Origin of the sequence: Rhodococcus sp. MS13 (assembly GCF_013277835.1) — a bacterium.
GTDB classification, from domain to species: Bacteria; Actinomycetota; Actinomycetes; order Mycobacteriales; family Mycobacteriaceae; genus Rhodococcus_F; species Rhodococcus_F erythropolis.
In genome coordinates, this window is record NZ_VBTL01000014.1 from 56623 (window position 1) to 113169 (window position 56547).

Sequence of the window (56547 nt, forward strand, 5' to 3'; positions counted from 1 at the left end):
CGGTCCGTGTCGAGTATCTGACTACGGGTGAAGCGGGTGGTCACGGACAAGACGGCAAGGAGCGCGACCAACACCAGCAGTATCGCCACGGCAGTCCACCGCAGTCCGTGTCGAGGTGGCCGGGAGACTTGCTCGACGGTCGTTTCGCGGGCGCTGGGAGTCTGCTCGCGGAGCGTTGCAACCTCTAGCCGCAACCTGGATAGTTCGGCACGTTCGTCCTCCTGGAGTGGGCCGTCGTTCGTGCCGTTTGCCATCATGTTCCTCTCCGGAGGGAAACTGCTGCCGCACAGATGAAAACGCTGAATTCGATGGGTGGATCCGGAGTCGAGACCTCAGATCACGTCGGGATTCCATGTCGCGACAGCCCAGATGACGAATACGTCGAGCGCGATGATGGTGATCGACCACCACGGAGAGTGGGGTAGCCACAGGAAATTCGCGAGGATCGACAGCGAACAGAAGATTATCGCGCCTACCCGTGCCCACGTCGCGCCGGTGAAGAGCATGATTCCGACAGCGGTGACGAGCACGCCGAGTACGAGGTGAATCCATCCCCAGGAGGTGAGGTCGAATTGGTACGCGTATTCAGGGCCGACGACGGTCACATCGTCTTTGGATATCGCCGAGATGCCTTGGAGAATTTCGAGCACGCCGACGGTGACGAGAAGAACGGCTCCGCCCAGCGCGCTTCCTTTTGCCACACCTTGCTTGACCAGTGATTCCTCGGCCATGACCGCCCCTTGGTATCAAGTGCGAAATTGCCTGGCGTAACTCCGTATTGCGACTATTTACGGTGGTGAAGTATCCCGCCACGGGGCAAATCAAACATTGAGCGCTGGATATCCTCGCGATATTCGCTCGCCCACGAATCCGAGAGGATCTACCGTGACGGCATGGATGTGGAGGACGCAGGCATGACGCCGACGACTGCGCCGGTAACAATTCGGACGGATCGACTGGTGCTTCGTACCTACCGTCCCGGCGATCATCAGGACCTTCTCACCTTCTACGGGCGTAGCGACGTGTGCCGGTATTTGTTCAACGAACCCTGGAGCCCGGACGATGCGCGAGAGGCAGTGCAGACCAGAATGTCTCGCCGCGACCTGGCAGCGGGCGCGGTGGCTCTTGTTGTCGGATACGAGGGCCGGGTTGTCGGAAGCGTGAGTGCATGGCTAGTCGACGAATCAGGGGACGCTGTCGACACCGAGCGCACCGCCGAAGTCGGGTGGGCATTCTCGCCCGACTTCGGCGGCCGAGGGTTCGCGACGGAAGCTGTGACCGCTCTGATCGACCTGGTCTTCGCGACACCCCGATTGCGCCGCGTGGTCGCGCAGATGGATGCGAGAAACGAATCCTCGGCGCGACTCGCGCGGCGAATCGGGTTGCGGCGAGAGGCGCATTTTCGGCAGAACGCGTGGATCAAGAACGAGTGGACCGACACTGTGGTTTTTGCAACGCTGCGCAGTGAGTGGCCTACAAGTCTCTGATCAGGAGGGCCGAGCTGCTACTTCGCAACCAGTTCGGTCAACTGGGGGACCAGCTCGTCAGTTGCCCATGGAACGCTCAAAACGCTGACGTACATGGTGGCGGCTGTCAGGCGATTGTCGGTGATCCACAAGTCCTTCCCGTTGGCGATAACCGGCCACCGTGCGAACAGGGTGTTGGCCAACGTGCTGTCGACTTCCGACTGATCGCTTGCCCATCCGAGATATACGTCGGTGTTTATCGTGTCGAGCTTTTCCATGCTGATGCCGAACAGGAACGAGTCGCCTGCAAAGTTCTTGGCACCGTTGACCACGTCGGGAGCAACTGTGAGCCCGAGGTTTTCGACGAACTTCACGCGCGGATCGTCCGGGCCGTAGATGGCGGTCTCGGCTTCGCCTTCGCGGATGTAGGACCCGAAGGCGAACGTGACTCCATTGAATTCAGGATGGCTGGTCTTCGACTCTTCCACCGTCTTTTCGACGGACTTGATCAAATCCGCGGTCTGGGCCGGGCGCCCCAAGGCCTTGCCGACATCGGTGGCGAGGTTTTGCCACGAACTCGGCTGGTACGGCTTGGTGTCGTAGGGGAGTGTCGGGGCGATCGAGCTCAGGCGCTGATAGTCCTGCTCGGAGAAACCGGAGTACGGGGCCAGAATCAGGTCGGGTGCGGCATTGAGGATTTGCTCGAACAGAAGCTCACCGCTGTCGGAGTAGTACGGCGCCGGTGTGGGCAGCGGCTGGCCCGACTTCTCGAGTTCCGCGCGCGTCCACGGGAGGAAGCCGTCGGCGTCGCCGGCCCACGAGTCCTTCTGCATTGCAATCGGAGTGACGCCGAGGGCGATGACAGTGTCGGCCGCTGCGGAATCGAGGGTGAGGATCCTGGTCGGTTCCTTGTCGATGGTGGTGCCGCCGAATGCGTGCTCGATCGTGACGGGGTATGCGCCGTCCTCGACAGCAGATGCCGACGAACTATTTTCCTGGGCGTCCGATGACGACTGCGTGCAGGCGGTCAGAGGCAGTGCGGCCGCCACCATCAGCGCAACGACAATTCGCCTCTTCCGTTGGGGACGAATTCTCTGACGGGCAGATCTGAACACGCGAAACTCCTCGGGATAGATCGGGGAAGTGCTTGCACGACTCAGCGCGGTACGCACATGAGAGCAGGCTTACCTAAGTGAATGTAGGGCGCGTGCGTGTAGCGAAGGGGCCAGCAGATGTCGACAACAGGTCAGGCTCGAGTCAGTTGACAGCGGCGAGCGCATTGCCAGGGGTGTAGCCGACCGTCTTACGAAAAGCAGCGATGAACGAGCTCGACGTCCCGTACCCGACTCGACGGCTGACGGCGTTCACACTCATCCCGGTCCCCAGCATGCCCAGCGCTGTACTCATGCGAACCAGAGTGCGCCATTGCGCAAAACTCAGCGCAAGTTCCGCGGCAAAAATCCGGGTGACCGTGCGTCGGCTGAGGTTGAGAACGTGCGCCCACTGGTCGAGTGACCGATCGTCGGCGGGATCCGACAACACTTTGTCGACGAGTTGTCGAAGCCGGGGATCGCGGGGGATCGGTACGTCGAAGTGAGGTGCCGATGCCGGGGTGAGGAGATCGACACAGACCTGCTGTGCCCGAAGGCGTTGTTCTGCAGGCATTCCGGTATGGGCGAGGTGTATCAGCAGTACCCGGGCTGCCTCACTCAACGTCACGATGCACGGTTCGTTCCAGGCGGGAGTCCACAACTCGGGGGTGAAGAGAGTGGCGCGGAATGCGACGTGGGGATTGGCCTGACCTTCGTGGAGGACCCCGCGAGGGATCCACAGGCCGACGCCGGGCGTGACGGTCCAGAGTTGATTGTCGATGATCATGTTGACGACGCCGCGGTCGGACCAGATGAGTTCGTGCTCGGCATGAGCGTGCTGTGGCCACTGGGTGATGTGGTCGGTCTCGACGATGTACGTCGTCAGTTGGAACGGCGCCGGGACGGCGCGCGCCATCGGAGTGTGGCGGTCGGAATCCGACAGGTGGAGGCCACCGTCGATTTCACGAAGGGCAGGGATCGGCACCGCGGACTACCTCCAAAGCAAAGTTAGGTAAACCTTACACCTTGTTTGCTGGGCTCAGTGGCCCGCACCGAGTTCGATGAGAAGCACGCCTGCCGCGATAAGGCCGATCCCCACGATCATGAGCTTGGTCAGCGGTTCGCGAAAGAGAATGCGGGATGCGATTGCTGTCAGCGCCACCCCGCAAGCAGTCCAGATGCCGTACGCAACGCCGATTGTCAGGCCCGCGTCGAGTGCGAGCGTGAGGAAAGCGAAAGCGGCGAGGTACCCCACGGTGACAACCGCGAGCCATCGTTTGTCGCTGCCGTCCTGCGACGCCATCCGTAGTGACAACGTCGCGGTGACCTCGGAAATAATTGCAGCGATCAGAAATACGAAAGTCATGCCGGGTCCGCCGGCCCGCTGTCGGCAGCAACCTGGGAACCGAGTTCAACGCAGAGGACTCCGCCGATGACCAGGGCAATGCCGACGCCCATCGTGGCTGTCAGGGGGTCGCCGAAAAGGAAAGTCGCGAACACCGCGGTCAGGACAACTCCGGTTGCGCCCCAGATTCCGTATGCAACACCGAGTCCCATGCCCTCCCGCAGGACGAACGACAACGCGGTGAATGCTGCGAGATATCCGCCGACGACCACGACGTACCAGGCGGGGTGATCGAGGGCCGCGCGCAGAGACAGAGTCGCAGACACCTCGGTCAGGATCGCGGTGATCAACAGGAGCCATTTCTTCACGGTTCGGATTCTGTCAGGCTCCACCGATTCCGGTCGCGCACTACGGTTGAGACATGACGTGCGTGCTGCTCGGCGGAATCCGCCAAGGTGACATCCGCCACGATGTGTCCGGTGGCGGTATAACCGCGACGCCGATTCTCGACTGGGGCCACGATGACGTGGCTCGCCTCTACGAGGACATTGCAGAAGGTGCGATCCAGTCGGCGCAGGAGTTCCTGGTGTCGGCGTATCGCAGCGTCGCTGCAAATATTCGGCCGGTGTACGGCCTCGACGACCGGCAACCCGTCTCGGTGACATTGAGCCGAGGACGCGGATCCTGCAGTCAGAGACTGGCTATCGTCGAAGCGTTGGCTCGCCGCCGAGGTATCGCCACGCGAGTTCGCGGTCTCGTACTTCGTGGGGAGTTCTGGTACCCGAGATTTCGGCGTCTACATGCGGTGATTCCGAAGTCAGTGCTGCTGGCGTGGCCGGAATTTCTGGTCGACGGACGCTGGCAGGACATCTCCGAGATCGTTTCACCTGCGGTGGTCTCAGCGCTCGAACCGTTCACGAATACCGGCGAGGAGACACTGTTCGACGCGATCGGACGCGCTCCGATCAGTTGGGGCAAATCAATTTCGTGCGATTGCTTGGACTTCTCCGAATTCGTCGACCGTGATCTGGGCACCTTCGAATCTCGCGACAAGCTCTTCGAGGAATTCGGACAGACGATGTCGACCCCCATCAGAATTCTCGTCGATCCGGTTTTCCGGAACTGGAGTGCATCCGGCTGACGCGCGACGCGAGGTCTAGGCTGTTCTGCATGTCTGTGCGTACCCCATTGGTCCCTGGAACCGTCTCTCCCGTCCTCGCTGTGCCCTCGAAGATCGAGCGGCCCGAGTACGCGTGGAAGCCGACCGCCAAAGAGGGCAACGAGCCCTGGGTTCAGACGCCGGAGACGATCGAGGCGATGCGCATCGCCAGCAAGATCGCTGCCGGCGCGCTGCAGGAAGCCGGCAAGGCTGTCGCTCCCGGTGTCACGACCGACGAGCTCGACCGCATCGCACACGAGTTCATGCTCGACCACGGCGCATACCCGTCGACGTTGGGCTACAAGAGCTTTCCCAAGTCGTGCTGCACGTCTCTCAACGAGGTGATCTGCCACGGAATCCCCGACTCGACCGTGATCCAGGACGGAGACATAGTCAATATCGACGTCACCGCGTACATCAACGGAGTGCACGGGGACACCAATGCGACGTTCCTCGCCGGTGACGTGTCCGAAGAGAACCGCTTGCTCGTCGAGCGCACACACGAGGCAACGATGCGGGCCGTCAAAGCCGTCAAGCCCGGCCGCGCGCTCAACGTGATCGGACGCGTCATCGAGTCCTACGCCCATCGGTTCGGGTACGGCGTCGTCCGGGACTTCACCGGACACGGAATCGGCGAGACCTTCCACAACGGCCTCGTGATCCTGCACTACGACGAGCCCGCGGTCGAGACGATCATCGAACCGGGCATGGTCTTCACGATCGAACCGATGATCAACCTCGGTGGTATCGACTACGAGATCTGGGAGGACGGCTGGACCGTCGTCACCAAGGACCGTAAGTGGACGGCGCAGTTCGAGCACACCTTGGTGGTCACCGAGACCGGTGCAGAGATTCTCACCCTGCCTTGAGTTCGGCGATGCGCGGCGCTCTTCTGGTAGCCGGCACTACTTCCGACGCAGGCAAGAGCGTTCTGGTAGCCGGATTGTGTCGCATGTTGGCGCGTCGAGGCGTCCGAGTGGCGCCGTTCAAGGCACAGAACATGTCGAACAACTCCGTGGTCACGCTGGACGGCGGAGAGATCGGCCGTGCGCAGGCACTTCAGGCGCGGGCATGCGGTCTGGAGCCGAGTGTTCGATTCAATCCAGTGCTGCTCAAGCCGGGGAGTGATCGCACTTCGCAACTGGTCGTTCGGGGCAAGGCGATGACCACGGTGGGTGCTCGCGATTACATGCAGCATCGGCAGTGGCTTCGCGCCGTCGTGGCCGAAGATCTCGAATCGCTTCGATCCGAGTTCGACGTCGTGATCTGTGAAGGCGCCGGTTCACCGGCCGAAATCAACTTGCGCGCAACGGATCTTGCCAACATGGGATTGGCTGAGGCTGCGCAGATTCCGGTCGTCGTCGTCGGTGACATCGATCGCGGCGGCGTCCTGGCCCATCTGTTCGGGACCGTTGCTGTGCTCTCGCCGAGCGACCAGGCATTGATCGCGGGATTTGTGATCAACAAATTCCGCGGTGACGTTGCACTGTTGGAACCCGGACTGGATCAACTGTGCAGCCTCACCGGTCGACCCACTCTCGGAGTGATCCCGTTTGCCGACGATCTTTGGCTCGACGCCGAGGATTCGCTTGGCGTCACCGGCAACGCCCCGGTAGGGCGCCCTGGCCCACCCGTCGGTTCGGCCTGGCTCACCGTTGCTGCGGTTCGGCTCCCGCGCATCTCCAACTCGACGGATGTCGAGGCGCTGGCATGTGAACCGGGCGTGGCAGTTTCGTGGGTGACCGATCCGTCGCGGATCCGCGACGCAGACCTCGTGGTGATCCCCGGTAGTAAGTCCACCGTGAGTGACCTCGAGTGGTTGCGGAGTACCGGCCTGGCTGACGAGATCATCGCCCGAGCGGGCCGCGGGCAGGCAGTGCTGGGAGTCTGCGGCGGATACCAGATGCTGGGTAATTCGATCGTCGACGACGTCGAATCAGGATCAGGGATCACCGCAGGACTCGGTCTGCTGGACCTCGACATCGAATTCGCTTCGGACAAAGTGCTGGCGCAGGTAACCGGTTCCGCCGACGGTATCTCGGTGTCGGGGTACGAGATTCATCACGGACGCGTCGTGCGCAACGGGGACCGCCCATTGCTGGCGGACTCGGGCGGTGTGCCGGAAGGCAGTGTGCGAGGGTCTGTTCGAGGGACACACTGGCATGGTCTCCTGGAAAGTGACGACTTTCGGCGCAGCCTGCTGCGTGAGATCGCGGTTCCCGGTTTTGTTGCTGCACCCGACACCTCGGTTGCCGCGGTGCGAGAACAACAACTCGACCTTCTCGCTGATCTCGTCGAGCAGCACCTCGATCAGGATCTACTCGAGAAACTGATCAACGGTGGGGCGCCTGTCGGGCTTCCCGTCATTGCCTCCGCACTCGAAGCCTGAGAGCGCTCCCGCGGGCGTCGACGTGGACGCGGTAGAATAGCCAGGCCTCACTCCCGCGACGGCTCCCTAGTAGGAGTGTGCGCGGTGACAGATCAATTCGACGGCTTGCTTACCGACTTCAGTGACGAGGTGCTGGTCGACTCGGCAATGCTCGGCGATCATGCGGCCTTCGACGTCATCGTTCGCCGATACGGCCCGCACTTGTATCGATTTGCCCGTCGACTCGTCACCAGTGAGAGTGACGTCGACGACATCGTCCAGGAAACCTGCGTTGCCGCCTGGCGCCAACTTCCGAGGTTTCAGCGGCGCTCGAGCATCAAGACCTGGTTGTTCGCGATCTGTTCTCGCAAGATCTCGGATGTCCATCGAAAAGTCGGCTCCTGCGCCGCCGATGTGGACGGACTTCGGGACGAAGTCGATACTCGATTGCGCGATCCGAGCGAGGAAGTATGCGGCACAGCATTTCTCGACGCTCTTGAAGCCGAACTCGATCGTCTACCGCTGCGCCAGCGCGCCGCCTGGGTCTTGCGGGAAGTCGAGGGCATGACGTATCCACAGATCGCAGTTGTCCTGGAACTGAGTCCGGACGCGGTTCGTGGCCAACACACTCGGGCGAGGCGGAATCTGGGTCTCGCGCTCGACCGATGGCGATGACGACTCGGCGGTTTGCCGGGTTCTGTCACCGAACTCACTCTCCTGACGGCCCGGGTAGCTGGAAGAATGCTTCGTCGTGGATACCGCTTTCGACCCCAGAGGCTTCGACCCGAGAACCGAGGATTCGGTGCCGTCGGTAATGCCGGACGATGCGACGGCAACGGGTGCTGACGTCGCCGTCGAGGCTGCGGAAACTCGGCTGACTGCAAGCGCGGTCCGGGAGTTGCTGGCAGCGCTCGGAGGAAGTATCGGCGACGAGGACGAACTCGTGGTTTTGCTCCAGCGCGCCGTCGAAATCGCGAACGACGCCATCGAGGGCGCCGACAGCATCGGCGTCACCATCGATCTGGCCGGGCAGACCTACACCGCCGTTCATACCGATTCGCGGACTCTGCGTGTCGACATCGAGCAATACGACGCCGGCGACGGACCATGTCTGCACGCCGCTCGAACCGGTGAAACCGTTGTCGTCGATGCCGAGACCAGCGCGGCACGCTGGCCGCGGTTCGCGGCGGCGGCGAAGGACGAAGGGATCAAGTCCTTTCTCGCGGCGCCGCTCTTCACGCCGGATCAGCGACTGGGTTCGTTCAACCTGTACGGACGCGCCTCAGCGGCATTCGACCGCGTCGACGCGGATGTCATGGAGATTCTCACGACAACGGTCTCACGCGCGATCGGCGACTTCTCTCGTTTCAAGTCCGCCAGGGCGGTGGCTGATGCCTTGCAACGTGCGCTCGAGACCCGGGCGCCGATCGAACAGGCCAAAGGCATGCTGATGGCCATCCATCGGATCGACGCCGACACCGCATTTCACATGCTGCGCAAGCAGTCTCAGACGACGAATACCCGGTTGCGCGACGTGGCGGCCGAGATCGTCGAGACGTATTCGGCGCCGCCTACCGCTGTCTAGTTCGAGGGGGACTGACGTACAGCCTCGAGCGCGACGACGACGCCCGCGGCGACAACCACGTGCATCAGCGCGAGCATGACCGTGCTGGCGGCGTCGAAGTCCGCGGCAATGGTCAAAGCGATGGTGCCGAGCGCCACGACTGCACCCACGATCTGGGCGATGCGGATGATCGGCTCCCACTTCAGTGAGATCAACATTGCGACCGACAAACCGACCAGCAGTGGCACCACCGTCAATGTGATGACCCCACCAGGCGCGACGCTCGCCGGCTTTCCCTGATCTGTCATCTCGAAGGATCCGCCCAATGCGAGGCCGATCAACCACAGGATCAGATTGACGACGAGAGCAATTACCGTGGCGCCGAGTACGGCACGTGGCTTGGTGACGTGGAGGTTGTGTGCGGTTGACGTGATTGCAGACATGGTGTTCTCCCGGTTCGATGCGATGGTCTTGTGACGTCGCTCTGGTGAATAGACCCGCCGGCGGGGAGAAACTCATCGCTGAGGTTGACTATTGCCCGTCGACGACGGGCACTGCGGTGCCGGTGACCGAGATACCGCCGTCGACTGGGATGTCGACTTCGAGCACACTGGGACGCCCGACGTGTCGGCCCTGGTGGATGGTGATCCGCCGCGGAGTGGCCGCGGGTTCGAGTTTGCGCAGGTAACCGCCGGTCGATGCCGCTGCGGACCCGGTTGCGGGATCCTCGACGATGTTTCCCACCGGAAACAGATTTCGGGCTTCGAAGGTGTTGTCGTCGAGGGGATGCAGGATCGTCACCGTGCCGGCCCACCCCTGCGCGTCCATCAGAATTCGCATTGCGGATGGATCGAAGGTGAACTCGTCGAATGTCGACTGATCACGAAGTACGACGATCGGGTGAGTGTTGCCGGCGTACGACAGCATTGCGGGATACCGCGCGTCGAGCGCAGACGAATCGACGCCGATGAGCCCGAGCAGCGCTGTCAGCACGGCGTGATCGATCGGCGAGACCGACGGTTCGACGCTGGTGAAGGTCGCGGTGGACCTTCCGTCCTCGTCGGTCGCCGTGTCGATGGATACCGGTCCGATCGGTGTTTCGAATGTGAAGGTTCCGTCGCCGTCTCGTTCGGTGAGAGCGATGGCCGTCGCAATAGTGGCATGACCGCAGAACGGTACTTCGGCGATAGGGGAGAAGTACCGGATCCGGCTGTGGCGCGGGTTGCCTCCGAGTTCCGGTTCGATGAGGAACGCCGTCTCGGCATACCCGACTTCGGCTGCAACGGATTGTAATTCGGGGTCGTCGAGCCCGCGGGCGTCGAGCAGCACGCCGGCGGGATTACCGCCGGCCGGATCCGAACTGAACGCAGTCAGTCGGAGGATGTCGTGAGAAGTTGCCATGTCGACCATCTTTGTCCGCTGTCGTCCATCGGGGGAAGAGACATCGCGCGATTGCGGTCCGCGATCTTCGAACTGGACTGCCTCCGGAACAAACCGGCCGCATGGCGTCGTTGGTGCAGATATGAGCAATGACACAGACACCGCCGAAGCGTTGTTCGCACTCGTGGCCCAGGGAAAACAAGGCGTGCTGGCAACCGTCAAGCGTGACGGCCGCCCACAGTTGTCCAACATCATTTACCGCTGGGACGGCGAGTCGAAGACGGCTTCAGTGTCCATCACAGCCGATCGCGCCAAGAGTAAAAATGCGATCCGCGATCCGCGGGTTTCCCTCCACGTCAGCGCGCCCGACTTCTGGAGCTACGCCGTGATCGAAGGACTTGCCGTGGTGACACCCGTCGCGGCCGATCCTCACGACGAAGTGTCTGACGCACTGGTCGAGCTGTACCGGGACATCAGCGGTCAGGAGCATCCCGATTGGGAGGAGTACCGCGAAGCGATGGTTGCGGAGCGTCGACAGATCCTCACGGTGCGCGCTGATCACGTCTACGGAATGACGAGGCTCCCCAAGCCGTCCGGTACCTGAACTGCGTTCGTTCAGGTAGGAAGATAACGTTACGAGTTAATATGTAACGGTGAAAACCGAGTCTCCCGCCCGTATCGGACGACCACGCGACCCAGGCAAGGACGAGGCTGTGCTGCTTGCAGCTCGCACACTGCTGGCCGAAGTCGGGTATCAGCAGACGACCATTTCGGCGATTGCCAGGACTGCCGGTGTCAATACGCCGGCCATCTACCGTCGCTGGTCGTCACGGGAAGCCCTGATCGAAGAAGCAGTGCATGGACCGGGCGGACATCCGTTGCCTCGGTCGACCGGTGATTTGCGGGTGGATCTGACGACGTGGGTGCACATCTTCCTGGTTCGCGCTGCCCGACCCGCGGCGCGGGCCGGAGTTCCTGGCCTGCTTGCCGATTCGCGGACGGTGGAGGCGCGACAACGTCTATTGGCTATCGGTGCACCGGTTCGTGCAGCGTTTCAGGATCTGCTGGACGACGCGGTGAGGCGTGGTGAGATCCCGGCAGGTGCGGATGCGATGTTCTTGTTCGACCTGCTGGCCGGGACGACGACAATGCAGGGGTTGACCCGTGGGCTCGAGGGTCAGGACCGCTTTGTAGATGCCCTCGCACGATCTCTGTACGTCCTGGCTGCGCATCCGGCCGATGCCGTCGGGCCGGAAGCGGTGGGGCAATGATCTCGGTTTCGGTGGACGGCGGCGTTGCCGTCGTGACCCTCGACAGGCCTGACAAACGGAATGCCTTCAACAAGCACATGGGTCGAGACTTGGGGCAGGCGTACCGAAAGCTCGACGAAGACGATTCCGTTCGCGTGATCGTGCTGACCGGTGCGCCACCAGCATTCTGCGCGGGTGCAGATCTTGGCGACGGCGCCGGCACCTTCGATTCACCTGACGGCGAGCAGTTTTCGTCATCACCGGTGGATCCGCCGGCGTTCGAGTTGCGAAAGCCGGTCATCGCAGCGGTGAACGGACATGCGATCGGAATCGGCCTCACCATCGCGATGCAGGCCGATATCAGAATCTTTGCAGCTGACGCCAAGTATGCAATTCCGCAGGTTCGCCTCGGTGTGTTGCCGGATGCGATGGCGCATTGGACGGTTCCGCGCATCGCCGGAATGGCTGTGGCCGCCGACATCCTTTTGACTGGAAGGACGTTCGACGGAGCCGAGGCAATCGCGCTCGGGTTGGGTAGCCGTTGCCTGCCCGCTGACGAAGTGCTTTCGGCGGCGTTGGTGATCGCCCGAGACATTGCGACGAACACTGCACCGATGTCGGTGGCACTCTCGAAGCGACTGCTCTGGCAGAGCCAGAGCAGCAGCTGTCGACCAGAGACGGTGGCGGCCATCGAAACGGACCTGCATCTACGCGTCATGGGGAAGCCGGACGCGGTGGAAGGTGTTCGTGCATTCATGGAACGGCGCACGCCTGTGTGGGTTTCGCGCTTGTCCGCCGAGTGGCAGGAAATCCCGTCGGAATGATTCGGGAGCCTTGCGGAGAATCACACGCGGACGACTACGCGTCTAGCAGCAACTGTTCGAGACGATGTTTGCAGAACGCGGTGATATCCGTATGTTCGCCGAGTTGGAGATGCGTGGACAGGCGCAGGAGCGGAACAGCGAGCAGAACCGCAGCGAGTACCTCGTTGAACAAAAGGTTCTCGACCCTCCAGCCGGTCAGTTCCTCGTAGCGGGCAATGGTCTCTTCTCGGCTGGGAGTGCCTGGCAAAGGTGTGTGTCCCTCGAATTTGCTACACGCCCAATCGAGAAACAACAGCCAGGCGAGGTCGGACTCGTGATCGCCGAGGTAGGCCATCTCCCAATCGAGAACCCCGGCGATCGACTGGTCCGGACCGTAGAGGATGTTCGACATCCGGGCATCGCCCCAGCACAGTGTCACATGTTCGGGTTGGTAGATGTTCTCCCTCATCCAGGCCAGTGCTTTGTCGAATATCGGCGGTAGGTCCGGCGATGCCCAACGAACGGCCCAGTCGAGGTAGTTCACCGCCTGTTCGACCGGATGTGTGCCGAACTTGGGGTAGGAGAGGAATCCGAGTTCGAGCTTGTCCGGGTCCAAGCGATGAATCTGCGCAATCGTCTCGACGCATCCCCACCACATCTTCGCTCGGCCTGCCTCATCGGCTTCGAAGTATGTTCCGGCACTGTGATACGACGGAAAGTCGCTGGGCGCCTCGGCATTACCGATGCGGTCCATGACGTAGTATGGGCTGCCGAGTGGGTTGTCACCGCTGTCGATCCACCGAACGTGGGGGACTGCGAGGTCGGACTTCGCGAGCCTTTGTGTCACGAGGAACTGGCGGCGGAGATCGTAGTCGGGGAACAGCGAAACCTCCGGTGGACGCCGGAAAACAAAACCACTCGACTCGCCAGTGGCGCCATCGAGGTCGAACAGGTATGTCTCCGTCGAGAATCCGCGTTCGGTGCGCTTGAAGTTGACGATCTTGGCGCCTCGAGTACCCGGAATGTGCTCCCGGACAAGTGGTTCAAGGGCGGGTGCGATGTCTTCTGCGGCTGTTCGGTCAGTCATTGTTCGTACCTGTCCGTGTGTTGCTCCAATCGGTGTACCCGTAGCGGGGATTCACGCCCATGAAGACCATTTCCACGAGCCCGTATCCGACTTTGTCTCCCATGCGGACCTCGCACAGCGTCTCGCTGAGCATGCTCACCTGCCGGATTTCATCGAGGTTCGTGATGTCGACGGTGAAGCTGTCGCTGAAGTCCTTGCCGCGGTACATGCCGGAGGCGTACCCCCGGTACTCGTCGTAACCGGCCAGTCCGGGCCAGAAATCGCACACTGGATTCACCTCGATCACGTCGGTGGTCCGGTCCGCTCGGTGCACGGTGAAAGTGCCGGATTCGACCACCCGCATGTCGTCACGGAATTTCAGGTCGTGCTCGACGTCGATGATCGGTAGCGCGTCCTTGCCGGAACCGATCGGGAAGAGCACCTCGCCCTCGAACTGCCAGCGCGCGCCGGTACTGGTTTCGCGCTGCGCGAAATGCACTACCTCGTCGTCGAATTGGAATATCCCCATGTAATAGAGGACTCCGTCCGGAACCTCGGACGGCTGCAGGTTCGCGCCCTCGGACAGACTGCCGCCGCCACCGCCGTGTCGTACGCCCCACGAGTGATCGCGGCCGAACCACCAGTTGTCGGGATCGATGTCGATGCGGGTGCCGTCGATTTCGATCCAACCCGTGATGGTGCCGTTCTGGTAGAAGCGTCGGGCGTCTTCGCGAACGCGGCCGCGCGTGCGATGGAACGCTGCCGTCTGCTCGTACACCGGGAAGTCGCCGTGGAAGTCGAGTTGCAGGCTCAATCCGTGTTCGTTTGCGTCGACCGTGGAACGTACCTGGCGGAGTGGTTCGACGATTTCATAGGTGTACGGCCCCACACTCCACGCTGCCAGTCCTCCGGTCTGAGGGTTCAACTCGGTGGACAGGCGCACCACGCGGGCTTCCTCACCCTTGCGCGTCACCATCGCGTAGGCGTCGAGGACGTTGCGGTTCGGGTATTTGGCCAGTCCCGTCATGATGCTGATCTCGCCCGTTTTGTCGAAGCCGTACATCACGATGCGTTCGGTCCAGCGCAGGTCACTTTGGGAGACGTGGTCGAGTGTCGTCGGGAGTTGATGAATGAGTAGTTCGTCGTGCGGTGTGATCACAGTCGGTCCTTGTGTCGACGGAGTGGGGTGTTCACAATCTATTACGGAGCGCTACGCAACGTAATGGTTTTCGGCGAAACCGGTCGGGTACTGTCCGCAGTTGTGGACGAACGCAAAGATCGACGCATCGGCACCGTCGGAGTCGGGCGCCCTCGAGATCCGCAGGTGGACGACGCCATCCTCACCGCCGCCCGCGAGTTGCTGGCGGAGCAGGGTTACCAGAAGACCACGATCACAGCCATCGCGCGAAGGGCTCAACTGGGCACTGCCGCAATTTATCGGCGCTGGGCGACCAAGGAATCCATCATCGAGGATGCGGTCTTCGGAATGCAGGATGCGGCGCTACCGGCGACCACGTCGAATTTGCGTGAAGACATGCAGGCCTGGACGAGATGGTTCCTCGCGAGAGTTGCCGAACCGGCAACGCGCGCAGCGATTCCCGGCCTGCTGTCGGCCTACCATCAAGAAGACGGCGCCTACGAACAACTGGTTCGGAGATCGGAAGACCCGGCCCGGCTCGCGCTCGCCGAGCGCGTGCGTGTCGAATTTCCCGAGCGGTCCGACGCGGAAATCGCGTCGACCGCCGATGTGGCCTTCGACATTCTCGTTGCAACCACCATCGTGCGGGGCCTCACGAGTGGCCTCGCCGACGGTGACGCGTTCTGCGCGCGCACTGCGGACGCACTGGTTCTGCTGGTTACGTCGACGGGAACCGAGATCAGCCGGAACCGAGATCAGCCGGCAATGAGGGGCTGACCGAGGCGCTTCCTCCGGTCAGGCGCTCGGTGCTTCGCCCACCCCCCACTCGAGCGAACGGTACGTCCGTCGCCTCAGATGCGCCGAAAGCCACTTTCGCTCAGGGGAGAGGCGGTGCAGAGCGAACAAATCGGACTCGCCGGCGGTGGTGAGAATGTATGAGTGGTCATACTTCTGTCGACTCCAGGGTCCTCCACAGTGTGGATCGCGTACCGTTTCCAGACATGGAATTGACTCGAGTAGCGGTGGGCAGTGGTTCGTGCACCGTTCGGATCGACGGGCCGGTCAGCAAGCATGCGGTACTCCTGCTCCCCGGCAAGGGCGACCCCGTCGACTTGTACGACGATGTGTGTGAGCGACTGCACCATTCGGATCTGCGGACCGTCGCGGTGGAATCGATCGAGAATCTCGACGAGACCTCGGCAGTGGTACTTCTGGACGAGTTGAACATCGCCTGGGTGAATCTGGTCGGTCACCGGGAGGGCGCCGATCTCGCGTGGCTGTTGGCTGCACGTCAGTTCGGCCGCTTCGCGAGTTTGATCGCCGTGGACCGTGGACATCCGTCGGCCAGCGATATTGCCGGCGTACCGCCGGTCGAGGTTCCGACCACCGTAGTCGTGGGCAGTGGAGGTCGGGCCATCGCCGACGCCAGCGGTCGTTTCGTGTACTCCGACTTCCGCGTGACGGAACTTCCGGGTGTCGACGACGTCGTCAAGTCGGCACCGGCCGAACTCGCAACCGAGATCGTGCTGCGTACCAGCCCCTGGTGAAACTCTGACCTACGAAAAGGCGGGCACTCCCACTGTGCGGAGTGCCCGCCTTTTCGGCGTCATTAGGGCTGCGGGGCTCAGATGTCGAGGCCGAGCAGCGCGTTCTCGACCACTTCGGCCAGGGCCGGGTGGATCCAGTACTGGCCACGCGCCATGTCCTGAGCTGACAAACCGAAGCTCATCGCCTGGATGAGGGGCTGGATGACGGTCGGAGCCTGAGTACCCATGACGTGGGCACCGAGGATGCGTCCGGTGCCGCGCTCGGCGATCACCTTGCAGATGCCTTCCTGATCCTCCATCGCCCAGCCGTACGCGACGTCGCCGTATGCCTGCACCTTGACGGTGATGTCGAGTCCGGCGTCGCGAGCCTGCTTCTCCGTCATTCCGACGTCGGCGATCTGCGGGTCGGTGAACACGGCTGCCGGCACGAAGCGGTGATCGGTGCTGCGAAGCTCGGACGTGTCCTTCCAAGCGTCCTGGAGCAGGTTGTGCTGAACAACGCGCGCTTCATGGTTGGCGACGTGCTTGAGCTGGTACGGCGACGAGACGTCACCGAGTGCGAAGACGCCCTCGGCGGTGGTGCGTTGGTATTCGTCGACCACGATCGAGCCCTTGTCGTCGAGTTCGACGCCGGCCTTGTCGAGACCGAGTAGGTCACCGTTCGGCTGACGACCCACCGCGACGAGAAGGACGTCACCGGAAACGACTGTGCCGTTTGCCAGTTCGACGGCAATGTTGTCGCCGTCGCCGCGTACCGACGTGAGGGGGGAGCCCAGATGGACGTCCCACTTCTGTTCGGCCAACTCGGTGAAGCGCTCGGAGATCTCGTCGTCGAGGTGCCGCAGCAGTCTCTGGCTGCGACCGATGATCGAGACGCGAGAACCCAACGCGGAGAACACGTGTGCGAACTCGGTGGCGATGAATCCGGAGCCGACGATCACCAGGTGCTCGGGAAGTTCGGGCAGTCGCATGATGTCTTCGTTGGTGTAGTACTTCACACCGCTCGACGCGATCTCTTCCGGGATGATCGGACGCGAACCGGCAGCGATGACCACCTGGTCGGCGGTGATCGTCTCGCCGGTTCCGGTGTCGATCGTCTTGTCGCCGGTGAACGTGGCGTGGCCGCGGTAGACGGTGGTGTTGGGACTGTCTTCGCTGCGGTACCGCTCACCACCTGCGGAAATGGGATCGATGCGGCCGAAGACGCGCTTGACGATGTCGGACCAACGGACGCCGTCGAGCGTGGCGTCGACGCCGTACTTCTCGGCAGTGGTGATGGTGCGTGCCACCTCGGCGGCGTAGACGAACATCTTGGTCGGGATACACCCGACATTGAGACACGTTCCGCCGAAGGTGCCCTCTTCGAGGATTGCGATCTTCTTGCCGTCGAACCGCTCGTCGGGCAGCGAGTTTCCGGATCCGCTGCCGATGATTGCAAGGTCGTAGTGCGTCACTGCGCGATCTCCTGTGTGTTGCTTGCTGTGCTTGCCGAACTTTCTGCGGCCGGAGTGAGGTGGCCGTCGAGCCACTCCAGCCACAGGTCGAGTTCGGAAAAGGCTGTGGCCAAGGGCTTCTCGGTCGAAAGAAACACGTCGTGACGGGCGCCGTCGATCGGGACGATGGTGGTGCGATCGCCGAGGCAACCCGCCCAGCGTGCGATCTGCTTGACGTCGAGAACGGAATCGGCGAGGTCGACGCTCGGGTTGTACGCCTTGGCGAACTGCGACTTCTTCGAGCGCAGAATCAGCGCAGGCACTCCGATGTCGAGGCCGCGGTGAAGTTTCGCGTGACCCGCTCGGACGGCCCGCATCCAGCCGAAGGTGACGGGGCAGCCGGCCAGCGGCTTCCAGTCGAGGTTGTAGTCCCACACTCCGTTTGCCGAAACATGAAGGCTGGAACCGTAAGTCGGTAGTCCGGTTCCCGGGATCACCGTCTTCGCCGATACTCGTCCGAGGGCGTCGATCGCGGTGGTTCCCACGTTACGAACCACCGAGGGGCCCTGAAGATCGAACCAGGGACTGTTGAGCACCAGCCCGCAGATTCCGGCGCCGTCGCTGCCACCGGGCTTGCGCTGCAAACGGTTCAGCCACAGCGGAACGATCAGACCTCCGGTCGAGTGCGCCATGAGCAGCACCTCGCTCCCGTCGGTCTCGCTGCGGACGATGCGCAGCGCCTCGTTCAGTTCGGCGTCGTAGAGCGCAAGGTCGGAGACGTAGTGCGCCGTGTGTCCCGGCTTGAGGGATCGCCCGCACTTGCGCAGGTCGAGTGCGAAGAATGCGTAGCCCTGCTCGGCAAAATGCTCGGCCAGGTGCTTCTGGAAGAAGTAATCGGTGAATCCGTGCACGTACAAGACGGCACGACGTGTCTTCACCGCCTCCTTCCGCGGTTGGTAGCGGACCAGTGTTGCGTCCACCTCGCCTTCGCCGTCCGGATCCGTTCCGAGCGGGATCGTCAGCTGCTGATATCCGTCACCGAGGACGTCTGGAACCCAAGTAGTCACAAATCACAATCTAATCGTCGTTTCGGGTGCGCGTTGTAGAGCACAATTGGGGGTGGTGAACCGCGCGAGTACGCACGGGTAACCTATTCGGCGTAACACAGCAGGCGGATGCGCGCACGGCTAATGACAAGGAAGTCGATTCTCCAGTGTCGAATCAGAACGCGGTAGAGACGAAGACGGATGTAGTGCTCGTGGGCGCAGGCATCATGAGCGCCACGCTGGGTGCATTGCTGCGCCAGCTGCAGCCCGATTGGTCGATCTCGACCTTCGAGCGGCTCGATGCCGTCGCAGCCGAGAGCAGCGACCCCTGGAACAACGCGGGAACCGGCCACTCAGCCCTGTGTGAGCTCAATTACACACCTGAGAACTCGGACGGCACGGTCGACATCAAGAAGGCCGTCAACGTCAACGAGCAGTTCCAGGTGTCACGCCAGTTCTGGGCACACGCGGTAGAGCAGGGCGTCCTGACACAGCCCAAGGAATTCATCAACCCCATCGCGCACGTGAGCTTCGTTCACGGTGAGGCCAACGCCAAGTACCTCCGTGCTCGTTACGACGCACTTGCCGGCCACACGCTCTTCCGCGGTATGGAGTACATCGACGATCCGGCCGAGTTCAGCAAGCGTTTGCCGCTCATGGCCAAGGGACGCGACTTCTCCGATCCCATCGCCCTGAACTGGAGCCAGGACGGCACCGACGTCGATTTCGGAGCGCTCACCAAGCAGCTCATCGGCTACATCGGCAAGACCGGCGGCAAGATGTACTTCGGCCACGAGGTCACCAACCTGACCCAGAACTCGGACAAGTCCTGGACCGTCAAGGTCACCAACCGTCGCACCGGTGAAAAGCGCACCGTTCGCTCGCGCTTCGTGTTCGTCGGTGCCGGTGGCGGCGCCCTGCACCTGCTGCAGAAGTCGGGCATCAAGGAAGCCAAGGGCTTCGGTGGCTTCCCGGTCAGCGGTGCCTTCCTGCGATGCACCAACCCCGAACTCATCGACCAGCACAGCGCCAAGGTCTACGGCAAGGCTGCCGTTGGCGCCCCGCCCATGTCGGTGCCTCACCTGGACACCCGTGTCATCGGCAACAAGCCGGGTCTGCTGTTCGGTCCCTACGCTGGTTGGTCGCCGAAGTTCCTCAAGCAGGGTCGCGTCACGGACCTGCCCGGCTCGGTCAAGCCGAACAACATCCTCTCGATGCTCGGTGTCGGTGTCAGCGAGCTCGGCCTGGTCAAGTACCTGGTCAGCGAGCTTGCCAAGAACGAAGCCGGTCGCATCTGGGATCTGCGTGAGTTCGCGCCCAAGGCGCAGGCCCAGGACTGGGAACTCATCACCGCGGGCCAGCGCGTCCAGGTGATCCGCCGTGCCAAGGGCAAGGGTGGTGTCCTCGAATTCGGTACCGCTGTGGTCGCCGCTGAGGACGGTTCCATCGCCGGCCTGCTCGGTGCTTCGCCCGGTGCGTCCACGGCCGTCCCGGCGATGCTGGACGTACTCGAGCGCTGCTTCCCGACCGAGTTCCAGGGTTGGAAGGGCAAGCTCCGCGAGATGGTTCCGTCCATCGGCGTCAAGCTCACCGACAACGAAGGCCTGTTCAACCAGGTCTGGGATTGGTCCTCGAAGGTTCTCGAGCTCGATTCCGCCGGTGCTTCCGAATCGGCTCCGGTCGCGGATACCGCCGCGACTGTGTGATAGTCCAACCCATGACGGCAACAGCAGCTTTGAAGCGTTCATGGGCACTCGATCTCGACAACAAGACGTTCTACGAGTTGTTGAAGCTTCGAGTGGAGGTCTTTGTCGTCGAGCAGGCTTGCCCGTATCCCGAGTTGGACGGGCGGGACCTGCTGACGGAAACACGCCACTTCTGGCTCGAGCAGGACGGCCAGGTGGTGTGCACGCTCCGGCTGCTCGAAGAGCACGACGACGGAAACAAGAGCTTCCGAATCGGACGCCTGTGCACGTCGCGTCAGGCTCGCGGCCAGGGCCACACGACCCGCCTCCTGCAGGCCGCACTGGCCGAGGTCGGCGAAGCGCCGTGTCGGATCAACGCCCAGACCTACTTGGTCGAGATGTACGCCAAGCACGGATTCAAGGCTGACGGCGAAGAGTTCATCGAAGACGGCATCCCGCACACCCCGATGCGTCGTGGTGGGGGAGAGCCTTTCGTGGCCGTCAGCTAGTTTGTCGGAGAATTGACCCTGGTCGGCTCGTGGGAAAGCGAGCCGACTAGGGTTTTTTCGATACCGAATGTTCGCGGGGAAGTCCTGTTCGATCCAGGCGCGGTCCCGCCACTGTGAAAGATCTCTCCTCTACCGATAAACCGGGAGATCTCAGCCAGGTTGCCGCGACATTCGAGTGCAGCCAAATTCTCGGCGAGGAAACCGAGAGGTGGAGGGATATCGACGTGCGAAGTGAAGAAGATCGACCAGTGGCGGGCTTCCCGTTCAGTGCTGTGGTCGGCCAGGATCAATTGCGATTGGCGCTGATCCTGTGTGCGGTGCATCCAGGGATCGGTGGGGTCCTGGTCCGCGGTGAGAAGGGAACTGCCAAGTCGACGGTCGTGCGCGCGCTGACTGCGCTGCTGCCCGCGGTCGACGACGCCGGAACGACACGACCGGCCCGCTTGGTCGAACTGCCCGTGGGCGCCACCGAAGACCGGGTGATCGGTTCGATCGACCTGGAGAAGGTTCTGCGTGACGGTGAGCGCGCATTCCAACCTGGACTGCTCGCCGCCGCTCACCAGGGTGTTCTGTACGTCGACGAGGTGAATCTGCTTCACGACCACCTGGTCGACGTGCTTCTCGACGCCGCGGCGATGGGCCGGGTTCACATCGAGCGTGACGGCATCTCCCATTCGCATCCGGCCAAGTTCGTACTCGTCGGCACGATGAATCCCGAAGAGGGAGAACTGCGTCCGCAACTTCTGGACCGTTTCGGTCTGGCTGTCGACGTCGCCGCTTCCCGCGACGTCGACATTCGCATGGAAGTGGTGCGTCGCCGACTCGACTACGAGCGTGACCCCGAGGCATTTGTCGCTCGGTACGTATCCGCCGATGAGGAGTTGGCGTCCGAAATCCTCACGGCGCGTGAGAAATTGGACTCGGTCGAGCTGAGCAACCGCGAACTGCGTCGTATCGCCTCGCTGTGTGCGTCGTTCGACGTCGACGGTATGCGCGCGGACTTGGTGCTGGCGCGCACCGCGACGGCCCACGCTGCCTGGCGCGGCGACAGTGAAGTCACTGCGGAGGACGTACGAGTAGCGGCGGAACTGACGCTGCCGCATCGCCGCCGCCGCGATCCGTTCGACGAGCCCGGCTTGGATCAGCAGCAGTTGGACGATGCGCTCGAGCAGGCCGACCAGGATGCTCAGTCGCAGGTAGAGGACGACTCGCGCGACGGAGAGCCCGAACCTCCCGAAAATCACGAAGACCGTGGCCCGGAAGATGGCGGCTCCGATGACGGCGGTCCCGGACACGAAGGGCCGGACGACGACGGGCCTGACGACGACGGCCCGGACGACCCTGACGGACCTGGTGGGGGAGTACGCGCCACCGATCGCCCCTCGGCTCCACCGGCCGGCGAATTCAAGGCCAAGCTCCTCGAAGTTCCGGGAGTCGGTGAAGGTGCACCGGGACGACGCTCGCGGTCCATGTCGTCCCGTGGACGAGTCGTGCGGTCCACGCGGGAACGTGGCCACGGATTGCATCTGACGAGCACGGTCTTCGCCGCAGCCGAGTCTCAAGTTGCCCGTGGTCGCACTGCTGGACGGTTGCGGCTGGCACCCGCTGATCTCCGCGGCGCGATACGTGAAGGGCGAGAAGGCAATCTGATCGTCTTCGTTGTCGACGCGTCGGGGTCGATGGCAGCACGCGACCGCCTCTCCGCGGTCACCGGTGCGGTTGTCTCGTTGCTCCGCGACGCCTATCAGCGCCGCGACAAGGTCGCCGTCATCACCGTCCGTGGTCGTGAAGCGGAGCTCGTACTGCCGCCGACATCTTCGGTGGACATCGCTGTCCGTCGCTTGCAGTCGATGCGTACCGGCGGCAAATCCCCACTCGCAGAGGGATTCCTGCGTGCTCGCGAAGTGGTTCTGCGTGAACGACTTCGTGACCCGCAGCGTCGCGCCCTCGTCGTCACGCTCACCGACGGCCGGGCTACCGGCGGCAAGGACGCGCTGCACCGCGCCCGCGTCGCCGCGCATCTTCTCGCCGACGCGTCCGTCGCGTCCATCGTCGTCGATTGCGAGACCGGCCTCGTGCGTCTGGGGCTGGCAGCCGAGTTGGCCCGAGAACTACGTGGCGGTTACGTCCGCCTTGCCGAATTGTCAGCGCAGCAGGTCGCGGGTGTCGTCCGCGCCGCAGCTTAGATCCCAGCTCAGGAGTTCACGATGCCCAAGGGTGTTCCCGAGACAGTTCCCGACGACGGTCTGACCACGCGTCAGCGTCGTAACGCGCCGGTACTTGCCGTGCACACCGGCCCGGGAAAGGGTAAGTCCACCGCCGCTTTCGGCATGGCGCTGCGTGCCTGGAATCAGGGGTTCGACATCGGCGTGTTCCAGTTCGTGAAGAGCGCCAAGTGGAAGGTCGGCGAGGAAGCCGCGTTCCGCGCGCTCGGAAACCTGCATGACGAAACCGGCGTCGGTGGGCCGGTGCAGTGGCACAAGATGGGCGAAGGTTGGTCATGGACACGCAAGGCCGGTAGCGAGGAAGATCATGCTGCTGCCGCTGCGGAGGGTTGGCAGGAGATCGCGAGAAGGCTTGCAGGCGAGGAGCATCGATTCTATGTCCTCGACGAGTTCACGTACCCGCTCAAGTGGGGTTGGGTGGACGTGGACGAGGTGGTGCAGACACTGCGCGATCGCCCAGGCAACCAGCATGTCGTCATCACGGGGCGTGATGCCCCGCAGGCACTGATCGACGCCGCCGACCTCGTGACCGAGATGACGAAGATCAAGCACCCGATGGATGCCGGCCGAAAGGGCCAACGGGGCATCGAATGGTAAGTCCTTCCACTCCGGCCGTGGTGATCGCTGCTCCTGCCTCGGGTAGCGGAAAGACCACGGTGGCAACGGGATTGATCGGCGCGCTGCGACGGTCCGGAAGCAGCGTTGCACCCTTCAAAGTGGGGCCGGACTACATCGACCCGGGTTATCACGGACTCGCGGCAGGACGGCCCGGACGCAACCTCGACACTGTTCTGGTGGGCCCGGATCGCATCGGACCGCTCTACCGGCATGGAACCGCTGGTTGCGACATCGCCGTGGTCGAAGGCGTCATGGGTCTGTTCGACGGGAAGATCGACGAGGCAAACTCGCAGCCGTCGGCGGAGGGATCGACGGCGCAGGTCGCGTCGATCCTCGGTTCGCCGGTAGTGCTCGTGATCGACGCCCGTGGGCACAGTCAGAGTCTGGCCGCCGTACTCCACGGCTTCGCGACCTACGACGCAGGTGTGCGCATCGGCGGCGTCATTCTCAATCGCGTCGGGAGCGCTCGTCACGAGCAGGTGTTGCGTCATGCGTGCGACAAGGTCGGCGTCGCAGTGCTCGGAGTTGTGCCACGGTTGACGGAACTCGAAGTTCCCTCCCGGCACCTCGGCCTGATTCCGGCGGCCGAGCACGGCGCCGCCGCTGTGGCCGCAGTGGATGCGATGTCCGATTTGATTGCCTCGCACGTCGATCTGGGTGCTGTTCGCGCACTGGCCGCCTCGAACGTGAGTGCAGCTGCATGGGATCCGGTTGGCGAGGTCGGCGCACACGCAGAGTCTCGGCCTGTGGTTGCCATGGCGGGTGGCCCGGCCTTCACCTTCGGCTACGCCGAGCACCGGGAGCTGTTGACTGCTGCCGGCGCGGACGTGCAGGTGTTCGACCCGTTGCGGGACGAGCTTCCTGCGGGAACTGCCGCTCTGGTCCTTCCCGGTGGCTTCCCGGAAGAACACGCGGTAGACCTTGCGGCCAATACCGTACTGCTGCAGCAGGTTCGCGATCTGGCGGACGGCGGTGCACCGATCCACGCCGAGTGTGCCGGTCTGCTCTACCTCGCTCGCAGCTTGGACGGTCACAGCATGGCCGGTGTGGTCGGAGTGGATGCGACATTCGGCAAACGCCTGACCCTCGGGTATCGCGAAGCAGTCGCGATCAGCGACTCCAGCCTCTTCGACGCAGGCTCCCGCGTCACCGGTCACGAGTTCCACCGAACGTCTCTCGTCTCGGCAGACGCGGACGGTTGCGGAAGTGCGTGGGGGTGGCGGCCCTGGGACGGCGGCAGTGTCCGCGAAGGGTTTGTTCGCGGCGGCGTCCACGCGTCGTATCTCCACACTCATCCGGTGGGGCAGCCCGAATCGATCGCGAAGTTCGTCGATGCCGCACGGCGATGACCTCTGTATAGGCGTGGGATTCACGACGAGTGTCACCGCGAAGGACATCGTCGCTGCGGTGAAGGCTGTGCCCGCGGCGCAAGGGAAGATCGTGGTACTCGCCACTGTGGCGGCAAAAGCTGAGTCTTCGGCTCTTCTGACAGCGGCCCATGAACTGAACGTCCCGATTGTGAGTTTCGCCCCGGACGTACTTGCGCGAGTTCAAGTTCCGTCACCATCGCCTCGCGTCGAGAACGCCGTCGGAACGGCAAGCGTCGCGGAAGCGGCTGCGATCCTCGCCTCCGGGGGCGGCCGACTTGTGCTGGCCAAGACTGCCAGGGATGGAGTGACCGTAGCCGCGGCCCGTAAAGTTCCCTCCAGCTTGACCAATTCTGACAACGAAACGGAGTGCGAGTGAGCGAGTCCACCGCAGACGAGACCAACTACCTGGTCGGCCTCAACCTGACCGATCGACGCGTGGTCGTGTTCGGCGGCGGCACTGTGGCTCAGCGCCGACTCGGACTGCTGGTCGCCTCTGGTGCCCGCGTTCACGTCATCAGTCGCGCGTTCACTCCAGCCGTCGAAGGTATGGCCACTGCCGGTCAGATCACGGTCGAAGAGCGCCCGTACGCCGACGGCGACCTCGAAGGTGCGTGGTACGCCATCGCCTCGACCGACGAGCCGGAAACCAATGCGGCGATCGTCGCCGAAGCGGAGCGTCGCCACATCTTCTGCGTGCGCGCCGACAACGCGAAGCACGGCACCGCCGTCACTCCCGCGAGCGCCGAGTACGACGGTATGAGCATCGGAATTCTGGCGGGCGGCGATCACCGCCGTTCGGCAGCAGTCCGCACCGCCGTCGTCGAAGGTCTTCAGTCGGGCGTGCTCGCCGATACGGCCGAGCCTGCCGCTGCGGGTGTTGCTCTCGTCGGTGGTGGCCCCGGTGATCCCGATCTGATCACCGTGCGCGGACGCCGTTTGCTCGCCCGCGCCGACGTCGTCGTGGCCGACCGATTGGCTCCGCCGGAGTTGCTCGCCGAACTGGGTCCGGACGTAGAGGTGATCGACGCCGCGAAGATCCCGTACGGCCGTGCCATGGCTCAGGAGGCCATCAACGCCGCGCTGATCGACAACGCGAAGGCAGGCAAGTTCGTGGTCCGCCTCAAGGGCGGGGACCCGTACGTCTTCGGACGGGGATACGAAGAACTCGAAGCGTGTGCCGCTGCCGGCGTTCCGGTGACCGTAGTGCCCGGAATCACGAGCGCGATCTCGGTCCCGTCGGCCGCAGGCATCCCGGTCACCCACCGCGGCGTCACCCACGAGTTCGTCGTCGTCAGTGGGCACGTGGCTCCGGATCATCCGGATTCGCTGGTCGACTGGTCGGCGCTGGCCAAGTTGCGCGGCACGATCGTGCTGCTCATGGCGGTCGAGCGCATCGATCAGTTCGCGAAGGCACTCGTCGACGGTGGACGCCCGGCAACCACGCCGGTCACCGTCATCCAAGAGGGCACGCTGCGCACCCAGCGTGAACTTCGGGCCGATCTGGCGACCGTTGCTCAGCGCGTCAAGGACGAGGAGATCAAGCCTCCGGCGATCATCGTGATCGGGCCGGTCGCGGGCTTTTCCGTCGACGCTGGGTAACGTGAAGTCTTGTGTCTGATTCCCCAACATCTGAAACCGCTTCGGCGAATGCCCCGGTAGCGACTCGAGTCATCGGGCTCGCCATCATCGTCCTGAGTGGTTTGCAGATGATGGTGGTGCTCGACGGCACCGTCGCGAACCTCGCGCTGGCGCCACTGCAGGCAGACCTCGGGCTGAGCGACAGTGGTCGTAATTGGGTGTTGACCTCGTACGCGCTTGCGTTCGGTGGGCTCATGCTCCTCGGCGGTCGCCTCGGTGACGCGTACGGGCGCAAGAAGATGTTCATCGCGGGAGTCTCGCTGTTCACGGTGGCGTCGTTGCTCTGTGGTCTCGCCCTGAACGAGGGCATGTTGATCGCAGCGCGGGCGCTTCAAGGTGTCGGCGCAGCCGTGGCGTCGCCCACCGCCTTCGCCCTTGTTGCCACGACTTTCGCCGCGGGTCCGGCTCGTAATCAGGCCATCGCGATTTTTGCCGCCATGACGGGCGTCGGATCGATCGCCGGTCTGATCATCGGCGGCGCATTGACCGAGGTGTCGTGGCGTCTGATCTTCCTCATCAACGTCCCGATCGGCATCGCGCTCGTCGGCATGGCGTTCCGCGCCCTTCGCGAGACGAATCAGACGCGTCTGGCTTTGGATGTCCCCGGCGCGATCCTCGCGACCCTCGGTTGTACCGGTGTTGTTTTTGCTCTCACCGAAGGCCCGGAAATGGGATGGGGGAGTATCGCCGTCATCGGTGCATTGGCGGCCGGATTGGTCGCCCTCGCCGCCTTCCTCTTCGTCGAGCGAACTGCGGACAACCCGCTCTTGCCCTTCTCGTTGTTCGCCGATCACAACCGTGTCGCGACGTTCCTCGCCATCTTCTTCGTTGGTGGCGCGATGTTCAGCATGACGGCCTTCGTCGCGCTGTTCGTGCAAGACATCATGCAGTATTCGCCGTTGCGTGCCGGTATCGCGTTCATTCCGTTCGCGTTCGGATTGGGCGCCGCCGCGTCGGTTGCTTCCAAGCTCGCCGTGAAGGTTCAACCCCGTTGGCTGGTCCTCACCGGCGTCGTGATCATGATCGTCGGACTCCTCTACGGATCTACTCTCGATTCCGATTCCACCTACCTGGCCAACTTGTTCGTGCCCGTGATCGGGATCGGATTCGGCATCGGCCTCGCGATGGTGCCCTTGCCACTGTGCGCGATCGCCGGTGTGCCGGAGACCGAGATCGGCCCGCTGACGGCCATCGCTCAGGTTGCCCAGACCCTCGGTGGGCCACTGGCGCTGTCGGTGATCGGTGCGATGGCGACGTCGAAGACGCTCTCGCTCGGCGGCACTTCGGGCAAGGCAGCGGACATGAATCCGGCGCAATTGATCGCACTCGGAGAGGGATACACCTTCGCACTTGTGGGCTGCGCGGTCTGCGCGGTGTTCGCCGGTATCGCGGCGCTGTGCATCAGGTTCACACCTTCTCAGGTAGCCCAGGCTCAGGCTGCGGAGAAGGCAGCTCAGGGAATCGCCTGATCAGTCCTGTTTTTCCGCTTCGCTAGCCGATACGATCGTTGCAGGACGTGCCGAGAGTCTCGACGAATCGGGGTGCCGTGATGCGGATCGCGGACATATTGCGAAACAAGGGCAACAGCATCGTCACGATCGACGCCCATACGACGGTCAACGGGTTGCTGTGCGATCTTGCCCGCCACAACATCGGAGCCATGGTGGTGGTCGACGACGACGCGGTGGTCGGCATAATCTCCGAACGCGATGTCGTTCGACGCCTGCACGAGCGTGGCCCGGACCTTCTCGGGATCCAGGTCTCCGAGGTCATGACCGCTCTGATGTACACGTGCGTTCCGGCAGACGCGGTAGACAGCATTGCCGCGATCATGACCGAGCGTCGAATCCGACATCTGCCGGTGATCGAGGACGGCAACCTCCTCGGCATCGTCAGTATCGGTGACGTGGTGAAGAGCCGCATCGACGAGCTCAAGAGCGAACGCGATCAGCTCGAGTCGTACATCGATCAGGGCTGATCGATAGGTTGTCGCACGGTGACTACTCTCGTGTGATGGCCGCATTCCAGGAATCCACAGCAGACACGGTCACCATCGTGGCAGGCCTCGAGAGCACCTTCGCCGACGAACTCGGCGCTCTGACGGTGCCGTGGCAAGGTGCTGCCGCGCCCGACCCGCAGTTGCTCGTGCTGAACGAGCAGTTGGCTGCGTCGTTGAGATTGGACGTAGCAGCGCTGCGAAGTGTGGACGGGATCGGCGTCCTGTCCGGTTCGACGGTGCCGGTCGGGGCCACACCGGTGGCGATGGCATATGCGGGTCATCAGTTCGGTGGGTACGCACCAATTCTCGGGGACGGTCGGGCTTTGTTACTCGGCGAACTCGTCAGCAGCGCCGGGCAGCGAGTGGACTTGCATCTGAAGGGCTCCGGGCGCACGCCGTTCTCTCGGGGCGGCGACGGGTATGCGGTCGTAGGGCCGATGCTGCGCGAATATCTCGTCAGTGAGGCGATGAATGCCCTCGGTGTCCCCACTACGCGCGCGCTGTCGGTGGTGGCGACGGGCCGAGACGTTCGCCGCAACGGCGCAGAACCCGGTGCCGTGCTTGCACGGATCGCGTCGAGTCACCTACGCGTTGGGACCTTCGAGTTCGCGGCCCGGCAGGGCGAGGTATTGCAGCCGCTCACTGATTACGCGATTGCCCGGCACTACCCGGAGCTGACCGAACTTCCGGCAACGGGTACACACAATCGCTACCTGAAGTTCCTCGAGGCGGTGGTTGAGGCGCAGGCATCACTGGTGGCGAGGTGGATGCTCATCGGTTTCGTGCACGGGGTCATGAACACCGACAACACGACAATTTCGGGGGAGACCATCGATTACGGTCCGTGCGCCTTCCTCGACGCGTTCGATCCGGCGGCAGTGTTCAGCTCGATCGACCACGGGGGCCGCTATGCATTCGGTAATCAGCCCGCTGTACTGAAGTGGAACCTGGCGCGCTTGGCAGAAACACTGTTGCCACTGATCGATTCCACACCCGACGAAGCAATTTCCGCGGCGTCAGCAGTTCTCGAGACCTTCGACGAGCGCTACGAGGGTCACTACGCGGCCGGTCTCGCGGCAAAGCTCGGTCTGGCCCAGCCGTTTGTCGATCGGGCGCTCGTCGACGATCTGCTGACGTTGTTGGCGGAACACGGTGCTGATTGGACGGGCAGTTTCCGCGCTCTCGCCGACGTATTGCGCGGAAATTCGGTGCCTCTCGACAACCTCGTGCCACGGGAGCACATCGCGCCCTGGTTGCAGCGGTGGCAGGGAGCCCTGACCGAAAACGGATACGGGGCCGCGGAGACCGCGAGCGCGATGGATCGCGTCAACCCGCTGTACATTCCGCGTAATCATCGGCTCGACGCTGCCCTGCGCGCCGCGACCGACGGCGACCTCGCTCCATTCGAGAAGCTGCTGGAGGTTGTCACGCATCCATTCGACCGACGCGACGAGTGGGCTGACTACACCGAGGCGGCTCCGCAGTCTTTCAGCGAAACATTCCAAACCTTCTGTGGCACTTGACAGACGAAGCCATCAATCCGTCAGGATGATCAATTCGCGCTCCGACGCGATTTCGACGCGCAAGCCCGCCTTCGACGCCACCCGCGCAACACCCTTGATGTCGGTCGGTTCGGCGCGCGAGACCACAAGGGCGCGCGCGAGCAGACCCTTGTGGTGCTTGTTGAAGTGACTGACGACAGTGCGGGTGCCGTCCGGCTTCTCGGTGAGGACCGTTGCGATCAGTGCGTCCGGAACCGGTCCGAGGTCTTGGTAGGTGCCGGACCGTAGATCGATGACAAGGCCGTCGGCTTCGGCCGCCAAGGCCTTCGGCAACTCCGGCTTCCACAGTGAGCGGAGCGTGCCCATCCCGGGCAGCTTGGACCCGCCGGAAAGGCGGTAGGCGGGGATCAGATCTCCCGCACGGACTGCACCGAACAGAGCGGAGCCGATCGCGATCCGATCGAGAGCCTTGGCCTTCTGGGCACGGGTGAACGACTTGGCGTCGAGGGCGTCGAAGAGCACCCCGGTGTAGCGCTGCAGCGCGGGCCGCGTCGCGGACACCCACAGCTTGGCGTTGCGTTCCACTTCGTCTGCTTGCGTCGGACCGAGCCCGAGCGCTTCGCACGACGCCTCGACGTCAGCGGCCAGATCGACCAGCGTCTGAACCAGCAATTCGCGCGTTTCGGTCAACTGTGGCATCGACAGTTCGGCCAGATCGAGGGGCGCATCCTTGCCGCCGTCGGACTTGGTTTCTGAGGGAGGCAGCAGTACAAGCACGCTGTAACCGTACCGAGGCCCGCTCGGCCGACTGCGGCGACTATCCTTACACCTCGTGATTACCCGTCTGTCCCACCTGTTCCTGCGTACCCTGCGTGACGATCCCTCGGACGCCGAAGTTGCCAGCCACAAATTGCTGGTTCGTGCCGGCTACGTGCGTCGTATCGCTCCAGGCGTCTACTCGTGGTTGCCGCTGGGATTGCGGGTGCTGCGCGAGGTTGAGCGTGTTGTCCGCGAAGAAATGAATGCCATTGGTGGGCAGGAAATTCTGCTGCCTGCTCTGCTCCCCCGCGATCCCTACGAGGCGTCGAACCGCTGGACCGAGTACGGCCCCAACCTGTTCCGCCTCAAGGACCGCAAGGGCAACGACTACATGCTCGGCCCGACCCACGAGGAGCTCTTTGCTCTGACGGTCAAGGGTGAGTACAACTCGTACAAGGACTTCCCGGTCACCCTGTACCAGGTGCAGACCAAGTACCGCGACGAAGAGCGTCCGCGTGCGGGCATTCTGCGTGGTCGCGAGTTCCTCATGAAGGATTCGTACTCCTTCGACCTCAGCGACGAAGGCCTGACGGAGTCGTACCAGGCGCACCGCGGTGCCTACGAGAAGATCTTCACGCGTCTGGGCGTCAAATACGTCATCGTCTCGGCGACCTCCGGTGCGATGGGCGGCAGCGCGTCCGAGGAGTTCCTTGCCGAGAGCGAGATCGGCGAAGACACGTACGTGCGCTGCCTCGAATCCGGCTACGCCGCCAACGTCGAGGCCGTCAAGACTGTTGTTCCCGACTCGATTCCGTTCGACGGGCTACCCGAAGCGAAGGTGTACGACACCGCGAACACACCCACCATCGACACCCTCGTGGACTGGGCGAACGGTGCCGACCTCGGCCGCACCATCACCGCTGCCGACACTCTCAAGAACATCATGGTCAAGACCCGCTTGCCCGGCGGCGAGTGGGAACTGCTCGGTATCGGCATCCCCGGCGACCGTGAGGTCGACGAAAAGCGCCTCGAAGCTTCACTGGAGCCGGCCGAGTTCGTGATGATCACCGAGACCGACTTCAAGAACAACCCGTTCCTGGCCAAGGGTTACATCGGCCCGAAGGCTCTGCAGGCCAACGGTGTTCGCTACCTTGTCGACCCGCGCGTCGTCGACGGCACCAGCTGGATCACCGGCGCCGACGAAGACGGCAAGCACGTGGTCGGCCTCGTTGCCGGTCGCGACTTCACCCCTGACGGAACCATCGAAGCCGCCGAGGTTCGTGACGGCGACGCCTCTCCCGACGGCGCCGGCACGCTGGTCTCGGCTCGCGGTATCGAGATCGGGCACGTCTTCCAGCTCGGCCGCAAGTACACCGATGTCTTCACCGTCGACGTCCTCGCCGAGAACGGCAAGCCCGTCCGCCCGACCATGGGTTCGTACGGCGTCGGCGTCTCGCGTCTGGTGGCCGTCATTGCCGAGCAGCACCATGACGAGAAGGGTCTGCGCTGGCCTGCCGAAGTTTCACCGGCCGACGTCTACCTCGTCATCGCGAACAAGGACGAGACCGCGCGCGAAGGCGCCGAAGGCCTCGCCGCGCAACTCGACCGTGCCGGACTCGAAGTAATCCTCGACGACCGCAAGGCATCGCCGGGCGTGAAGTTCAAGGACTCCGAGCTGATCGGCGTTCCGCTGATCGTTGTCGTCGGCCGTGGTTGGGCCGACGGCAAGGTCGAGATTCGCGACCGCTTCACCGGCGAGAGCCGTGAGATCGACGCCGACTCGGCGATCGAGGAGATCATCAGCGCAGTTCGCGGCTGATTCGAATAGTCGTCTGGGCCGCCGCAGCCACCTTCCGAGGTGTCTGCGGCGGCCCTTCTTTTCTGCCACAATCGTGGCTATGGAACGCGAACCGGATTGGGCAGAAGTCGACGGTTACCTTGTCTCCACGTTGGTAGGTGAAGATCCGGTTCTCGACGCGGCACTCGCCGCCAACTCCGAGGCCGGCCTCCCTCCGATCGACGTGGCGCCGAACCAGGGCAAGCTCCTCAACCTTCTGGCGCGAATGTGCTTGGCGCGCAATGTCCTCGAGATCGGAACGCTCGGCGGATACAGCACGATCTGGCTCGCTCGCGCGGTCGGCCCCTCGGGCCAAGTCATCACGCTGGAATTCGATCCCACCCATGCGGATGTCGCTCGGGCGAATATCGAGCGCGCCGGCTTGGCTGACCGTGTCGACATCCGCGTCGGGGCTGCGCTCGACAGCCTCCCGTCGATCGCGAAGGAAGAGTTGGGACCTTTCGACTTGGTCTTCATCGACGCCGACAAGGAGAACAACACCGAGTACGTGCGGTGGGCGTTGGCCCTTTCGCATCCCGGAACCGTCATCATCGTGGACAACGTGGTGCGTGGGGGACATGTGTCCAACCCGGATATCGACGATGAGCGCGTCAAAGCGAGCCGAGCGGTGTTGGAGATGATCGCGGCCGAGCCGAAACTCGACGGCACCGCCATTCAAACCGTGGGTTCGAAGGGATGGGACGGGTTTGCCGTTGCAGTAGTGAACGAGTGAGCGCAGACTCGAAGCGGTGAGGATGCTGGGGGCAGCAAAGGCGGCATGGCGATGGGTGCGCAGTGCTCCCGGTACCTACGTCTGGTTGCTTGCCCTGCTGTTCACCACACTGTTCCTGCGGCATCTGCCTGACAATGTCGAGGAGCGTTTTCTCGGCAAGCGCTCGACCAATCTGCATCACCTGGCCGAAGACCCGCTACGAGTCCTGTTCTCGAGTGCCTTCTGGCTCGAAGGTGGCGGTTGGTTGGGATACCTGGTTCTCTTCACCATCTTTCATGCAACGGCTGAGCGTTGGCTCGGGACGTGGCGGTGGCTGTGTGTTGTCGTCATCGCCCACGTCGGAGCCACGTACATCAGCGAAGGTGTTCTGTACGAAGGTATTCGGCACGGATACGTGGCGGAGTCGGCGGTCAACACTCTCGACGTGGGAGTGAGCTACGGTCTGGCCGGCATCATGGGGATTCTGGTGTACCGCATCGTCGATCCGTGGCGATACGTCTATCTCGCGGGGCTGCTGGTCTTCTACGGTGTACCTCTGATTTTCGCCACCAATTTCACCGCCATCGGCCACATGTCTGCGTTGTTGCTGGGATTGGCGTGCTATCCGATCACGCGTGCTCGGGCGGGCACGTGGAATCCGATGGACCTGTGGCATTCGCGAAGAATCGCAGGTCTTCCATGAATCGCACCGCGGAAAGTTACCCGCTGGTAGTTTAGCGTCATCGACGAAAGGTAATGACGTGTCTGGCACCGATGGATTGCTCTTCAACCCCCATACTTACGACCCCGCTCAGTTCGATCCGGAGACCCGCCGTTTGCTGCGAGCCACCATCGAATGGTTCGAGAGCCGCGGCAAGAAGCAACTGCTTCAGGACGACCTCGACGCCGTGTGGGTCTCCGACTTTCTCGAGTTCGTCGGCAAGGAGAAGTTGTTCGCGACGTTCCAGACTCCGGCGGCATTCGCCGGCGGTGACGAGAACCGTCGTTGGGACGGTGCCCGCAACGCGGCCTTGAGTGAGATCTTCGGTTTTTACGGGCTGGCGTACTGGTACGCCTGGCAGGTCACGATCCTCGGACTCGGACCGATCTGGATGAGTGACAACGACGCAGCGAAGAAGCGTGCAGCGCAGGAACTTGCCGACGGTGGCGTCATGGCGTTCGGCCTCTCCGAGCGCGACCACGGCGCCGACGTGTACTCCACTGACATGCTTCTCACTCCCACCGCCGGCGACGTCGCCTTCCGCGCGAGCGGCGAGAAGTACTACATCGGAAACGGCAACGTAGCCGGAATGGTGTCTGTGTTCGGGCGTCGTACCGACGTCGAGGGTCCCGAAGGCTACGTGTTCTTCGTCGCCGACAGTGCACATCCGAACTATCAGCTTGTGGACAATGTCCTGCGCGGGCAAATGTACGTCAGCAATTTCCGCCTCGACGACTACCCGGTGCGCGAGGAAGACATTCTGCACACCGGCGTCGCCGCATTCGAGGCCGCGCTCAACACGGTCAACGTCGGAAAGTTCAACCTGTGCACCGGCTCCATCGGGATCACCGAACATGCGTTCTTCGAAGCAATCACTCACGCGCAGAATCGAATTCTCTACGGTAATCCGGTCACCGACTTCGCCGATGTACGCGCCGCCTTCGTCGACGCGTACTCACGTCTGATCGCGATGAAACAGTTCAGCGCGCGGGCGGTCGACTACTTCCGCAGCGCCAGCCTCGAAGACCGTCGCTACCTGCTGTTCAATCCCATGACCAAGGCCAAGGTCACCTCGGAAGGTGAAAAGGTCGTCGGGTTGCTGCACGACGTGATCGCGGCAAAGGGGTACGAGAAGTCCACGTACTTCCGTGAAGCAGCGCAGATGATCGGCACGCTGCCCAAGCTCGAGGGCACCGTCCACGTCAACGTCGGCCTGATCCTCAAGTTCTTGCCGAACTACCTGTTCAACCCCGCGGAGTTCCCGGAGATCGTCACGCGCGACGACGCAGCCGACGACGAGTTCTTCTGGAATCAGGGACCGACCCGCGGCGCTGCGAAGATCCAGTTCCACGAGTGGAAGCCCGTCTACGAGAAGCACTCTTCGATCCCGAACGTCGCTCGTTTCTACGAGCAGGCGATCGCACTCACCGAATTGCTCACTGCCGCAGCGCCGGACGCGCAGCAGCAGAAGGATCTCGATTTCATGCTCAATGTCGGGCACCTGTTCTCCCTCGTCGTCTACGGTCATCTGATTCTCGAGCAGGCCGAGATCAGCGGACTCGACGCCGACGTTGTCGATCAGATCTTCGACTTCCAGATTCGCGACTTCTCGGGATACGCGATCGCACTGCACGGAAAGCCGTCGTCGACGCCGGAGCAGCAGAAGTGGGCCTTGGCCGCAGTGCGGAAGCCTGTTGTGGACAGTGAACGCTTCGACCGGGTGTGGCAGCAGGTCAAGGCGTACGACGGTGCATACGAGATGCGCGCATGACCGCGCCGGTGGTACGTGAGCAGTTGATGGCCGTCGTGGAGGGATCCCCGAAAGCCGTCGGCGCGCATGATCGCTCGACCTGGGTTGCGCTGTTTGCCGAAGAGGGCCAGATCAACGACCCTGTAGGTTCACGTCCGCATAACGGGCAGGCGGCGATCGAGAGTTTTTACGACACGTTCATCGCCCCCAATTCGATCACCTTCCACGTCGAGCGCGATATCGTGTGCGGCCGCACAGTGTGGCGCGATCTGAGCCTCGCTACCGAGATGTCGACCGGAGTCGTCCTCGACGTGCCGATGCATTTGCGCTACGACTTGGTGGGGGAGCCCGATTCCTTGCGGATCGGAACCCTCTATGCGCATTGGGAATTGGCAACGATGCTGAGCCAGCTCGCTACCGCCGGCGTTGCCGGGGTGAAGGCTGCCGCGAAATTGACCCCGCAGCTGCTCTCGAACCAGGGGATCGGCGGAGCGCTCGGATTCTCGCGCGGCATCTTCGGAGTCGGAGACAAAGGCAAGAAGGCGGCTTCGCGGTTCCTCGATGCGGCCGCTGTCGGTCGAACGCCGCCGGTACCCGTCGAGCTTCCGACGGGGACGCAGTTGTCCAATGCCGACGTCAACGCTCTGCTCACCGGCGTGACGAAGAGCAAGATGCTGGTTGCCGGTCGAACTGTGACGGCGAGCGTAATCGTGTGCGGGGAACCGGCCATCGCCCTGTTCGGCTTCGAGGCGAGCGGTCATCGCCTCAATCGGGTGCGCTTCTTCACCGAGAGCTGATACCGAGAACACTCGAATGCAGGTCAGGCTCGGCGCGCCACTCCGGCGCGCCGAGCCTTCGCTTTTCGGTGAAGTGTCAGATCGCCCCGAGATCCGCAGACAGCCAGTGCTGCGGATTCATGTAGATCGCTACCTGCTCGCCCAACTGCGATCGCGCGAATTCGAGATATCCGTCGACCTTGTCCGGGGTCAGGTATCGCCGCGAGACTTCGACCAGCATCTCGTCGGTGCCCGGAACGATCTTGTCGACGGATCCGCTGACGCTGACGTAACGGATTGTCGGATCGAGCCTTTCGGCCATCAACGAGAAATGCCCGGCCGACTCGATGAGTCGAGCCTTTCGTGAATCCTTGCCCGTGAGGATCCATGGTTTGCCACCGGGTGAATACAGGTACCAGATCGGGACGGTCAACGGACCGCGTTCGGTGCCGTCCGCTACGGACAGCGCCCCGATGTGGGGTTCGGCCAGAAACTGTTCACGCTCATTTTCGGAGAGTGCCATTCCTCGAGATTACCGCGACGTTTGACATGGCGTTGTGACTCCGTACACAATCGATGTGCTCATTATGAACATGCGTTCGCAATGCGAACAGATTTCGATCTGAACTACTGGATCTGAACCGGTAGCGAACGCCCACAAGCAGTGAATGTCGAGGATCCGATGACCGCACCGCATACGCAATCGAGTTCAATCACCGGTTCGCCTGGGGCGCGTGCCGCAATGTGGGTAGCACCGTTGTGTTGGATAGCTGTGCTTCTGGACGGATTCGATCTGGTCGTACTCGGTGCGGTCATTCCTTCACTTCTCGACTACGACGCGTGGGGATTGAGTACCGGCACGATCACGATGATCTCGACCTTCGGGCTCATCGGCATGACCATCGGCGCCCTCGTCATCGGCACTCTCACTGACGTCATCGGTCGACGCCGCGCGCTGCTGTACGCCGTTGCCGCATTCTCGATTCTGACTCTGTTGTGCGCAATTGCGCCCAATCCGTTCATCTTCGGTCTGCTGCGCTTCCTCGCCGGTGTGGGACTGGGTGGCGCCCTTCCGACGGCATTGGCTCTGGTCAACGAATTCTCGAAGAAACAAGGCGGTGGATCTGCGTCGACCATGCTGATGACCGGCTATCACGTCGGCGCCGTTGCCACCGCCGCGCTGGCGCTCGTCGTGATCGAACCTTTCGGTTGGCGAGCGATGTTCGTTGTCGGCGCACTTCCTGCCGTCGTCCTGATCCCACTCATGTTGCGGTATCTGCCGGAATCCCCGTCGTACCTTCTCGCTCACGGAAAGCGTGCCGAGGCCGAGGAAATCGCTGCCCGCTACGGTGTCGAGCTCGAGGCTGCGCCTACGTCCGAAGCTGGGCGCGCCGAAGCCGCCAATCCCGTTCGCGCACTGTTCTCTTCGAAGTTTCTGCGTAACAGCATCGCCATCTGGATCACCAGTTTCATGGGCTTGCTGCTCGTCTACGGATTGAACACGTGGCTTCCGACGATCATGCGCGAGGCCGGTTACAACCTCGGAGCCTCGTTGACGTTCCTTCTGATCCTCAATGCCGGAGCCGTCGTCGGGCTGTTGATCGCCGGGGGCGTCGCGAACAAGATCGGCCCGCGTACCGCAGCAATCGTGTGGTTCACGGGAGCAGCGTTGTTCCTGGCGCTTCTGAGTGTGAAGGTGTCGTTCGGAATCTACGTGATGGTCTTCCTCGCCGGATGCTTCGTTTTCAGTGCACAGGTACTGGTCTACGCCTTCACGAGCGCCAATCACCCACCGCAGATTCGCGCGACAGCGCTCGGATGGTCGGCGGGTGTCGGCCGGGTCGGTGCGATCTGTGGCCCGATTCTGGGCGGAGTTCTCCTGGGTGCGGGTTACGCCGTGCCGTGGGGCTTCTACGCTTTCGCGCTCGTCGGACTGCTCGGTGCAATTTCGATCTCCTGCACACGGGTTCGCATCTGAAATACCAGTTTCGCAGGTTGGCGCGCTACTGCTATCGTTGAATATGAGTATGAAGAGTAGCGCTATCGTCACGTCGCGGGCACCGCTACCGATGCCATCGTCTCGATCCGGTTTGTGGTGGGGCTTGCTCGGTGTTCTGGCGTTCTCGTTCACCGTTCCGCTCACGAGGGTCGCCGTCGCGGATCTCGACCCCCTGTTCGTCGGCGCGGGCCGCGCCGTCGTTGCCGGGGCCCTTGCGATTGTGATGCTGTCGGTTACTCGCGCGACGCTTCCGACGCTTCGGCAGTGGTTTCGCATCGCACTCGTGACCGTTGGCGCGGTACTGGGGTTTTCACTGTTCACCACGTTTGCGTTGCAGACATCGCCGGCGAGTCACGCGGCAGTCGTGATCGGACTACTTCCCGCTGCGACCGCGGTATTTGCCGTCGTCCGAGGAAAAGAGCGTCCCAGTAAGGGATTCTGGTGGGCAAGCGCCGCCGGCGCGGTATCGGTCGTAGGGTTCGTGGCCGTCGCAAACGGCGGACTCGGCTCGTTTCAGCTCGCTGATCTTCTTCTGTTCGCCGCGGTTGTGTGTGCAGCGCTGGCATATTCGGAAGGTGCGTTGCTGGCCCGCGAGATCGGGTCGTGGCAGACGATTGCCTGGGCATTGATTCTCGGACTGCCGGTCACGATTGCGTTGACGGTGGCGTCCATGGCCCAGGCTCCGGTCTCTGCCGATGTGAATTCGTGGCTTTCGTTTGCCTACCTGGGATGCGTGAGTATGTTTCTCGGGTTCTTTCCCTGGTACCGGGGTCTGGCGATCGGTCCCATTTCCACTGTGAGCCAAACACAGTTGGTTCAACCGGTACTCAGCATTGCCTGGTCGGCGCTGATACTCGGTGAGGCGTTGTCACCCTCGATCGTGGCCGGCGGCGTCGTCGTCATCGGGTGTGCCTGGCTTGCCCTGAAGGCGCGAGTGGCAGCGCCGCGTGCTGTGCCGGCACGCGACGCGACCACCGCCACCGATGATTCAGAAAAGCGGGCCGCCACCGAAGGCACTGCGGTGTGACGCAGGTTGTTTCCCGTTGGCGTCGGTGATTCCGTACTCGACGGCCGTCTCGGCGGTGATCAGTGTGTGACCGCTGCGCGCGTTCACTTCTGGATCGTTGGCCAATGCAGTGATGACTTGGCCGACGAATTCCGGGGTTTCGGCCTCGGCCAGTGAGAAGCCTTCGAAGCTCTCGATCCCACTCGCCTCCATCCGCTCGTTGCGGATCAACCCGAGCCAGAAGGAAAGTGCGGTGACGCCGGTTCCCTTCAATTCGACAGCCATGTCGGCGGCCATCTTGTCCAAACCTGCCTTTGACATCCCGTACAGGACAGAGTGCAGGTACCCGCGGGTGCCGAATGACGAGATATTGCCGATCACTCCACTGCCCCGGGGGACCATCAACTTCGCCGCTTCTACCGAAGCAACGTAGTGGGCGCGCAGTCCGATTCCGATCAGCGAATCCCAATCGTCGATCGGCCTCTTCCAGAACGGATCGGCGAAGCCGGCATAGCCCGCCGGGTTGGCCCAGACGTTGTTGACCAGAAGATCGAGGCGGCCTGACTGTTCCTCGGCGATGCGTGCAAACAGGTCGACGATCTTTTGATCGTCGGCGTGATCGCACTGCACGGCAATGCCGTGACCGCCGCGCTCGGTGATCTCCGCCGCGGTGCGATCGAGCGGGCCGTCGGCGCCGACGGTTCCTCGCGCCGTCACGTACACCGTCCAGCCGTCGCTTCCCAGTGCGAGTGCAATGCCTTTACCGACGCTCCTACTCGCGCCGGTCACGAGCGCTACTTTGCCGTTTGTCGACGTGGTCATCGGGGGCCTCCCAACGAACCCTCGGCGATTTCACTGTCGGGGGACAGGGGAGTGGTGATCGACCACGTCTCCGTGAAGTGGCATTGACTCATTTTCCACACACCGTCCTCGATTACGTATTTGTCGTCGTATTCGCCGGTCATCAACTTCTCGGTGCGTCCGACAGTGTCGACCTGGCGGAACTGCAGAGTCCATCGCCCCACCGCCGACGTCTCCGAGGTCAGTGTGATGTCGGGATGCAATCCGTGATGCATGTCGAGTACCGCGTACCGGCCGTCGACCTTGCGAAGAGCGATCTTCTCGAAGATGTCCGCCATCGGCCCGGCGTCGTCGAACGCGCCGAGACGGCCGTAGTCGATCGACGCTCCTGAACGGATGAAGCTGCTGCGGAACCGAACCGGATCCTTGGCGTCACATGCTCGCCAGTAGCCATGTTTGAGCTTCTTGATTTCCTCGATCTGTTCGAGCGCGTCGAGGCGTTGTGCGAGATCCACCGTCGGTCCTTTTCGTCTGGGTTTCCCGGAGACATGTCGGATCGACTGTAGGGTGTCCTCAGTCACATGTGTGTAGTTTTTCCCAGTGACCGGTCAGGAAACGGTGTCGGTTTCGCTCGAGGATTCGTCGCCGGTGAGAGTGATCGCAGTCGAGTCGCTGAAGACGCTGCCCCAGAGTTCGCCGAGGGCCGGATCTTCTTCGGCGTGTTCGGGTGCCATCATTGCGAGCAGATTGTTGATCAGCATGCCGTTCGCGATGAACAAGCGTGCTTGCTCGGGCGTGCAACCGGTGCGCTCACGCAGCAAGGTGTAGATGCCGGACATGGCGTTCCGGGAGACGGCGGCGACGTCGTCTGTGCTGGTTGCGAAGCCGTGCAACATGACAAGCAGCAGATCCCGGTCGAGAACCAGCTCGCCGTAGGCGGATCCGAGTTCGGCCCAGAACTGCGGATTGCTCGGATCGATTGTGACGGTGTCCAATTTGTCGTTGAAGGTGCGGACGATTTCGTCGAGCGCTCGCGTGAACACCGCGTGGAACAAATCTGCCTTGGTTCCGAACATGCGCACAACGTAGGGCTGCGAGACGCCGGCTTCCTTGGCGACGGCGTCCGTGCTGGTGCCGGAGTACCCGCCCTTTGCAAATGCCCGCGTTGCCGCGGCAAGGACCAGTGCGCGACGTTCCGGTGCGCTCATCCTGCGGGTACGTGGTTCAGCTGCACCGATCGACATATTGACACGTTATCACCGGATAGCTTAGTTTCGACTTAAGTAATCATTTGATGCCTTAAGGCACCTTCACATCGAGGAATCACGATGACCGTTTTGACGAAGTCCGGATCGGACGCCGCATCCGGGTCGGAAAACAGTGGAGGACGTAAGGTTCCGATCGCGATAGCGATGGTTGCTGCTTCTCTGCCCATGTTCATGGCTACCCTCGACAACCTCGTGATGACGAGCGCGCTGCCGGTGATCGAGAAGGAACTGAACGCGTCCGTCGGGCAGCTCCAATGGTTCATGAATGCGTACACGCTCTGCTTTGCGACGCTGATGCTTTCGGCGACGACGCTCGGCGATCGGTGGGGACGCCGCCGGATGTTCGTGTTCGGAATCGGGCTGTTCACGGCTGCATCGATCGCTTCGGCGCTGTCGACAACTCCCGCCCTGCTGATTGCGGCCCGGGCATTTCAAGGCGCGGGCGCAGCCGCGATCATGCCGCTCTCGCTGACCCTCCTCGTCGCAGCCGTACCGGAAGCCAAGCGCGCCATGGCAATCGGTGTCTGGGGTGGCGTCTCCGGACTGGGAATCGCGATGGGTCCCGTGGTCGGTGGAGCGGTAGTCGACGGGTTCTCGTGGCAGGGGATCTTCTGGATCAACGTGCCGGTTGCGATCGTTGCCGTTCCTCTCGCGTTGTATGCGTTGCGTGAATCGACCGGTCGCACACAACCTCTCGACCTTCCCGGTGTCGCACTCGCCGGACTCGGTGTGTTTCTGGCGGTGTGGGGGATCGTTCACGGCAACGACGACGCCTGGGGATCGCTTGGAGTGGTTGCGTCGTTGGTCGGTTCCGCAGTCGCGTTGGCACTGTTCGTTCTTCGCGAGATGAAGACGTCACATCCGGTCATGCCCCTACGTCTGTTCCGTTCACGCAGCTTCTCGATGGCGAACGTCATCGGCTTGACCTTCTCGATCGGGATCTTCGGAGCGGTGTTCCTGCTGTCGCAGTACCTCCAGATCGTGATGGGCTACAGCCCGTTCCAAGCAGGCCTGCGGACGCTTCCGTGGACGGCAGCGCCGATGATTTTCGCTCCTCTCGCCGGTTTTCTGGCGCCGAAGGTCGGGCTCCGTTCACTTCTGCTGACCGGTCTACTTCTCCAGGCCGGAGCATTGTTCTGGTTGGCCGCGTTGATCGGTCCCGACGTGACGTACGGTTCGCTGGTTCCGGCGCTACTGATGGCGGGCATCGGCATGGGCCTGACCTTCGCGCCGAGTTCCACGGCTGTCCTCGTCGACATGGATGAGCCTGATCACGGAACGGCCAGTTCGACCAACTCGACGCTTCGCGAGATCGGTGTTGCGCTGGGAATCGCGGTTCTCACCGCAGTCTTCCTTGCCGCTGGTGGCGCGCTCACGCCGCTGGGCTACGGAGATGCGCTGACACCTGCACTGCGCGTCGGCGGTTGCTTCGTGTTGGTGGCCGTGGTTGCGGCTTGGTTCGTGCCCTCACATCGCAAGGCTTGAGCCACTGCTGTGCGCCTTTATTAACCACCGGCGGTTAATAAAGGCGCACAGCAGTTTACGAAGCCGGGTCCCCTGGGAACGCTGAGGTGGCCGGAGCGGTTCCCAGCGCGGACCGCCATCCGGCGCCGCGGATTGCCGCATCGGTCAGGCCGTCGATTCCGAACGTGCGGAGTTGGTCGGTATCGACCTGTTCGACGAATGCCCGGTAGGTCACGGCGGTGTCGGATTCGATCTGTGCTGCCAGTTGTGCCGCGGTAACGGCGTCCGTCACCGGGAACGGGATCTCGTAGGCTGCCGCGGCTGTCGGCGGGGTCTCGCCTGCGTCGGTCGACAGGGCAACCAGCGCATCACGTCGCGCGCGGTGCGCGGCTGTATGTGTGGCAACTTCGTTGACACGGGCAGGATTCGAAAACGCGGCAACCACTCCGTAAGCGAAGATCGCGGCATTCTCTGATTCGATTGCGGTCAGCAAGGCAGAACTCTCGGTTCGACGGGTGCGCGAAGTGATCATGGAAGCAACACCGCAACCTGGGTCGAGCACGACGCGCTGATCGAACCGAGCAAGCCCGCGCGAAAGCCGGACATCGTGCGAGCGAGATCCGCGGCACTGCGCGCCGAATCGTTAAGCGAGGTCCTCAAGGTGTCGACGCCCGTCGGAGCGTTTGCGACCGAGGTCGACGGGGGCGCAGTGGTCGTAGCGCCGCCGCCCGCTGCTCGCGCAATCTCGGCGTCGAGTTCGAGTGCATGCGCTGTGCGTTCGGCGCTGATCGTGGTCAGTGATGCCGACTTGTCCGGCGCAAGAGCGATGGCGGCGGTTGCGGCTGCCGCGTCGGAGCGAGCTCGCTCGGCCTGGGCCGTCAACTGGTCGACTTCTGCAGCCGCCTCCGCTGTGCCGTTGTCGGTGCAGGCGGACAACGAGAAGGCTGCAGCGCCCAACGCTGCTGCGGTTCCCGTCATCTTGAGCGCACTCCGCCGGGAGAGTGGGGTAGTAGTCATGGGCGTCAGCACCAGTCCATCGTGCCAGGTGGTCGGCCGATCGTTCGAATCCGCGGCACGTGTTCAAGTGTGACGTGCGTCGGGCACTCTGGTCACGGAGACGCGTAATGAGCGGTACTCTTGGATGCTTGCAGCATGAGGCACCTGGTGTCTTTTCATGCTCGCAGCCGCCCACGTCGACAGTCGACACAAGTCGGACAATCGACGACAACTGAAATGAGGAGTTCGCGAGATGCCGGTGCCATCCAGGGAGAGGGTGATCGAGCTGATCTCCGAACTCGTGCACGCCCAGGGTTACGACGTCGAAGACGTTGTCGTGACCAGTGCGGGCAAGCACAGCGCGGTGCGCATCATGGTCGACAGCGATGCCGGGATCGAACTCGATGCCGCCGCAGAGATCAGCAGACTCGTTTCGGAACTTTTCGACAGCCTCGAGGAAATCGGTGAAACGCCGTACACCCTCGAGGTGACCTCCCCGGGAATCGATCGTCCACTGACGCTCGAGCGTCACTGGCGTCGAGCTCGTGGACGCAAAGCGCGTATCGATCTGGCCGGCGAGACCGTGGTCGGCCGTATCGGAACGTTGAACGACGATTCCGTGGCGGTTGTCATCGGCGGCCGTGGCGGACTGACCGTGCGAGAGATTGCACTGGGCGACGTTCAGAAGGCCGTAGTTCAGGTGGAGTTCTCGAAGCCCAGTGAGGCGGAGTTGGAACTCGCGGGCGGCATCCCGGAGGGGCGCGCAGTTCCCTCGGATGCGGTTGACCTCACCGATGACTCGGGCGTGGACAGTGTCGAAGACGACGAAGCAGAATTAGAAGACGTAGAAAACGAAGAAGGGTTCGACAAGTGAATATCGACATTGCAGCGTTGCGAGCGATCGAAGCCGAAAAGGGCGTTTCGATCGAAACTGTGATCGCCACGATCCAGACCGCGCTGCTGACGGCGTACCGCCACACCGAGGGGCACAAGCAGAACGCTCGGATCGATGTCAACATCAAGACCGGTTCGGTGCGAGTGATGGCACACGACACCGATGCCGACGGCAACATGATCGGCGAGGAGTGGGACGACACTCCCGAAGGATTCGGTCGAATCGCGGCGACCACCGCACGCCAGGTCATCCTGCAGCGTTTGCGCGACGCCGAGCACGAGCGCAGTTTCGGTGAGTTCTCCACCCATGAGGGCGAAATCGTCGGCGGTGTCATTCAGCGCGACACGCGTGCAAACTCTCGCGGGATGGTCGTCGTTCGAATCGGCAGCGAATCCAATGGCGCCGAAGGATTGTTGCCGCCCGCAGAACAGGTTCCCGGCGAGAACTACGAACACGGCGAGCGCATCAAGTGCTACGTCGTCGGGGTTGCTCGCGGCGCTCGTGGCCCCCAGATCACCCTCTCGCGGACCCATCCGAACCTGGTTCGCAAGTTGTTCGCACTCGAGGTTCCGGAGATCGCGGACGGCAGCGTCGAGATCATCAACGTCGCGCGCGAAGCGGGACACCGTTCCAAGATCGCCGTTGCCTCACGCGTGCAGGGGCTGAACGCAAAGGGTGCATGCATCGGCCCGATGGGTCAGCGCGTCCGCAACGTCATGAGCGAACTTGCGGGGGAGAAGATCGACATCATCGACTTCGACGAAGATCCCGCGACGTTTGTGGGCAACGCACTTTCCCCGTCGAAAGTGGTCTCCGTCACTGTCGTCGATCCCGAGGCTCGTGCGGCCCGTGTCATCGTGCCCGATTTCCAGCTTTCGTTGGCCATCGGAAAAGAGGGTCAAAATGCCCGCCTGGCTGCACGGTTGACGGGTTGGCGTATCGACATTCGGAGCGATGCGGCACCTGTTGGCGACGCGTCCGACCGGCCCGCCACGTCCAACGGATAACGGTGGAATGCAGTGATCGAGACGGTTCGGCGGTAGAGTGGACAATGGTTCGACGTGAGTCCTCGGATTCTGCGCGCGTGAAACCCGGTTCGCCGGTCAGAACGTGTGTGGGGTGCAGGGAACAAGGGTCGGCTGTCGATCTGTTGAGGGTCGTGGTTGGTGAGCAGGGGCCGGAGGGTTCCCCGCTCGTCCCCGACGTATCGCGAAGACTCCCCGGTCGAGGTGCATGGCTGCACCTGGATCCGAGTTGTCTGAGCCTGGCAGAGCGGCGCCGAGCATTCAGCAGAGCACTGCGAGTGTCCGGAAATCTGGACACGTCCGCTGTCGACCAGCTGGTCGACGCAGTTCACACAAAAGCAGTACCTCTCGAGAAGAACAGGCACAAGCACTCATGAGCACACCGTGAAGCACCAACGATGAACGTCCATCGGCGATAACCCGAGGTCGTGCGGGACCCACATCTGTGGGATGCCTCCTGCTCGACCTCATCAGTGAGGAGAGCAGTGGCAGGCAAGGCCCGCGTGCACGAGTTGGCTAAAGAACTCGGTGTCACCAGCAAGGAACTACTCGCAACGCTCAAGGAGCAAGGCGAGTTCGTGAAGTCTGCGTCATCCACAGTGGAGGCGCCCGTCGCCCGTCGTCTGCGGGAGTCATTCCCGTCGGCAGGCGGAGCAGAAACCAAGTCCGAGACCGGCGCAGCCGCTCCGGCGGCTCGCCCCGCGGCAAAGCCCGGCGCACCGTCGCCGTCAGCTGCAAAGCCCGGTGGCCCGCGTCCCGGCCCCAAGCCGGCCGCACCCGCACCGGCTGCTCCCGCAGCTCCGGCACCGGCAGCCCCCGCGGCTCCCGCAGCCGCTGCTCCGGCAGCACCGTCGGCGCCGGTCCCCACCCCGACGTTCAACGCTCCCAAGCCGGCACAGCCGGCACGCCCGGCTCCGGCTGCTCCCGCAGCATCGGCACCGGCAGCCCCCGCGGCTCCGGCGGCACCGTCCACCGTCGCAAAGCCCGGCGGACCGCGTCCGGGACCGAAGGCACCTCGCGTCGGTAACAACCCGTACTCCTCGGCACCCGCCGAGCGTCCGGCACCTCGTCCGGCTCCCGGCGCACCGCGTCCGGGTGCAGGCCAGGGCGGTTCTCGTCCGGCTCCGGGTCAGGGCGGTCCCCGTCCGGCTCCCGGCCAGGGTGGACCTCGTCCGGCTCCGGGTCAGGGCGGTCCCCGTCCGGCTCCCGGCCAGGGTGGACCTCGTCCGCCTGCAGGTCAGGGCGGACCCCGTCCCAGCCCCGGCTCCATGCCTCCTCGCCCGAACCCGGGTGCAATGCCTGCTCGTTCCGCTCGTCCCGCGCCCGGTGGCGGCGGACGTCCGGGTCGTCCCGGTGGCGCTCCCGGTGGTCGTCCGGGCGGCGGCGGCGGTGGATACCGCGGCGGCGGCGCTCCCGGCGCCGGTGCTGGTGCAGGTGCTCCCGGTGGAGCAGCTCCGGCCGGTGGATTCCGCGGTCGTCCCGGCGGCGGTGGCCGTCCCGGTCAGCGCGGCGCAGCGGCAGGTGCATTCGGTCGTCCCGGCGGAGCAGTTCGCCGTGGACGTAAGTCGAAGCGGGCGAAGCGCGCCGAGTACGAAAGCATGCAGGCTCCCGCAGTCGGCGGCGTCAGGCTGCCACGCGGCAACGGTGAGACCATCCGTCTCGCTCGCGGCGCATCGCTGTCGGACTTCGCGGACAAGATCGATGCGAACCCCGCAGCACTCGTGCAGGCGTTGTTCAACCTCGGTGAGATGGTCACGGCAACTCAGTCGGTCAACGACGAGACGCTGGAGCTGCTCGGCGGCGAAATGAACTACGTCGTGCAGGTCGTCAGCCCGGAGGACGAGGACCGCGAGCTGCTCGACAGCTTCGACCTCACCTACGGCGAGGACGCCGGCGGAGAAGAGGACCTCGAGTCCCGTCCGCCTGTGGTCACCGTCATGGGCCACGTCGACCACGGTAAGACCCGTCTGCTCGACGTGATCCGTAAGGCGAATGTCCGTGAGGGCGAAGCCGGCGGCATCACGCAGCACATCGGTGCCTACCAGGTGCTGACCGAGCTCGAGGGCAACGAGCGTCTCGTGACGTTCATCGACACCCCGGGTCACGAGGCCTTCACGGCCATGCGTGCTCGTGGTGCCAAGGCCACCGACCTCGCGATCCTTGTTGTCGCAGCCGACGACGGCGTCATGCCGCAGACGGTGGAAGCGATCAACCACGCCCAGGCGGCCGACGTGCCGATCGTGGTCGCGGTGAACAAGATCGACAAGGAAGGCGCGAACCCGGACAAGATCCGGCAGCAGCTCACCGAGTACGGACTGGTGGCCGAGGAATACGGCGGAGACACCATGTTCGTCGACATCTCGGCGAAGCAGGGTCTCAACATCGACGCACTGCTCGAAGCAGTGCTGTTGACGGCGGACGCTTCCCTGGATCTGCGCGCCAACCCGGACATGGACGCTCAGGGTGTTGCCATCGAGGCGCACCTCGACCGTGGCCGCGGCCCCGTCGCTACCGTGCTCATCCAGCGCGGAACGCTGCGGGTCGGCGACTCGATCGTTGCCGGCGATGCTTACGGCCGCGTCCGCCGCATGGTGGACGAGCACGGTCAGGACGTCCACGAGGCACTGCCTTCACGTCCGGTCCAGGTCATCGGCTTCACGTCGGTCCCCGGTGCAGGCGACAACCTGCTCGTGGTCGACGAGGACCGTATCGCTCGCCAGATCGCGGACCGTCGCAACGCACGTAAGCGCAACGCGCTTGCAGCGAAGAGTCGTAAGCGCATCAGCCTCGACGATCTCGATGCAGCTCTGAAGGAACATTCACAGCTGAACTTGATCCTCAAGGGTGACAACTCGGGAACCGTGGAGGCCCTCGAAGAGGCTCTCCTCGGAATTCCGATCGACGACGAGGTGCAGTTGCGCGTCATCGACCGCGGTGTCGGTGGCATCACGGAGACCAACGTCAACCTGGCTGCTGCGTCCAACGCGATCATCATCGGCTTCAACGTCCGCGCCGAAGGCAAGGCAACGGAGCTGGCGAACCGCGAGGGCGTCGACATTCGCTACTACTCGGTGATCTACCAGGCCATCGACGAGGTCGAAAAGGCACTCAAGGGTCTGCTCAAGCCGGTGTACGAAGAGGTCGAGCTGGGCAAGGCAGAGATCCGCGCCATGTTCCGTTCGTCCAAGATCGGCAACATTGCCGGTTGCTTGGTCACGTCGGGCAGCATCCGTCGCAACGCCAAGGCACGTCTCATCCGCGACAGCAAGGTCATCGCCGAGACGGTCACCATCTCCTCGCTCAAGCGGGAGAAGGAAGACGCTACCGAGGTTCGCGAAGGCTACGAATGTGGTTTGACCGTCACCTATTCCGATATCAAGATCGGTGACGTTCTCGAGTGCTACGAGCTTCGCGAGAAGCCGCGCGACTGATTATGTCGACACGGGCGTTGGGGCGGACGCACGTGAGTACTAGCTGACATGGACTCTTCCGGACTTGAACATACAAGTCCGGAAGAGTCCATTCGGCTCTGTCTAGGGGGAAAATGTTTGTAGGGGCACTGGAGTTCGACATTCTTTTCGGCGATGTCCACTCACTCAAGGAAAAGCGTTCGATGCTGTCGCCGATCCTGACGGAACTCCGTCGATTCGGCGTGAGTGCAGCGGAGGCGGGGGAGCAGGGACGCCTGCGTCGTGCGCTCGTGGGCGTCGGTGTGGTCAGTTCGTCCGTCGATCACCTGCACGATGTTCTCGATCATTGTGAGCGAGCGGTCGCCGAGCGTCCGGAGATTCAGTTGCTGGCTGTGCGAAGGCGAATCTTCGGCCCGGAAGACTGAGCGTCACCGATCGGTGTCAGCGAGCCACGCGCCCAGACGGCGTACCGAATCGAGTTGGTCGGCAAGGGATTCGGCGTCCTCACAACCGAGTGCGACTGTGTCGACCGCGTCGCGCATTTTCCGCGCAATCTCGGTTTCACTCTGTGCACTGGTGATCCCGACAGAAGCGGTCAGCGCTTTCACCCGGTCCGCGCCTGCGTCCGGGAATCGAAGTAGACCAACGTCCAAAACCCAAGCGGCGGTGTGATCGTCGCTTCTGAATTCCCGAAGAATCTGGGCGTCGTCGACAACCCTCACCAGCCCTCTCAGCAACTTCGATCGCCGTATTCGACGTCTTCGGGTTCGTCACGCTGAATGAAGATGACGTTGTTGCCCGAGGGATCGACGACGGGTGAGCCGACTCAGATCCGGTCCGGAAGCGCGTGATTCGCGGGGCGCCCTTGGCGAGGGCCTCCCGGTAGGCGGCGCGCTACTTCATGCCACGACGAAGCGCACGGTAGACGCGCCCGGATCGATCAAGGTTGATGTGAGCGATTCGCTGGTCAGATTGAGGCCCGCGTTTCCCGACCCGACCTCAATGGATATCTGGCGGCTCGATTCACCTCGCAGCGAACCGGATCCGTCAGAGATGTGCGTCAAGTCGATTGCTCTGGTTCCACCGGTGCGAGTGTCGCGGTTCGAATAATTGACGTAGGCGGTGATCGAACACGGGCTGTCGAAAAAGGAAGTCCAGGAGACTGAAACGACTGCAATGCCTGGACGGTCGTGCGGGGTTTGGACGTAGCCCGTGAGTTGTCCGCTACAAGGAAGGGTGTTGTTCCTTCCCAACGAATATGTCAATGGAAGCGGTGTGAACTCGCTGTGGTCGGCCGACGCGATTGCCGGCGAGCAAAGTAGTGCAGTCGCAACGAGTCCTCCGGAAATTATCGATGCGGTGATTCTTGATCGCGTCATCGACCGAACGTTACCAATAAAAGGGCGATCGGTCTGTGCTCTGGGTCCGGCAGGCGCGGGTGGATGGTGATTTGGTTGCCGGGTAGCCGATGGACGAGACTGTTGTCGGTAATAATTCTTGTTAACCAGAACTTTGATCGATCGAGTCACCTCGATTCGAGTGGCCAGGTAGAGGAGACTGACAGTCATGGTAGATCCAGCCCGGGCACGCAAGTTGGCAAAGCGTATCGGAACCATCGTCGCGACCGCGATCGATCACGAGATCAAGGATCCGCGACTCGCATTTGTGACCATCACGGACACCAAGGTCACCAACGATCTGCACGACGCGACGGTGTACTACACAGTCATGGGCGAGAAGGTCGATTCCGCACCCGATGTGGAAGCCGCCGCCGCAGGACTCGAGAAGGCCAAGGGTGTTCTCCGCTCGAAGGTCGGTGCCGGAACTGGCGTTCGCTTCACACCGACTCTGACGTTTGTCGCCGATACCGTTCCCGACACCGCGCGTCATATGGAAGAACTGCTGGCCCGTGCCAAGGCCGCCGACGACGAGGTCGCCAAGGCGCGTGAGAATGCACAACCGGCCGGAGATGCAGATCCGTACAAGGAGCCGCGAGTGGCTTCGGACGAAGACGAGGCGTCGCCAGATGTTCGTGAAGCCGACTGACGCGCACCGAGAATGACGATCACCGCACTTTCGGACGTCGACCCCTGCGAGGCGAAGTTCGCTCAGGTGGCCGAGGTTCTCGAATCGGCACACACGGTGACAATTCTCTGCCATGTGCAGCCGGATGCGGACACGATCGGCAGCGGACTTGCGCTCGGTCTCGTTCTCGAGCGTCGGGGCATTTCGGTGCAGGTCGCGTTCAGTCGGCCGTCGGCGCTGCCCGAGTCGATGTGTGATTTCCCTGGTGTTCACTTGCTCACGGCGCCCGCCGATGTTCGGGAAAGCGTCGATGTTCTGGTGACCGTGGATGTCGGCAGCGAGGGCCGCCTCGGTGAGTTGGCGAGTCGACTCGCCGGCGCGCATCGCACAATCGTCCTTGATCACCATCGCTCCAATTCCGAATTCGGAACCATCAACGTCGTCGACGAAACCGCGGCTTCGACGACGGCGCTCATCGCACGATTCTTCGATGCATGGGGAGTCGCGATCGATCGCGATATCGCGCACTGTCTCTATGCCGGACTGGTCACCGACACCGGCTCCTTCCGGTGGGGAGGTCCGCTTCCGCACGTGCTCGCGGCGCGTTTGCTGGCGACCGGCATCGACGGCGACGCGATTGCGCGAAAGCTGCTCGACACCCATCCGTTCGGGTGGTTGCCGATGCTGGCTTCGGTACTCGGGTCCGCGGTGCTGGTCCCGGAAGCCGCGGACGGCCGTGGGCTGGTGTACGCGGTGATCCGACGCAGTGACATCGGCGATCTTCGCTCCGAGGAGATCGAGAGCGTCGTCGATATCGTGCGAACTACTTCGGAAGCCGAAGTTGCCGCCGTACTCAAAGAGTCGGTTTCCGGAAGCTGGTCGATCTCGTTGCGTGCAAAGTCGGCGATCGACGTGTCGGCGGTCGCTGAAAGTCTTGGTGGCGGCGGGCACCGGCTGTCGGCCGGATATACGTCGACCACTTCCAGCGACGAGATTGTTGCCGCGCTCGTCGCGGCACTCGGCTGAATCCGCAGCATTGAGCGAATCTGACGCCACCTCGGCGGGATCTTCGGCAGCTGATTTCGACGTCACTGGGCGTCGAATCTTTTCCCTGGCGTTTCCGGCACTCGGGGTACTGGCGGCCGAACCCCTCTATCTGTTGTTCGACATCGCCGTGGTCGGCCGACTCGGGGCGCTTCCGCTGGCCGGATTGGCAGTCGGTGGTCTGATCCTTTCGTTGGTGAGTACGCAGCTGACCTTCTTGTCGTACGGCACCACGGCGCGGGCCGCACGGCTGCACGGGGCGGGCCGCGAGCGCGACGCGGTGGGCGAGGGCGTTCAGGCGACCTGGCTGGCGGCAGCGATCGGCTTGGCCTTGGTAGTGATCGTGCAGGTGATCGCGGGCCCGCTGACTTCGGCGGTGGCCGGGACTCCCGACATTGCCGCGGCTGCGGAAAGTTGGCTTCGGATAGCGGTATTGGGTGTTCCACTCATCCTGGTGGCCCTGGCCGGCAACGGCTGGATGCGCGGGGTTCAGAACACGGTGCGACCGCTTCGGTTCGTCCTTGTCGGCCTGGGTATTTCGGCGGTGTTGTGCCCGATTCTCGTGCACGGTTTGCTCGGTGCTCCCCGGATGGAACTCGAAGGATCAGCTGTCGCGAATCTGGTCGGCCAGAGCGTTTCGGGTGTCCTGTTCGCTTGGGCACTCTTTCGTGAACCGGTCTCGGCTCGACCGCATCTTGCAATCATGCGGGCGCAGATGCTGATGGGCCGTGACCTGATCCTGCGCAGCCTCGCATTCCAAGCGTGTTTCGTCTCGGCGGCCGCGGTGGCGTCGAGGTTCGGTGCAGCCGTAGTCGGTGCACACCAAGTTGTCCTCCAACTGTGGAACCTGGTTTCGCTCCTTCTCGATTCCTTGGCGATCGCCGCCCAAACGCTCATCGGAGCTGCCCTCGGCGGTGGATTCGCAGCCGCGGCGAAGAGGATGACCTGGCGGATCACTGCCTGGTCGACGGTATTTGCCGTGGTACTCGCGATCTTCTTCGCCGCGGGCCACTCCGTGATCCCCGGACTTTTCACGTCCGACGCCGAGGTCCTCGGTCAAATGTCGATCGCCTGGTGGTTCTTCGTCGCGATCATGCCGGTAGCGGGAATCGTGTTTGCACTCGACGGAGTTCTGCTCGGCGCCGGGGACGTGGTGTTTCTGCGCAACGCGACCATGCTCTGCGCAGTTCTCGGATTTCTGCCCGCGATCTGGCTCTCCCTCGCCTACGACTGGGGGCTGGCCGGAATTTGGGCAGGGCTTACCGTGTTCGTAGTACTTCGGATGGTCGCGGTGTCGTGGCGAGCGTTTTCCGGCAAGTGGGCAGTGACAGGTCCGGCGACGGCGAAGCGCGGAAGTTCAACTGAGGAAGCAGAGGGATCGTGGCAGCAAAGCTGATGGCGGTGAGCGACATTCATGTCGGTCACAACGGCAACAAGCCGATGACGGAGGAACTGTTCCCGGATTCGCCTGACGACTGGCTCATTCTCGCCGGAGATGTTTCCGAGAAAACTGACGACATTCGGTGGGCGTTGAAGCTCCTTCGCAGCCGATTCGCAAAGGTCATCTGGATTCCGGGCAACCACGAACTGTGGACGACCGCCAAGGATCCGGTTCAGATTCACGGAGCGCCGCGGTACGAGTACCTGGTCAACATGTGCCGCGAACTCGACGTCATCACACCCGAGGACCCGTTCCCGGTGTGGGAGGGAGACGAGGGCCCGGTCACGGTCGTCCCGATGTTCCTTCTCTACGACTACTCCTTCCTGCCGGAAGGCGCGCGAGACAAGGAACACGGGCTCGAGATCGCGCGGGACAAGAACGTCGTCGCCACCGACGAGTTCCTGCTCTCCCCGCAGCCGTATGCAACGCGCGACGCGTGGTGCCGGGCGAGAATCGAATACACCCAGGCACGGTTGGACGCGCTCCCCGAAGGCACAAAAACCGTTCTGGTGAACCATTTCCCGATGGTCCGGCAGCCGACGGACGTGCTCATGTATCCGGAGTTCGCGTTGTGGTGCGGAACCACCGCGACCGCCGACTGGCATGTGAAGTACAACGCGGTGTGCTCGGTGTACGGGCACCTGCACATTCCTCGAACCACGTACTACGACGGCGTCCGCTTCGAGGAAGTCTCACTCGGATACCCGCGCGAATGGCGTCGGCGTGGACTGCCGGAGAAGTTGTTGCGTCAGATTCTTCCCGTTCCGGAGTACCCGCCGGGAACGCTCAACAAGTGGGGTGGCCACTTCAAGGTCACGCCGGAGCAGGAAGCCGAAGTCGAGCGCATGCGCGCCGGACGCTGAGAGGTATCGCTACGTGATCGAACAGATTCTTCCCGGTGGAGTTGCGACGGCCGAGGCCTTCGTGGATCCGCCCGGTCTGGTTCCGCACCCCAGTGAGGAGGCGTTGATCGGCCGCGCGGTCGAGAAGCGCCGTCGCGAGTTCGTGACTACCCGGCACCTTGCGCGTCAGGCGATGGGCAAGCTCGGTGTTCCGTCTGCCGCTGTCATGCGCGGCGAGCGTGGTGCCCCACTCTGGCCGCAGGGAGTGGTCGGGAGCCTCGCCCATTGCGACGGCTACCGCGGCGCTGTCCTGGCGTACTCCATGCAGGTCCGCTCACTCGGTATCGACGCCGAGCCGCACGGCCCGCTGCCGGACGGGGTATTGCCCGCGGTCAGCATCGAAGCGGAACGAACGTGGCTGGACACTCAGGAAACCGGCGGTCCGGTGCACTGGGATCGAGTGCTCTTCTGCGCGAAGGAAGCCACGTACAAGGCGTGGTTTCCGCTCACTGGGCGCTGGTTGGGTTTCGAGGACGCCCACATCACATTCGAGGCGGAGTCGGAAACTTCCGGAACTTTCAACTCGCGTCTGCTGGTCCCCGGTGAGGCGACGTCTGGTCCGCCGCTCACCTCTTTCGACGGCAGGTGGTTGGTGTCGGACGGGCTCATTCTGACGGCAATTTCGGTGCAGTGAGCGCGACTGGCAGAATCGGCACACGTGTCAGCTCGTGAAAAGCCTTCCTCCGGTCTTGTCGGCGCCGGAATCCTGATTGTCGACAAAGAGGCGGGCATCACCAGCCACGACGTGGTCGCTCGGTGCCGCAAATTGTTGAACACCCGCAAGGTGGGACATGCCGGGACTCTTGATCCCATGGCGACCGGCGTCCTCGTTCTCGGCGTCGAGCGTGCGACCAAGTTGCTCGGACTCCTGGCACTGACAACCAAGGCGTACTCGGCGACCATTCGCCTCGGTGCAGCGACGGACACGGACGATGCCGAAGGGGAGGTCCTGACTTCCGCAGACGCTTCGCAGGTGACGGACGCGGAGATCGCTGCCATCGTGGCAACGCTGACCGGAGACATCAAGCAGATCCCGGCAAGCGTGAGCGCTATCAAGGTCGACGGTCAACGCGCACATGCCCTGGTGCGTGCGGGAGAAACCGTCGAGCTGGCGCCGCGCCCGGTAACGGTGTCGACTTTCGAAGTTCTGGCTCGGCGAGATGTCCCGGGTGGCTTCGTCGATCTGGATGTAGACGTTGAGTGCTCTTCCGGAACATACATCCGCTCGCTTGCACGCGACCTCGGTCGTGAATTGGGCGTCGGCGGTCATTTGACGGCATTGCGCCGCACCCGCGTCGGGCCGTTCACTCTCGAACATGCGCGCACGCTCGAAGATCTCGCGGAACAGCCGGGTGTGAGCCTAGACATCGATCAGGCCGCGCAGACGGCTTTTCCGCATCGGCAGATCACGGCGGAGGAAGCCGAGGCGATCAGCCAGGGGCGCTGGCTCGAGCCGATCGGGATGAAGGGGATCTGTGCGGCGATCGATCCCACCGGTCACACGATTGCGCTTC

Annotated in this window: 60 protein-coding genes (2 of these 60 cut by a window edge); 40 read left to right on the forward strand and 20 right to left on the reverse strand. The window is 63.0% G+C overall.

The genetic code is table 11. The annotated features are described in order from the left end of the window. Both FEZ59_RS28605 and FEZ59_RS28610 read right to left on the reverse strand, forming a co-directional pair. Window positions 1–254, reverse strand: the start of a protein-coding gene (locus FEZ59_RS28605) for an ABC transporter ATP-binding protein (RefSeq protein ID WP_172933505.1). 1192 nt of this gene lie to the left of the window's left edge; only the first 254 of its 1446 coding nucleotides appear in the window; its start codon is at window positions 252–254; its stop codon lies off the left edge, out of view. A 78-nt stretch (window positions 255–332) separates the two neighbouring features. Continuing rightward, window positions 333–731 carry a hypothetical protein gene (locus FEZ59_RS28610; protein ID WP_019748023.1) on the reverse strand — a complete coding sequence of 133 codons (399 nt, stop codon included), beginning with the start codon at window positions 729–731 and terminating at the stop codon, window positions 333–335. Window positions 732–893: 162 nt separating this feature from the next. Between FEZ59_RS28610 and FEZ59_RS28615 the strand changes: the two genes are divergently transcribed. Continuing rightward, window positions 894–1487 (forward strand): GNAT family protein, encoded by a 594-nt coding sequence (locus tag FEZ59_RS28615; RefSeq protein WP_021333024.1) that lies wholly within the window; start codon window positions 894–896, stop codon window positions 1485–1487. Window positions 1488–1504: 17 nt separating this feature from the next. Here FEZ59_RS28615 and FEZ59_RS28620 read toward each other — a convergent pair whose 3' ends face one another. The 4 genes from FEZ59_RS28620 to FEZ59_RS28635 form a co-directional block, all read right to left on the reverse strand. Continuing rightward, a complete protein-coding gene (locus FEZ59_RS28620) occupies window positions 1505–2581 on the reverse strand; it encodes an ABC transporter substrate-binding protein (RefSeq protein ID WP_346343254.1) in 1077 nt (358 codons plus the stop codon). A gap of 142 nt (window positions 2582–2723) precedes the next feature. Then, a complete protein-coding gene (locus FEZ59_RS28625) occupies window positions 2724–3542 on the reverse strand; it encodes an AraC family transcriptional regulator (RefSeq protein ID WP_019748026.1) in 819 nt (272 codons plus the stop codon). Between the two features lie 54 nt (window positions 3543–3596). Next, window positions 3597–3923 carry an SMR family transporter gene (locus tag FEZ59_RS28630; RefSeq protein WP_019748027.1) on the reverse strand — a complete coding sequence of 109 codons (327 nt, stop codon included), beginning with the start codon at window positions 3921–3923 and terminating at the stop codon, window positions 3597–3599. Then, on the reverse strand, window positions 3920–4270 hold the full coding sequence (locus FEZ59_RS28635) for an SMR family transporter (RefSeq protein WP_019748028.1): 351 nt from the start codon (window positions 4268–4270) through the stop codon (window positions 3920–3922). The genes FEZ59_RS28630 and FEZ59_RS28635 overlap by 4 nt, the downstream gene beginning before the upstream one ends. A 53-nt stretch (window positions 4271–4323) precedes the next feature. Here FEZ59_RS28635 and FEZ59_RS28640 point away from each other — a divergent pair, with 53 nt between their 5' ends. The 5 genes from FEZ59_RS28640 to FEZ59_RS28660 all read left to right on the forward strand — a co-directional run bounded on the left by FEZ59_RS28640 (window position 4324) and on the right by FEZ59_RS28660 (window position 9014). Continuing rightward, entirely contained in the window at window positions 4324–5043 is a 720-nt protein-coding gene (locus FEZ59_RS28640; RefSeq protein ID WP_172933506.1) for a transglutaminase domain-containing protein, read from the forward strand. Window positions 5044–5072: 29 nt separating this feature from the next. Beyond that, complete coding sequence (gene map, locus FEZ59_RS28645) at window positions 5073–5930, forward strand: type I methionyl aminopeptidase (RefSeq protein WP_042951658.1); 858 nt, start codon at window positions 5073–5075, stop codon at window positions 5928–5930. A gap of 8 nt (window positions 5931–5938) precedes the next feature. Further along, window positions 5939–7450 carry a cobyric acid synthase gene (locus FEZ59_RS28650; protein ID WP_172933507.1) on the forward strand — a complete coding sequence of 504 codons (1512 nt, stop codon included), beginning with the start codon at window positions 5939–5941 and terminating at the stop codon, window positions 7448–7450. 84 nt (window positions 7451–7534) lie between these two features. Further along, window positions 7535–8104, forward strand: coding sequence for a sigma-70 family RNA polymerase sigma factor (locus FEZ59_RS28655; RefSeq protein WP_019748032.1), 570 nt, complete (start codon window positions 7535–7537; stop codon window positions 8102–8104). 76 nt (window positions 8105–8180) lie between these two features. Then, on the forward strand, window positions 8181–9014 hold the full coding sequence (locus FEZ59_RS28660; RefSeq protein WP_172933508.1) for an ANTAR domain-containing protein: 834 nt from the start codon (window positions 8181–8183) through the stop codon (window positions 9012–9014). On the opposite strand, the gene FEZ59_RS28665 is transcribed toward FEZ59_RS28660, so the two are convergent. Both FEZ59_RS28665 and FEZ59_RS28670 read right to left on the reverse strand, forming a co-directional pair. After that, entirely contained in the window at window positions 9011–9436 is a 426-nt protein-coding gene (locus FEZ59_RS28665; protein ID WP_172933509.1) for a DUF6069 family protein, read from the reverse strand. The genes FEZ59_RS28660 and FEZ59_RS28665 overlap by 4 nt on opposite strands. Window positions 9437–9524: 88 nt before the next feature. Continuing rightward, window positions 9525–10394: a PhzF family phenazine biosynthesis isomerase gene (locus FEZ59_RS28670; protein ID WP_230091136.1), complete on the reverse strand. Its 870-nt coding sequence runs from the start codon at window positions 10392–10394 to the stop codon at window positions 9525–9527. A gap of 121 nt (window positions 10395–10515) precedes the next feature. On the opposite strand from FEZ59_RS28670, the gene FEZ59_RS28675 reads away from it, so the two are divergent. Genes FEZ59_RS28675 through FEZ59_RS28685 form a run of 3 tightly spaced genes read left to right on the forward strand, consistent with a single transcriptional unit; the run spans window position 10516 to window position 12447 of the window. Next, window positions 10516–10977, forward strand: coding sequence for a PPOX class F420-dependent oxidoreductase (locus FEZ59_RS28675; protein WP_172933510.1), 462 nt, complete (start codon window positions 10516–10518; stop codon window positions 10975–10977). A 49-nt stretch (window positions 10978–11026) separates the two neighbouring features. Then, a complete protein-coding gene (locus tag FEZ59_RS28680; protein ID WP_346343255.1) occupies window positions 11027–11644 on the forward strand; it encodes a TetR/AcrR family transcriptional regulator in 618 nt (205 codons plus the stop codon). Then, complete coding sequence (locus tag FEZ59_RS28685; protein ID WP_172933511.1) at window positions 11641–12447, forward strand: enoyl-CoA hydratase-related protein; 807 nt, start codon at window positions 11641–11643, stop codon at window positions 12445–12447. The genes FEZ59_RS28680 and FEZ59_RS28685 overlap by 4 nt, the downstream gene beginning before the upstream one ends. A gap of 34 nt (window positions 12448–12481) precedes the next feature. Here FEZ59_RS28685 and FEZ59_RS28690 read toward each other — a convergent pair whose 3' ends face one another. Together FEZ59_RS28690 and FEZ59_RS28695 are read right to left on the reverse strand one after the other, a co-directional pair. Further along, the gene (locus tag FEZ59_RS28690) at window positions 12482–13513 is read right to left on the reverse strand and encodes a phosphotransferase family protein (RefSeq protein WP_172933512.1); all 1032 of its coding nucleotides are present in this window, start codon (window positions 13511–13513) and stop codon (window positions 12482–12484) included. Next, window positions 13506–14651 (reverse strand): hypothetical protein, encoded by a 1146-nt coding sequence (locus FEZ59_RS28695; protein ID WP_021343973.1) that lies wholly within the window; start codon window positions 14649–14651, stop codon window positions 13506–13508. Before FEZ59_RS28695 ends, FEZ59_RS28690 begins: the two co-directional genes overlap by 8 nt. Before the next feature lie 27 nt (window positions 14652–14678). On the opposite strand from FEZ59_RS28695, the gene FEZ59_RS28700 reads away from it, so the two are divergent. Together FEZ59_RS28700 and FEZ59_RS28705 are read left to right on the forward strand one after the other, a co-directional pair. After that, the gene (locus FEZ59_RS28700; RefSeq protein ID WP_346343256.1) at window positions 14679–15407 is read left to right on the forward strand and encodes a helix-turn-helix domain-containing protein; all 729 of its coding nucleotides are present in this window, start codon (window positions 14679–14681) and stop codon (window positions 15405–15407) included. Window positions 15408–15631: 224 nt separating this feature from the next. After that, the gene (locus FEZ59_RS28705; protein ID WP_003942671.1) at window positions 15632–16177 is read left to right on the forward strand and encodes a hypothetical protein; all 546 of its coding nucleotides are present in this window, start codon (window positions 15632–15634) and stop codon (window positions 16175–16177) included. Between the two features lie 77 nt (window positions 16178–16254). Here FEZ59_RS28705 and mtr read toward each other — a convergent pair whose 3' ends face one another. After that, window positions 16255–17631, reverse strand: a complete 1377-nt coding sequence (mtr, locus tag FEZ59_RS28710; protein WP_070386967.1) for a mycothione reductase — start codon at window positions 17629–17631, stop codon at window positions 16255–16257. Next, window positions 17628–18677 (reverse strand): alpha/beta hydrolase, encoded by a 1050-nt coding sequence (locus tag FEZ59_RS28715; protein WP_020907416.1) that lies wholly within the window; start codon window positions 18675–18677, stop codon window positions 17628–17630. Before FEZ59_RS28715 ends, mtr begins: the two co-directional genes overlap by 4 nt. 146 nt (window positions 18678–18823) lie before the next feature. On the opposite strand from FEZ59_RS28715, the gene mqo reads away from it, so the two are divergent. The 10 genes from mqo to FEZ59_RS28765 all read left to right on the forward strand — a co-directional run bounded on the left by mqo (window position 18824) and on the right by FEZ59_RS28765 (window position 30223). Beyond that, window positions 18824–20362 (forward strand): malate dehydrogenase (quinone), encoded by a 1539-nt coding sequence (mqo, locus tag FEZ59_RS28720; RefSeq protein ID WP_003942820.1) that lies wholly within the window; start codon window positions 18824–18826, stop codon window positions 20360–20362. Window positions 20363–20373: 11 nt separating this feature from the next. Further along, the gene (locus FEZ59_RS28725; RefSeq protein WP_003942808.1) at window positions 20374–20850 is read left to right on the forward strand and encodes a GNAT family N-acetyltransferase; all 477 of its coding nucleotides are present in this window, start codon (window positions 20374–20376) and stop codon (window positions 20848–20850) included. 224 nt (window positions 20851–21074) lie between these two features. After that, window positions 21075–23036: a magnesium chelatase subunit D family protein gene (locus tag FEZ59_RS28730; RefSeq protein WP_070387002.1), complete on the forward strand. Its 1962-nt coding sequence runs from the start codon at window positions 21075–21077 to the stop codon at window positions 23034–23036. A gap of 21 nt (window positions 23037–23057) precedes the next feature. Then, window positions 23058–23672, forward strand: a complete 615-nt coding sequence (gene cobO / locus FEZ59_RS28735; RefSeq protein ID WP_019748043.1) for a cob(I)yrinic acid a,c-diamide adenosyltransferase — start codon at window positions 23058–23060, stop codon at window positions 23670–23672. Beyond that, entirely contained in the window at window positions 23666–25042 is a 1377-nt protein-coding gene (locus tag FEZ59_RS28740; RefSeq protein ID WP_070386968.1) for a cobyrinate a,c-diamide synthase, read from the forward strand. Before cobO ends, FEZ59_RS28740 begins: the two co-directional genes overlap by 7 nt. A gap of 13 nt (window positions 25043–25055) precedes the next feature. Further along, a complete protein-coding gene (locus tag FEZ59_RS28745; RefSeq protein ID WP_003942729.1) occupies window positions 25056–25439 on the forward strand; it encodes a cobalamin biosynthesis protein in 384 nt (127 codons plus the stop codon). Then, complete coding sequence (gene cobA, locus FEZ59_RS28750; RefSeq protein WP_007735001.1) at window positions 25436–26662, forward strand: uroporphyrinogen-III C-methyltransferase; 1227 nt, start codon at window positions 25436–25438, stop codon at window positions 26660–26662. Before FEZ59_RS28745 ends, cobA begins: the two co-directional genes overlap by 4 nt. 107 nt (window positions 26663–26769) lie before the next feature. Beyond that, complete coding sequence (locus tag FEZ59_RS28755; protein WP_242459965.1) at window positions 26770–28170, forward strand: MFS transporter; 1401 nt, start codon at window positions 26770–26772, stop codon at window positions 28168–28170. Window positions 28171–28250: 80 nt separating this feature from the next. Continuing rightward, window positions 28251–28679, forward strand: coding sequence for a CBS domain-containing protein (locus FEZ59_RS28760; RefSeq protein ID WP_007735005.1), 429 nt, complete (start codon window positions 28251–28253; stop codon window positions 28677–28679). A 35-nt stretch (window positions 28680–28714) separates the two neighbouring features. After that, the gene (locus FEZ59_RS28765; RefSeq protein WP_172933514.1) at window positions 28715–30223 is read left to right on the forward strand and encodes a protein adenylyltransferase SelO; all 1509 of its coding nucleotides are present in this window, start codon (window positions 28715–28717) and stop codon (window positions 30221–30223) included. 12 nt (window positions 30224–30235) lie between these two features. Here FEZ59_RS28765 and yaaA read toward each other — a convergent pair whose 3' ends face one another. After that, window positions 30236–30979, reverse strand: coding sequence for a peroxide stress protein YaaA (yaaA, locus tag FEZ59_RS28770; protein ID WP_007735009.1), 744 nt, complete (start codon window positions 30977–30979; stop codon window positions 30236–30238). Window positions 30980–31034: 55 nt separating this feature from the next. Here yaaA and FEZ59_RS28775 point away from each other — a divergent pair, with 55 nt between their 5' ends. The 5 genes from FEZ59_RS28775 to FEZ59_RS28795 all read left to right on the forward strand — a co-directional run bounded on the left by FEZ59_RS28775 (window position 31035) and on the right by FEZ59_RS28795 (window position 36778). Continuing rightward, complete coding sequence (locus tag FEZ59_RS28775) at window positions 31035–32780, forward strand: proline--tRNA ligase (protein ID WP_020969391.1); 1746 nt, start codon at window positions 31035–31037, stop codon at window positions 32778–32780. Between the two features lie 79 nt (window positions 32781–32859). Beyond that, the gene (locus tag FEZ59_RS28780; protein WP_041814959.1) at window positions 32860–33531 is read left to right on the forward strand and encodes an O-methyltransferase; all 672 of its coding nucleotides are present in this window, start codon (window positions 32860–32862) and stop codon (window positions 33529–33531) included. Window positions 33532–33553: 22 nt separating this feature from the next. After that, entirely contained in the window at window positions 33554–34213 is a 660-nt protein-coding gene (locus tag FEZ59_RS28785; protein ID WP_070386971.1) for a rhomboid-like protein, read from the forward strand. A 58-nt stretch (window positions 34214–34271) separates the two neighbouring features. Continuing rightward, complete coding sequence (locus tag FEZ59_RS28790) at window positions 34272–36002, forward strand: acyl-CoA dehydrogenase family protein (protein WP_172933515.1); 1731 nt, start codon at window positions 34272–34274, stop codon at window positions 36000–36002. Beyond that, a complete protein-coding gene (locus FEZ59_RS28795) occupies window positions 35999–36778 on the forward strand; it encodes a ketosteroid isomerase family protein (RefSeq protein ID WP_172933516.1) in 780 nt (259 codons plus the stop codon). The genes FEZ59_RS28790 and FEZ59_RS28795 overlap by 4 nt, the downstream gene beginning before the upstream one ends. A 76-nt stretch (window positions 36779–36854) precedes the next feature. On the opposite strand, the gene FEZ59_RS28800 is transcribed toward FEZ59_RS28795, so the two are convergent. Then, window positions 36855–37280: a pyridoxamine 5'-phosphate oxidase family protein gene (locus FEZ59_RS28800; protein WP_020907428.1), complete on the reverse strand. Its 426-nt coding sequence runs from the start codon at window positions 37278–37280 to the stop codon at window positions 36855–36857. Between the two features lie 159 nt (window positions 37281–37439). Between FEZ59_RS28800 and FEZ59_RS28805 the strand changes: the two genes are divergently transcribed. Then, window positions 37440–38735 carry an aromatic acid/H+ symport family MFS transporter gene (locus FEZ59_RS28805; RefSeq protein ID WP_172933517.1) on the forward strand — a complete coding sequence of 432 codons (1296 nt, stop codon included), beginning with the start codon at window positions 37440–37442 and terminating at the stop codon, window positions 38733–38735. A gap of 91 nt (window positions 38736–38826) precedes the next feature. Beyond that, window positions 38827–39783, forward strand: coding sequence for a DMT family transporter (locus FEZ59_RS28810; RefSeq protein ID WP_029255176.1), 957 nt, complete (start codon window positions 38827–38829; stop codon window positions 39781–39783). Here FEZ59_RS28810 and FEZ59_RS28815 read toward each other — a convergent pair. From FEZ59_RS28815 to FEZ59_RS28825, 3 genes are all read right to left on the reverse strand, one after another. Continuing rightward, window positions 39745–40584, reverse strand: a complete 840-nt coding sequence (locus tag FEZ59_RS28815; RefSeq protein ID WP_070386732.1) for an SDR family NAD(P)-dependent oxidoreductase — start codon at window positions 40582–40584, stop codon at window positions 39745–39747. The genes FEZ59_RS28810 and FEZ59_RS28815 overlap by 39 nt on opposite strands. After that, a complete protein-coding gene (locus FEZ59_RS28820) occupies window positions 40581–41078 on the reverse strand; it encodes a nuclear transport factor 2 family protein (protein WP_046378422.1) in 498 nt (165 codons plus the stop codon). Before FEZ59_RS28820 ends, FEZ59_RS28815 begins: the two co-directional genes overlap by 4 nt. A 93-nt stretch (window positions 41079–41171) precedes the next feature. Continuing rightward, on the reverse strand, window positions 41172–41807 hold the full coding sequence (locus tag FEZ59_RS28825; RefSeq protein WP_021333000.1) for a helix-turn-helix domain-containing protein: 636 nt from the start codon (window positions 41805–41807) through the stop codon (window positions 41172–41174). An 84-nt stretch (window positions 41808–41891) separates the two neighbouring features. Between FEZ59_RS28825 and FEZ59_RS28830 the strand changes: the two genes are divergently transcribed. Next, window positions 41892–43316 (forward strand): MFS transporter, encoded by a 1425-nt coding sequence (locus FEZ59_RS28830; protein WP_172933518.1) that lies wholly within the window; start codon window positions 41892–41894, stop codon window positions 43314–43316. Window positions 43317–43371: 55 nt separating this feature from the next. On the opposite strand, the gene FEZ59_RS28835 is transcribed toward FEZ59_RS28830, so the two are convergent. Together FEZ59_RS28835 and FEZ59_RS28840 are read right to left on the reverse strand one after the other, a co-directional pair. Further along, window positions 43372–43827, reverse strand: coding sequence for a ferritin-like domain-containing protein (locus FEZ59_RS28835; protein WP_172933519.1), 456 nt, complete (start codon window positions 43825–43827; stop codon window positions 43372–43374). Next, the gene (locus FEZ59_RS28840; protein ID WP_172933561.1) at window positions 43824–44273 is read right to left on the reverse strand and encodes a hypothetical protein; all 450 of its coding nucleotides are present in this window, start codon (window positions 44271–44273) and stop codon (window positions 43824–43826) included. The genes FEZ59_RS28835 and FEZ59_RS28840 overlap by 4 nt, the downstream gene beginning before the upstream one ends. A 271-nt stretch (window positions 44274–44544) precedes the next feature. Between FEZ59_RS28840 and rimP the strand changes: the two genes are divergently transcribed. The 5 genes from rimP to FEZ59_RS28865 all read left to right on the forward strand — a co-directional run bounded on the left by rimP (window position 44545) and on the right by FEZ59_RS28865 (window position 50046). Next, window positions 44545–45165, forward strand: a complete 621-nt coding sequence (rimP, locus tag FEZ59_RS28845; protein WP_020907437.1) for a ribosome maturation factor RimP — start codon at window positions 44545–44547, stop codon at window positions 45163–45165. Beyond that, window positions 45162–46193: a transcription termination factor NusA gene (gene nusA, locus FEZ59_RS28850; protein ID WP_003942738.1), complete on the forward strand. Its 1032-nt coding sequence runs from the start codon at window positions 45162–45164 to the stop codon at window positions 46191–46193. Before rimP ends, nusA begins: the two co-directional genes overlap by 4 nt. Before the next feature lie 44 nt (window positions 46194–46237). After that, on the forward strand, window positions 46238–46588 hold the full coding sequence (locus FEZ59_RS28855; RefSeq protein ID WP_019748063.1) for a YlxR family protein: 351 nt from the start codon (window positions 46238–46240) through the stop codon (window positions 46586–46588). Window positions 46589–46696: 108 nt separating this feature from the next. Then, entirely contained in the window at window positions 46697–49642 is a 2946-nt protein-coding gene (gene infB, locus FEZ59_RS28860; protein ID WP_172933520.1) for a translation initiation factor IF-2, read from the forward strand. A gap of 113 nt (window positions 49643–49755) precedes the next feature. Then, complete coding sequence (locus tag FEZ59_RS28865) at window positions 49756–50046, forward strand: DUF503 domain-containing protein (RefSeq protein ID WP_003942205.1); 291 nt, start codon at window positions 49756–49758, stop codon at window positions 50044–50046. Window positions 50047–50049: 3 nt separating this feature from the next. Here FEZ59_RS28865 and FEZ59_RS28870 read toward each other — a convergent pair whose 3' ends face one another. After that, on the reverse strand, window positions 50050–50343 hold the full coding sequence (locus tag FEZ59_RS28870) for a hypothetical protein (RefSeq protein WP_070797170.1): 294 nt from the start codon (window positions 50341–50343) through the stop codon (window positions 50050–50052). Window positions 50344–51187: 844 nt separating this feature from the next. Between FEZ59_RS28870 and rbfA the strand changes: the two genes are divergently transcribed. The 6 genes from rbfA to truB all read left to right on the forward strand — a co-directional run. Beyond that, on the forward strand, window positions 51188–51667 hold the full coding sequence (gene rbfA, locus FEZ59_RS28875) for a 30S ribosome-binding factor RbfA (protein WP_003942248.1): 480 nt from the start codon (window positions 51188–51190) through the stop codon (window positions 51665–51667). Window positions 51668–51679: 12 nt separating this feature from the next. Further along, window positions 51680–52672, forward strand: a complete 993-nt coding sequence (locus FEZ59_RS28880) for a bifunctional oligoribonuclease/PAP phosphatase NrnA (RefSeq protein ID WP_141487392.1) — start codon at window positions 51680–51682, stop codon at window positions 52670–52672. Between the two features lie 76 nt (window positions 52673–52748). After that, complete coding sequence (locus FEZ59_RS28885; protein ID WP_274534457.1) at window positions 52749–54086, forward strand: MATE family efflux transporter; 1338 nt, start codon at window positions 52749–52751, stop codon at window positions 54084–54086. Beyond that, a complete protein-coding gene (locus tag FEZ59_RS28890) occupies window positions 54071–54994 on the forward strand; it encodes a metallophosphoesterase (RefSeq protein ID WP_003942180.1) in 924 nt (307 codons plus the stop codon). Before FEZ59_RS28885 ends, FEZ59_RS28890 begins: the two co-directional genes overlap by 16 nt. A 13-nt stretch (window positions 54995–55007) precedes the next feature. After that, the gene (locus FEZ59_RS28895; protein WP_003942126.1) at window positions 55008–55667 is read left to right on the forward strand and encodes a 4'-phosphopantetheinyl transferase; all 660 of its coding nucleotides are present in this window, start codon (window positions 55008–55010) and stop codon (window positions 55665–55667) included. A gap of 24 nt (window positions 55668–55691) precedes the next feature. Next, window positions 55692–56547 carry the 5' portion of a tRNA pseudouridine(55) synthase TruB gene (gene truB / locus FEZ59_RS28900; protein ID WP_021333527.1) on the forward strand. Its footprint extends 65 nt past the window's final position, so the window shows 856 of its 921 coding nt (coding positions 1–856); the start codon lies at window positions 55692–55694; its stop codon lies beyond the right edge, outside the window.

Coding starts and splice junctions, on each gene's coding strand:
- FEZ59_RS28780 (WP_041814959.1), top strand. CDS start 32,860: ATGGAACGCGAACCGGATTGGGCAGAAGTCGACGGTTACCTTGTCTCC.
- FEZ59_RS28610 (WP_019748023.1), bottom strand. CDS start 731: ATGGCCGAGGAATCACTGGTCAAGCAAGGTGTGGCAAAAGGAAGCGCG.
- FEZ59_RS28830 (WP_172933518.1), top strand. CDS start 41,892: ATGACCGTTTTGACGAAGTCCGGATCGGACGCCGCATCCGGGTCGGAA.
- FEZ59_RS28670 (WP_230091136.1), bottom strand. CDS start 10,394: ATGGCAACTTCTCACGACATCCTCCGACTGACTGCGTTCAGTTCGGAT.
- FEZ59_RS28690 (WP_172933512.1), bottom strand. CDS start 13,513: ATGACTGACCGAACAGCCGCAGAAGACATCGCACCCGCCCTTGAACCA.
- FEZ59_RS28760 (WP_007735005.1), top strand. CDS start 28,251: ATGCGGATCGCGGACATATTGCGAAACAAGGGCAACAGCATCGTCACG.
- FEZ59_RS28675 (WP_172933510.1), top strand. CDS start 10,516: ATGAGCAATGACACAGACACCGCCGAAGCGTTGTTCGCACTCGTGGCC.
- FEZ59_RS28840 (WP_172933561.1), bottom strand. CDS start 44,273: ATGACGGGAACCGCAGCAGCGTTGGGCGCTGCAGCCTTCTCGTTGTCC.
- cobO (WP_019748043.1), top strand. CDS start 23,058: ATGCCCAAGGGTGTTCCCGAGACAGTTCCCGACGACGGTCTGACCACG.
- FEZ59_RS28740 (WP_070386968.1), top strand. CDS start 23,666: ATGGTAAGTCCTTCCACTCCGGCCGTGGTGATCGCTGCTCCTGCCTCG.
- map (WP_042951658.1), top strand. CDS start 5,073: ATGTCTGTGCGTACCCCATTGGTCCCTGGAACCGTCTCTCCCGTCCTC.
- FEZ59_RS28785 (WP_070386971.1), top strand. CDS start 33,554: ATGCTGGGGGCAGCAAAGGCGGCATGGCGATGGGTGCGCAGTGCTCCC.
- rbfA (WP_003942248.1), top strand. CDS start 51,188: ATGGTAGATCCAGCCCGGGCACGCAAGTTGGCAAAGCGTATCGGAACC.
- FEZ59_RS28865 (WP_003942205.1), top strand. CDS start 49,756: ATGTTTGTAGGGGCACTGGAGTTCGACATTCTTTTCGGCGATGTCCAC.
- FEZ59_RS28685 (WP_172933511.1), top strand. CDS start 11,641: ATGATCTCGGTTTCGGTGGACGGCGGCGTTGCCGTCGTGACCCTCGAC.
- FEZ59_RS28835 (WP_172933519.1), bottom strand. CDS start 43,827: ATGATCACTTCGCGCACCCGTCGAACCGAGAGTTCTGCCTTGCTGACC.
- FEZ59_RS28805 (WP_172933517.1), top strand. CDS start 37,440: ATGACCGCACCGCATACGCAATCGAGTTCAATCACCGGTTCGCCTGGG.
- FEZ59_RS28800 (WP_020907428.1), bottom strand. CDS start 37,280: ATGGCACTCTCCGAAAATGAGCGTGAACAGTTTCTGGCCGAACCCCAC.
- FEZ59_RS28755 (WP_242459965.1), top strand. CDS start 26,770: ATGATGGTGGTGCTCGACGGCACCGTCGCGAACCTCGCGCTGGCGCCA.
- FEZ59_RS28615 (WP_021333024.1), top strand. CDS start 894: ATGGATGTGGAGGACGCAGGCATGACGCCGACGACTGCGCCGGTAACA.
- FEZ59_RS28725 (WP_003942808.1), top strand. CDS start 20,374: ATGACGGCAACAGCAGCTTTGAAGCGTTCATGGGCACTCGATCTCGAC.
- FEZ59_RS28880 (WP_141487392.1), top strand. CDS start 51,680: ATGACGATCACCGCACTTTCGGACGTCGACCCCTGCGAGGCGAAGTTC.
- FEZ59_RS28855 (WP_019748063.1), top strand. CDS start 46,238: ATGGTTCGACGTGAGTCCTCGGATTCTGCGCGCGTGAAACCCGGTTCG.
- FEZ59_RS28815 (WP_070386732.1), bottom strand. CDS start 40,584: ATGACCACGTCGACAAACGGCAAAGTAGCGCTCGTGACCGGCGCGAGT.
- FEZ59_RS28665 (WP_172933509.1), bottom strand. CDS start 9,436: ATGTCTGCAATCACGTCAACCGCACACAACCTCCACGTCACCAAGCCA.
- FEZ59_RS28640 (WP_172933506.1), top strand. CDS start 4,324: ATGACGTGCGTGCTGCTCGGCGGAATCCGCCAAGGTGACATCCGCCAC.
- rimP (WP_020907437.1), top strand. CDS start 44,545: ATGCCGGTGCCATCCAGGGAGAGGGTGATCGAGCTGATCTCCGAACTC.
- FEZ59_RS28825 (WP_021333000.1), bottom strand. CDS start 41,807: ATGTCGATCGGTGCAGCTGAACCACGTACCCGCAGGATGAGCGCACCG.
- FEZ59_RS28630 (WP_019748027.1), bottom strand. CDS start 3,923: ATGACTTTCGTATTTCTGATCGCTGCAATTATTTCCGAGGTCACCGCG.
- FEZ59_RS28765 (WP_172933514.1), top strand. CDS start 28,715: ATGGCCGCATTCCAGGAATCCACAGCAGACACGGTCACCATCGTGGCA.
- FEZ59_RS28795 (WP_172933516.1), top strand. CDS start 35,999: ATGACCGCGCCGGTGGTACGTGAGCAGTTGATGGCCGTCGTGGAGGGA.
- FEZ59_RS28810 (WP_029255176.1), top strand. CDS start 38,827: ATGCCATCGTCTCGATCCGGTTTGTGGTGGGGCTTGCTCGGTGTTCTG.
- FEZ59_RS28650 (WP_172933507.1), top strand. CDS start 5,939: ATGCGCGGCGCTCTTCTGGTAGCCGGCACTACTTCCGACGCAGGCAAG.
- FEZ59_RS28705 (WP_003942671.1), top strand. CDS start 15,632: ATGGAATTGACTCGAGTAGCGGTGGGCAGTGGTTCGTGCACCGTTCGG.